The organism is Actinospineispora acaciae DSM 45401, assembly GCF_000620785.1.
GTDB lineage: Bacteria > Actinomycetota > Actinomycetes > Mycobacteriales > Pseudonocardiaceae > Pseudonocardia > Pseudonocardia acaciae.
The window spans coordinates 1-52,881 of sequence record NZ_JIAI01000029.1 but is presented as its reverse complement, the minus strand read 5'-3'; the positions used below and the strand labels follow the sequence as shown (position 1 = coordinate 52,881).

Below are 52,881 nucleotides of genomic sequence, written 5' to 3'. Positions count from 1 at the left end.
GGCTGGGACTCGCCAGGAATCCTGGCCGCCGCGCTCGCCGGCGTGCTGCTGCTCGCGGCGTTCACGGTGATCGAGCGGCGCAGCCCGGATCCGCTGTTGGCGCTGCGCCTGCTGGCCAACCCCAGCCTCCTGCTGGCCACGGCGGTCGCGTTCATGTTCACCGCCACCTTCGGATCGCTGCTGTACTTCCTGTCCATCTACCTGCACGACGTGCGGGGATACGACGCGCTGGCCACCGGCCTCGGGTTCCTGCTGCCCACCGCGGTGGTAGTCACCGGCTCGGCACTGGCCGGGCGCGTGGTGACCCGCATCGGCGTGCGGCGCACCCTGCTCAGCGCACTCGCCGTCGGCGCCGTCGGCGCGTGCCTGCTCGCGCTTGCGCTCACCCCCGACGGCTCCTACACCTGGCTGGTACCCGGCCTCACCGCCGTCAGCATCGGCGACGGGATGGTGTTCACCACCATCTACATCGCCGCCTCGACCGGGGTACCCGACCGTCAGCAGGGGGTCGCCTCAGGCATCGTCACCACCGGCTCCGGAGTCGGCGCCTCGATCGGCCTCGCCGTGCTCGTCCTGATCGCCAACGCCCACACCCACGGACCCGACGGCGACCCGTCGCGCACCGCCACCAGCGAGGGCATCAAAACGGCGATGTTCGCCACCGCCGCCGGGATCGTGGCCACCTTCCTGGTCACGCTTGCTGTGCCGCGTCGAGCATCGCCTTCATCCGCTGGTGGACGGCGTTGACGGCCTGCAGCGGACGGACCATCACCCGGAACTCGACGATGCGGCCCGCGTCGTCGCAGCGGATGATGTCGACGCCGTTGACGTAGGTGCCGTCCAGGTTGGTCTCGAACTCGAGCACCGCGGTGTCGCCGGCGACGACCTGCTTGGAGTAGCGGAACGGCCGGTCGTCGTCACCGGAGAGGACGTGCAGGGCCGCCGCGAGGTAGAGCCGAGTGATGTCCTTGCCCCGCTGCGGGGTGTAGACGATCGGCGAGTAGAACACCACGTCGTCGGCGAGCAACGCGTCGATGTCCCCGCCGGGCTCGCCGCGCACGTACCGGTGCCAGCGCTCGATGGTCTGCTCGATGGTCACGGACTCGACAGTAGCCGCACCCGCGCGGCCTCCCGGGTGAGGTGGTCACGCTCCGGGACGCTGGTGGCGGCGCGCGCGGCCTCGGCGTACAGCGCAGCGGCGCGCTCCAGGTCGCCGGAGCGTTCGTGCAGGTATGCCGCCACCGCGGCGTGGCGGGGCACGTCGGGAGCCACCTCGGCCAGCGCCGCCAGGCCGGCCGCCGGATCGGTGGCCTCGCCGACCGCGACCGCGCGGTTGAGCCGGACCACCGGGCTGTCGGTGAGCCGCAGCAGCTCGTCGTACCACTCCACGATCTGCGCCCAGTCCGTCTCGGAGGTGCTCGGGGCGTCGGCGTGCAGGGCGGCGATGGCGGCCTGGGCCTGGAACTCGCCGAGGCGGTCGCGGGCCAGCGCGGCCTGCAGGATGGCCACCCCCTCGGCGATCAGGCGGGTGTCCCAGAGGCCCCGGTCCTGCTGGGCGAGCGGCACCAGGCTGCCGTCGGGGCGAGTGCGGGCCGGGCGCCGGGCGTGGTGCAGCAGCATCAGCGCGAGCAGGCCCGCGACCTCCTCGTGGTGGATCATGGCCGCGAGCTGGCGGGTGAGCCGGATCGCCTCGGCGGCGAGGTCGACGTCGCCGGAGTAGCCCTCGTTGAAGACCAGGTAGAGCACGCGCAGCACGGTGGCGACGTCGCCGGGCTCGGTGAACCGGACGCCCGAGACCGTCCGCTTGGCCCTGCTGATGCGCTGGGCCATGGTCGGTTCGGGTACGAGGTAGGCCTGTGCGATCTGCCGCGTGGTCAGGCCGCCGACCGCGCGCAGCGTCAGCGCGACCGCCGAGGCCGGCGTCAGGGACGGGTGCGCGCACAGGAAGTAGAGCTGGAGCGTGTCGTCCACCGCCTCGCCCGGCCCGGGCGCGGGCTCGGCGTCGACGCGTTCCTCGCGGTGTCGTCGGGAGGTGTCGGCGCGCACGGCGTCGAGGAACTTGCGCCACCCGACGGCGACCAGCCAGCCCTTGGGGTCCCTCGGCGGGGCGTCCGGCCACACCCGCACCGCCTCGATCAGGGCCTCCTGCACGGCGTCCTCGGCCGCCGCGAAGTCGGCCCCGCGACGGACCAGGATCCCGATCACGGTAGGGGTGAGGCTCCTGAGCAGGACCTCGTCCACGTGCGTCACTCCGCGACGGGCCCGATCGCGGCCAGGAACGGGCGCACCTCCAGCCACTCCTGCACCGGCCTCCCGCCCGCGCCCGGCGCCGCGGACAGCTCGCCGGCCAGCTCCAGCGCCCGCTCGTAGCTCTCGACGTCGATCACCGTCCAGCCGGCGATCAGGTCCTTGGTCTCCGCGAACGGGCCGTCGGTGACCGGCGGGCGCCCCTCGCCGTCGTGGCGGACGAACGTGCCCTCCGGAGACAGCGCCTGGTGCTCGACGAACTCGCCGGTGGCCTCGAGCCGGGCGGCGAAGTCTTGCATGTACCGCACGTGGGCCGTCACCTCCTCCGGCGTCCACCTGTCCATCGGCGCGTCGTTGACCGACGCCGGCGCGCCCCGGTAGTGCTTGAGCAGCAGGTACTTCACGGTTGGTTCTCCTTCGTGCTCTCAGGATCGGTAGCGGCCGGGCGTGGTGCCGATGACGGCGGTGAAGGCCGCGATGAAACCGCTGGGGTTGGCCCATCCGCAGGCGTGGGCCACGTGGGTGGTGTCGTGGCCGTCGGCGAGCAGGACCAGCGCGCGATGGATGCGCAGCTGGGTGCGCCACTGGTAGAACGTCATGCCGAGCTCATCGTGGAACAGCCGGCTCAGGGTGCGGGCACTGGCCCCGCTCGCCCGCCCGAGCTCGGCAAGCGGGGTGTTGTCCCCGGGGTTCGCGTACAGCGTCCGCGCGATGGCCCGCAGCCGGTCGTCGCGCGGTTCGGGCAGGTGCAGCGGCTGTTCGCGCGCCTGGCGGAGCTCGTCGACGAGGACGCGACGCAGGCGAGCGCGCGCGAAACGGTCGCGGTCGCGGGTGTCCGAGAGGGCGAGCAGCAGCTCGCGGGCCAGGTCGGAGGCGGTGAACACGGCGGGATGGTCAGGTACCAGCCGGGCCAGCGATGCCGGCAGGAACTCGATCCGCATGTCGGTGCCGCCGTGGGCGCGGTGGTAGTGGCTGAACCCGGCGGGGGTCCATGCGACCCGGTTGGCGGGGACGATCGACGTGCCGCGCTCGGTGTGCACCGACAGCACACCGCGCGCGGCGTACACCAGGTGCCCGCGCGGGTGCGAGTGCACCGAGCTCGTTCCCCCCGACGGCCACAGGTGCGCCCCGCCGGACGGCCAGAGGCGGGACGTCCGGGGAGCTTGGCGGCCAACGGGCATAACGTGGCATTCTATCGGTGGCCGGCCGTGGCCCGGGGCGACGACAGTACGGGCATGAAGACGACGATGCGGGCGGCGGTGTGTGTCAGGGCGGGCGGCCCGGACGTGCTGGAGGTCCGCGAGCTGCCGATACCGGCGGTTCGGGACGGCTGGAGCCTGGTCCGGGTGATGGGCGCGGGCCTGAACCGCTCGGAGCTGCGGACCCGGCAGGGGCATTCCCCGAGCGTGACGTTCCCGCGCGTGCTGGGGATCGAGTGCGTCGGGGTCGTGGCGGACTCGACCGATCCCCTGCTGCCGGACGGGACGACGGTCGCGGCCGTGATGGGCGAGATGGGCCGGGAGTTCGACGGCGGCTACGCGGAGTACGCGCTGCTGCCGAACTCGCTGCTGGTCCCGGTCACCACCACGTTGCCGTGGGACGTCCTGGCGGCGCTTCCCGAGACGTACCTGACCGCCCAGGGCTCGCTGGACGCGTTGGGGGTCGCGCCGGGCGAGCGGCTGCTGATCCGGGGCGGGACCTCGTCGGTGGGCATGGCCGCCGCGTCGATCGCGGCCGGCCACGGCGTGCGGACCGCGGCCACCACCCGACGCCGCGACAAGGTCGACGCGCTGGCCGTCGACCACGTGCTCGTCGACGACGGTGGGTCGCTGGCGGCGAGCGTGCGCGCGGTCTGGCCCGAGGGTCCGGACCACGTCCTGGACCTCGTCGGGACGAGCACGGCGGTGGACTCGCTGCGCCTGGTCCGCCGGGGCGGGACGGTGTGCATGACGGGCACGCTCAGCGGCTGGCTGATCCCGGACTTCGAGCCGGTCGCGATGATCCCGTCCGGGACCAGGCTCACCGCGTTCCACAGCGACAACCTGAAGGGCGGCGCGGGCGCGAGCGCGCTGCGGCGGGTCGTCCGCGAGGTCGAGGCCGGCGTCTACCGGCCCAACGTCGACCGCGTCTTCGACCTGGACGACATCGCCTCGGCCCATCGGCGCATGGAGAACAACGAGGCCACCGGGAAGCTCGTCTTGACCCCGTAGCCGGGTACGGGGTTCAGGATGGTGGCATGCGCAGCGGTGAGCTGGCCGGCCGGGCCGGGGTGAACGTCGAGACACTGCGGTACTACGAGCGCCGCGGCCTGCTGGCCTCGCCGCCCCGAACCCCCGGCGGTCACCGGGAGTATCCGAGGACCGCCGTGGAGCTGCTGCGGTTCGTCAAGCACTGCCAGCGGCTCGGGTTCACCCTCGACGACGTCGACGAGCTGCTGCACCTGGACGCGGGCGGCCCCGAGAGCTGCGACGCCGCCAGGGCGCTCGCCACGGCGCGCAGGGCCGACCTGGACGCCCGCATCGCCGACCTGCAACGCATGCGCGACTCGCTGACCGAACTGCTCGCCACCTGCGACCGGCCGAGGGCCGACCGCGCCTGCCTCCTGCTGGCCACGCTCCCGTCATGAACGTGAAGCTGGAAGTCCACCGTGACGAGCACGGCCGTCCGGTCGGCGCGCCCCCCTGCCCAGGGCCGCCACTCGCCGACAACACGCCCTGACAGACTGTTATCCAATAAATCACGGACGGTCGTCCGTAAGGTGCCGCCGTGGCGAGAACAGCGTCGACAGCGGTGGAGCCGGGGCAGCGCCGGTGGCGGTTCGACCGGGCGGAGCTGGCCGGCGCGGTGGCCGACCTGGGCGTGCTGGTACCGATCGCGGTCGGGCTGATCGTCACGTGCGGGCTCTCGCCGACGGCGGTGCTGCTGCCGGCCGGGCTGTTGTACGTGGTGAGCGGGCTGGTGTACCGCGTCCCGGTGCCGGTGCAGCCGCTGAAGGCGTTCGGCGCGATCGTGATCGCCCAGGACCTCGGGGCCGATGTGATCGCCTCCGGGGCGTTGCTGATCGGCGTGATCTTCGTGGTGCTGGGCGGCACGGGGGTGTTGGGACGGCTGGCGCGGGTGTTCCCCCGTCCGATCGTCCGGGGCATACAGCTCTCGGTCGGCATGCTGTTCGTGCACCTGGCGTGGGACCTGGTCACCGAGCCGCCGGCGGCGCTGGCCGACCACGCCCGGCCCACCTGGTGGCTGCTGGGCGGCGCGGTCGCGGTGGCCGTCGCTGCGTTGGCGCTGCGCCGGCACGGCATCACCCTGGTGCTGCTCGCGGTGGCCGTGGCGGGGATGGTGCTGGCCTACCGGGGGCCGCTGGACCTCGGGCCCTCGCCGCTCCAGCCACCCCACCTGAGCTGGTCGGCGCTGGCCACGGCGGCGGTCGTGCTGGTGCTGCCGCAGATCCCGTTGACGTTCGCGAACGCCTGCCTGGCCACCGCCGACACCGCCCGCGCCTACTTCGGTGACGCCGCCTCCCGGGTGCGTCCGGGCCGGCTGGCGGTGAGCCTGGGCGCGGCCAACCTGCTGGTCGGCGCGATCGCCGGGATGCCCGTCTGCCACGGCGCCGGCGGGATGAGCGCGCACCGCGGCTTCGGCGCGCGCACCGGCGGCGCCCCGGTCGCGCTGGGCAGCGCGCTGGTCGTGGTCGGGCTGACGCTGGGCGCGAGCCTGACCGCCGTGCTGGCCGGGTTCCCGGTGCCGATCCTGGCCGGCCTGCTCGCCGTGGCCGGGCTGCTGCACGTGGTGCTGCTCAAGGACCTGCGACACCCCGCGCACTGGGCGCTGGCGCTGGCCGTCGGCGTCACCGGCGTGCTGTCCAACCTGGCGATCGCGCTGGTCGGGGCGCTGGTGGTCTGGTACTCCGTCCGCGCGGTGCTGGCCTGGCGCGAACGCGCGGCGGCCGAGGCCTGAACCGGCGGCCGGATTCACCCCCGCGTGGCGACCCGAGCACACCTCTGGGGCTCCTGTTACGGACTAAGATATCGTTGGCCGATATCCGAGGGCGAGTGATCAAGGGCTGGCCCGAGGCCTGGTGAGTCGGGGATCGCATGTCTGCAGTCGTACGAGGAATGTGGCCGAGGTGCTGAGGGTGTGGCGCACCGTGGAGGCCGGGATGAGCGCGGCGAAGCAGTGGCCGACGCACGGGTCACTGCCGAGGATCCTGCGCCGGCTCACGCCGTTCAGCTACGGCCAGGCCGGTGACGGCCGCGAGCGCGCGCTCGCCCGGTACGTGCTGGCCAACACCCCGCCCGGCGACCTGGACGCGGCGATCGCCGCGATCGACCGGTTCGCCTACCGGAACGCCCGCCTGATCAACATCGGCGAGGAGAAGGGCGCCATCCTGGACGCGGCGGTGCGCGCGGCGCGGCCGGCGCGGCTGCTGGAGCTGGGCACCTACTGCGGCTACAGCGCGCTGCGGATCGCGCGCGTGATGCCGCCCGGCGCGCACCTCTACAGCATCGAGCGGGGCGCGGCGAACGCCAGGGTCGCCGCCCGGATCTGGCGCCACGCCGGCGTGACCGACCGGGTGCACGGGCTGGTCGGCACGCTCGACGACGGCGGGGCCACCCTGGGCCGGCTGCGCGGTCCGGTCGCGGGCGGGCTGGACTTCGTGTTCATCGACCACGGCAAGGACGAGTACCTGTCCGACCTGCGGCTGATCCTCGGCGAGCGCTGGCTGCACCCCGGTTCGGTAGTGGTGGCCGACAACATCGAGTACCCGGGCGCGCCCGCCTACCGCGACTACATGCGCCGCCACGAGGGAACGCTCTGGAGCACCGTCGAGCACCCCACCCACGTGGAGTACCAGAGCGAGCTCCGGGACCTGGTGTTCGAGTCGACCTACCTGGGCTAGCTTTCAGCTGGCCTCCGTGCCGCCCTCACCGGCCGGCCGGGTCGGGCCGAGCAGCTCGTTGGCCAGCTCGGAGAGCGCGGCGCGGTCGGCGGCCAGCGCGGCGCATCCGGCGTCGGTGGCCCAGTAGACCCGGCGGGTGCGCCCCTCGACCACCCGCTGTTCGGAGGCGAGCAGGCCGTCCGCCTCGAGTCGGTGCAAGGTGGGGTACAGGGTGCCCGGGCTGATCCGGTAGCCGTGGGTGGCGAGTTCTTCTGTCATCCACGCGCCGTGAATCTCCTGTTCAGCCGCGTGATGCAGGATGTGCAACCGCACCGCGCCCCGCATGAACTCACGCACCCACTCCACCCCTTTCTCCCCCGGACCCGACGTCGGCCGTCTCGGTCAGGCGATCATAGTGACCGATCCGATATCGGTACGGCAACCGCTTGCGGTGGCACGGACCTCGACCCAGCAGAAATTTCAGCAGATATCGACTTCCGATATCGCGACGTGTAAGACTCGTGTGAGGTGCACGGACGAGGGGTGAGCCATGGGTGAGGCGGCGGCCGGCCTCGGCGACGGTCGGGGCGGCGAGGGGCTGGCCCGGCGGCTGGGGACGGCCGACGCGGTGGTGATCGGCCTGGGGTCGATGCTCGGCGCCGGGGTGTTCGCGGTGTTCGGGCCGGCCGCCCGCGCCGCCGGGGTCGGCCTGCTGGTCGGGTTGGCGGTGGCCGGGGTGGTCGCCTACTGCAACGCGGCGTCCTCGGCGCAGCTCGCGATGGCGTACCCGACCTCGGGCGGTACCTACGTGTTCGGCCGGGAGCGGCTCGGGCACTGGTGGGGGTTCACCGCCGGGTGGGGGTTCGTGGTGGGCAAGACGGCCTCGTGCGCGGCGATGGCCTTGACCTTCGCCCGGTACGCGGTGGGGCCGGGGTGGGCCGGTCGGCTGGTGGCGGTGGCCGCAGTGGTCGGGCTGGCGGGGCTGAACTGTCGCGGGGTGGCCAAGACGGCAATCGCCACCCGGGTGCTGGTCGCCGCCACCCTGGTCGCGCTCGCCGTGCTGGTGGCCGGCATCGCCGTCGGCCTCGCGGGCGGCGAGGTCACCTCCGATGTGAGCGCCGGCGGGGTGTACGGGATCCTGCAGTCGGCAGGGCTGATCTTCTTCGCGTTCGCCGGCTACGCGCGCATCGCCACCATGGGCGAGGAGGTCCGCGACCCGGCCCGCACCATTCCGAGGGCGATCCCGCTCGCGCTCGGGATCGCGGCGGCGGTCTACCTGCTGGTCGGGTCCGCCGCGCTGCTGGCCGCCGGCCCCGAGCGACTGGCCGCCGCGTCCGCGCCGCTGGTGGCCGCCGTCGACGCGGCGGGCGTGGGGGCGCTGGCCCCGGTGGTGCGGATCGGCGCCGCGCTGGCCAGCCTGGGTGCCCTGCTCGCGCTCATCGCCGGGGTCGGCCGCACCGGCCTGGCCATGGCCCGCAACCGCGACCTGCCCGGCTGGCTCGCCGCCGTCCACCCCCGCCACCGGGTTCCCCACCACGCCGAGCTGGCCCTCGCCGCGGTGGTCTGCGCGCTGGTGCTCACCACCGACCCGCGCGGCGTGATCGGGTTCTCCTCGTTCGGCGTGCTGGTCTACTACGCGATCGCCAACGCCGCCGCCCTCACCCAACCGGCGCAACAGCGCCGCTGGCCCCGGGCGTTGAGCGTGCTCGGCCTCGCCGGCTGCCTCGCCCTGGTCGCCACCCTGCCGGTGGAGTCCGTGGTCGCCGGCCTGGTCATGTTCGCCGTCGGCCTGGCCGCCCGCGCGATCGTCCGCGCCCGCCTCGGTCCGAACCCGTCAGAGCCGCCTGCTGGTTAGGAGCAACGCCGGCAGTTGGAGCTCCTCATCGCCCACGCGGGCGAGCACGTCTGCGCGCGCGACGTCGGTGTCGGCCCAGTGGGGTTCGGAGAACGCCCCGGCCAGCGAGTCGCGGGTGACGCCCCAGCCCATGCCCGCCTCGGTCGACACCGCGAGAATGCACACGAGGGCGCCAGGGTCGCAGATGGCTTCGAGCCCGGTGACGTAGGCCAGCCGTTCTTCCTTCTCGTCCAGGCTGTGCAGGAGGCCGGAGTCGAGGACGGTCCTGGGCCTGATGTCGAGCTCCCCCAGGCACCTGGCGTCGGCGACCCGGAACTCGATGTCGAGGCCCTCTTCCGCCGCCTTGAACCGGGCCTTGGCGATCCCCGCTCCGGAGAAGTCGATCCCGACGACCCGGTGCCCCTTCTCGGCGACATGGATCGCCAGCTCGCCGGTGCCGCAGCCGACGTCGAGCACCGGGCTCTCGATGTCGATCCGATCGAGGAGGGCGGCGAGCGCCGGCTGCGGCCTCCCGATCTCCCACGGCGGCGCGGAATCGTCGGCGTACATCTGGTCGTAGTCGTGCGTGACGCGGTAGATACGGCGCGCGTCGATGGTCGTGGCGACGACCAGGCCCGCCTCCGTCAGCGCCGCGAGGTGCTCCGATACCGCCGGCCGGCCGAGCGACAGCACATCGGCGAGGTTCTCCTCGGTGCTCGCTCCCCGGCCCAGGCGTTCGAGGATCGCTCGCCGGGCGGGGTCGTCCGATGCCGTCACGAACCGGTGATCTACCAGGGTCCGCCGTTGTGCGTCAAGGGTTCACCTGGTCTCGGCGGTGGCCTCCAGCAGGTGCGCGGTGGAGCCGGCCAGCACCCGGGGGCCGGGGAACCGCAGCTCCACGATGCTGCCGTTGGGCATCACGCAGGTGTCGGCGAACGCGCGGAAGCGGCTCATCGCCTCGCCGGTCATGATCGTCGTCCGGGACAGCAACGACCAGAGCAGCGCCCGGATGAAGGTGCCGTGGGTGAAGACGGTGACCAGCCCGTCGGTCTGGCGTTCGAGGCGGCCCAGGCAGTCGGCGGTGCGGCCGATCAGGTCGGCGAACGACTCGGCGTCGCCCGTCACGGCGTGCGGGTCCGCCCGCTGCCAGTACGCCCGGGCGTACGGGGCGCGCTGCCGGTCGGTCGACACCTCGCCGTGCAGGTGGCCCAGGTAGGTGAACTCCTGCACCGGCCACTCCTGGACGGCGGAGTCAGGGAACCGCGCGATGGTCGGGTGGGCCGTCTGGCGGGCCCGGACGAACGGAGAGGTGACGATCAGCGCCGGAGGTTCCGGAACCGCCCGGGCGACCAGCTCGGACTGCCGGAACCCGAGCCTGGTCAGCGGAGTCTCGGCCGGGCCTCGCCCCGGCAGCCCCGCGTTGGACTCGCTCTCGCCGTGGCGGATCAGCCACGCGCGGGCGGCGGCCATGCCCACTCCTCGTCCCGGTGCCCGACTGAACGGATCGGATGATAGGGGTGGCGGCGCCCGCGCGGGGGCATCGACGTGTCTCAGATCGGCATTGCAAGGATTCCGGCATGGGACGCCACGGCCAGGTACAGGCCCCCGAGACCGGCACGGGACACGGACATGGCCACGGACACGGACACGTGCCCGCGGCGCCGGCCGGGCGCCGGGTGCGGGTGCTGCTCGCCGCGCTGCTGGTGCCGTGCGCGATCGCCAGCGTCGCCGGCGTGCTGCTGCTGTTCCCGTTCCACGGCGCGCCGTCCGCGCCCGGGCTCAAGACGCAGTTCGTCCACGCCCAGGTGAAGGTGGTCGCGGCGGCCGACTGCGCGCAGTCCGCAACGCCCGCCGCCCAGGACGCGAAGGGCTGCCTGGCGCTGAGCCTGATCATGAACGACGGCCCCCGGGCCGGCAAGGGCATCGTCAGCCTGGTGCCCGCCGGGCCGGGCAGCCCGAGGTACGCGGTGGGCGACCGGGTGGTGCTCAGCTACGCGGGCGGCGACCCGGCCGACCCGTCCTCCTACACCGTGTCGGACTTCGAGCGGAGCACCTCGCTGTGGGTGCTGGCCGTGCTGTTCGCCGCCGCGGTGATCCTGCTCGGCCGGTGGCGCGGGCTGGCGGCGCTGGTCGCGCTGGGGGTCAGCTTCGTGGTGCTGCTCGCGTTCGTGCTCCCCGCCATCCTGGACGGGCGCAACCCGCTGGCCGTCGCCGTCGTCGGCTCCTGCCTGATCATGTTCGCGGTGCTCTACCTCAGCCACGGGGTGTCCGCGCGCACCTCCACGGCGGTGCTCGGCACGCTGGTCAGCCTCGGGCTGATCGGCGTGCTGGGCGCGGTGTTCACCTCGGCGACCCGGCTGACCGGACTGGACGACGACGCGCTGCAGCTGATCGCCGCGCTCGGGCCGCGCGCCGCCATCGACCCGCGCGGGCTGCTGCTGGCCGGCTTCCTGATCGGCGCGCTGGGCGTGCTGGACGACGTCACGGTCACCCAGACCAGCGCGGTGTGGGAGCTGCGCGCGGCCAACCCCCGGCTCGGCGCCGGCGCGCTGTTCGCCGCCGCGATGCGGATCGGCCGCGACCACGTCTCGTCGGCGGTGAATACCCTGGTGCTCGCCTACGCCGGCGCCGCGCTGCCGCTGATGCTGGCGTTCACGCTGGTCGACAGGGGCATCGGGGAGACGATCGGCACCCAGACGGTGGCCACCGAGGTGGTCCGCACGCTGGTCGGCAGCATCGGGCTGGTCGCCTCGGTGCCCATCACCACCGGGGTGGCCGCGCTGGTGGCCATCCGCGAGGAACCCGCTTCGGCGGCCTCGTAAGCTAGCAAGACCGCCTTGACAACGAGAAAGTTCGAGGACCCATCCATGGCTCAGGCCGCCGAGCCCCCCTCCGGCACCCGCGACTTCCTGGCCGCCGAGGTGCATCGCAGGGAGCGGGCGTTCGCCTCGGTGCGCGGCGCGTTCGAGCGCTACGGGTTCGAGCCGCTCCAGACGCCGGCCTTCGAGCGCCTGGAGGTGCTCACCGGCAAGTACGGCGACGAGGGCGACAAGCTCATCTTCAAGATCCTCCGCAGGGGCGAGCACGAGGCCAGCGGCGAGGCCGACCTGGCGCTGCGCTACGACCTGACGGTCCCGCTGGCCAGGGTGGTCGCCACCTACGGCAACCGGCTGCCGATGCCGTACAAGCGCTACGCGCTCGGGCCGGTGTGGCGGGCCGACCGGCCGGGGCGGGGACGGTTCCGCGAGTTCACCCAGTGCGACATCGACGTGGTCGGCTCGACGTCGCCGCTGGCCGACGCGGAGACGCTGCTCGCGATCAACGACGCGCTCACCGCACTGGGCATCCCCGAGTTCCGGTTCGAGCTCAACTCCCGGCGGGCGCTGTACGGGCTGCTGGACGCCTACGCGGTGCCCGAGTCGCTGGGCGGGCGGGTGCTGATCACGCTGGACAAGCTGGACAAGCTGAGCCCGGACGCGGTCACCGCCGAGCTGGTGGGCCGTGGCCTGGCCGCCGACGTGGCCGCCGGCCTGGTCACGGACCTGGCCGGCAGCGACAACAGAGGGGACCCCGAGCGGGTGCGCAAGCAGCTCGACGGCACCGAGCGCGGCCGCCAGGGCCTGGCCGAGGTGGACCGGCTGCTCGCGCTGCTCGGCGCGCTGCCCGCCGGCCGGGTGGCGTTCACGCCCCGGATGGTGCGCGGGCTGGACTACTACACCGGGCCGATCTTCGAGGTCACCGCGCCCGGCTTCCCCGGCTCGATCGCCTCCGGCGGCCGCTACGACGGGCTGGTCGCCGCGCTCGGCGGCCCCGACCTGCCGGCCAGCGGCGGGTCCATCGGCATCGAGCGCATCCTGTCCGCCCAGGAGGCCGCCGAGGAGGACTCCCCCGGGCTGGACGTGGCGCTCACCGTGCTCGCCGAGGAGGCCGAGCCGGCGCTGCTCGCGCTGGCCGGCGAGCTGCGCGCGGCCGGGCTGCGGGCCGGGCTGTACCTGGGCTCCTCCGGCAAGATCGCCAAGCAGCTCAAGTGGGCGAACGACCAGCGGGCCCGGTTCGCGGTGCTGCTCGGCCCGCGCGAGCACGCCGACGGCGTCGTCACCGTGCGCGACATGGGCTCCGGCGAGCAGGCCCAGGTCCCGCTGCGGGAAGCGGCCGGGGACCTGCGCCGGCGGTTGTCCGGCGGCTGACGCTCGCGCCGATCACGGGTACTAAGCTGCGCCGGCCGGTGCGCAGGGCCATTGACGAGGAGGACGACAGCGGTGCCGACCAACCAGCAGCGACGCGAGGCCGCGAAACGCAAGCTCGAGCGCCAGCAGGAGCGCCGGGTCCAGCGGTCACAGCGCCGCAAGCAGGTGGCCGTGATCACCGCCGTGGTCGTGGTGGTCGGCGTGGTCGGCGTCGTGTTCGCCGGGGTGAGCTTCCTCGGCGGTGGCGGGCCGGCGCCGTCGGACGCCAAGGCCCCGCCCAGCAGCCCGGCCGCCGCCCCGACCCCGCTGAACATCCCCACCCAGATCGCCCCGCCGCCGAAGCGGCCACAGGCCTTCCCCGCGACCGTCAACTGCGCGTACCCGTCCGACGGCAAGCCGCCGGCCCGCCCGGCCCGCCCGCCGTCGACGAACGGGGTGAGCGCGCAGGGCACCGTGCCGGCCACGCTGGCCACCAGCGCGGGGCAGATCGACCTGACGCTGGACAAGGCGCTCGCGCCGTGCACGGTGAACAGCTTCGTGAGCCTGGCCAAGCAGGGATACTTCGACAACACCCAGTGCCACCGGCTGACCACCTCGCCCGGGCTGCAGGTTCTGCAGTGCGGCGACCCCACCGGCTCCGGCAGCGGCGGCCCCGGCTACCAGTTCGCGGACGAGGTCTTCCCCGAGCTCACCTACGGCCGGGGCTACCTGGCGATGGCCAACGGCGGCCCGGACACCAACGGCAGCCAGTTCTTCATGATCTACGGCGGCGCCGAGGCGCTCAGCCCGAACTACACGGTGTTCGGCACCATCGGGCCGGCCGGCCTGGGCGTCCTGGACACCATCGCCAGGGCTGGGCACGACGGCTCGATGGACCCCAACCCCGGCGGCGGCAAGCCCAACAAGGACGTCACCATCACCAAGGCCACCGCGCGCTGACCTGCACGAACCGCGCTTTCTGGCTAGACATGGCAGGGTAGCGGCCGTGCGCCGGCCGAGACAGCTTGTGACGGCGGCCTGGGACACGGTGATCGGCTCCGACCCGGGCCTGCTCCGGTTGCGGACCGGCGCGGTGGCCGCGATCTCGGTCAGCCTGGCGGTGCTGGTGCTGGCCTCGCTGGCGGCGGTGCGGGGCGAGCCGGTCACCTCGGTGCTGCTCGGCGTGGTGCTGGCGATGATGTCGTCCTCGCTGGTCCGCGAGGTGACGCGGCGCGACCGGCTGGTCACCAGCGCGCTGCTGCCGCTCGCCGCCGCCGTCTCGGTGACCACCGCCGCGCTGCTGGCCCCGTTCGGGGCGGCGTCCACGGTGGTGTTCGTGCTGGTGATGTTCGTGGCCGCCTACATCCGGCGGTTCGACGCCCGAGGCACGGCGGTCGGCATGATCGGGTTCATCGCGTACTTCTACGCGCTGTTCCTGCACGCCGGGCCGGACCAGCTGGTCACCCTGATCGGCTCGGCGGTGGTGGGCACCGCGTGCAGCGTGCTCGCCCGGGAGATCCTGTGGCCGGAGCGGGACACCGCGGTGCTGGCCCGGTTGCTGCCGGCGGTGCGCGCCAGGGCCGGCGCGGTGCTGGACGCCACCCGGGCGGCGGTCGAGGACGGCGAGCTCAGCGACCATGCCGACCGGCGGCTGCGGGTGCGGCTGCGCCGGCTCAACGAGTCCGCGCAGCTGGTGGAGGACCGGGTGGAGCGGGCCGGCGACGACCGGCTCTGGCCCGAGGTGAGCAACGAGGCGCTGGCGCTGCGGGTGTTCGACCTGGAGCTGGCCACCGAGGAGGTCGCGCTGTCCGCCGCCCGGCTGCTCAACGCCTCCCGGCGCGCCGCCCGCAACGGTGGCGCGCCGGTGGCCCCGCCCGAGGAGCGGCGCCGGCTGGCGCGGCTGCTCGGGGTGCTGCGCCGCGCGCTGCGCGAGGACTCCCAGATCAGCCGGGGCGCGCTGGCCGCCGCCGACAAGCTCGCCGACGCCGCCGAGGGCAGGCCGGCCGCGCCGCTGGTCAAGGCGATCCAGATGATGGTCCGCGCGATCCCCCGGCTGCACCCGGACGGCGCCGGGGACGTTCCCGAACCCCCCGCCGCCGAGGACGAGACCGAGCCGGCCGCCTCGGAGGACGCGAGCGACGCCGGCACGACCGGCCGCTGGCCCGAACTGCTGCCCACCACCCGCCAGGCCATCCAGACGGCGGTGGCCGGCGGCGTGGCGATCATGGTCGGCGACTGGCTGTCCCCGCAGCGCTGGTACTGGGCGGCGCTGACCACGTTCGTGGTGTTCATCGGCACGGCGTCGCGGGGCGAGACGTTGAGCCGGGGCTGGCAGCGGCTGATCGGCACGCTCGGCGGGGTGCTCGCCGGGGTGCTGGTGGCCGCGCCGTTGTCCGGGCACCACACGGCCAGCCTGGCGCTGATCGTGATCTGCGTGTTCCTGGCGTTCTACCTGCAGCGGGTCAGCCACGCCATGCTGGCGTTCTTCATCACCGTGCTGCTGGCGCTGATGTACGGGCTGATCGGCCAGTTCTCCGTGGAGGTGCTCGCGCTGCGGCTGGAGGAGACGGCCATCGGCGCGGTCAGCGGGGTGCTCGCGTCGTACCTGGTGTTGCCGATCAGCACCCGGGAGACCATCCGGGAGAAGCTGGCCGACTTCTCCGAGCGGCTGGGCACCGTGGTGGACGAGGCCGCCGACGCGCTGTGCGGCGTGGCGCCCGGCGACGGCCTGATCGCCGAGGCCCGCGAGCTGGACACCGCCACCACCGCCCTGCGCCTGGCCGCGCGGCCGCTCAGCCACGGGATGGCCGGGGTCAGCGGCCGGCGCTCCAGCCGGCGCTGGATCCGCGCCGCCCGGGCCTGCGACCAGTACGCCCGCGAGCTGGCCCAGGTGTGCTACCCGCTGGGCTGGCTCACCTCCGCGCCGGAGGCGCTGCGCGAGGACGGCCCGGAGGCGGACGCGCTGCGGCAGGGCTGCCGGCTCATCCGCGACCACCTGGAGCTGCTCGGCACCGCGCTCACCAAGCCCGTCACCGGCAAGCTGGAGTCGGCGATACCGCTGTTCGAGCAGGTCGCCGCGACCGGCGGGGACGACTCCGACCGGGTCCAGCGCGACGCCCTGCACTACCTGATCCGGATCGAGCAGACCCTGCTCGCCGTGCTCGGCAACAAGGGCAGCGAACGCCTCGACCAAGCCCGGGCCGGCTGATCACCGAGCAGCGCCCGCCGCGCTATCGCGCGGAAGTCACCCGGTACACGTCGTACACGCCCTCCACGTTGCGCACCACCCGCAGCAGGTGGCCGAGGTGCTTCGGGTCGCCCATCTCGAAGGTGAACCGGGACACCGCCACCCGGTCGCGCGAGGTGGTCACCGACGCGGACAGGATGTTCACCCGCTCGTCGGCCAGCACGTTCGTCACGTCGGAGAGCAGCCGGTGCCGGTCCAGCGCCTCCACCTGGATGCTGACCAGGAACATCGCGCTCGGCGAGGCGTGCCACTCGACGTCCACGAATCGCTCGCTCTCGCCGCGCAGCGCCGCCGAGTTGGTGCAGTCCTCGCGGTGCACGCTCACCGCGCCGCCCCTGGTCACGAAGCCGATGATCTCGTCGCCGGGCACGGGCGTGCAGCACCGTGCGAGCTTCACCCAGACATCGGTCATGCCGCCGTCCGCGCCCACCACCGCGACCCCGGAGTCGCCGGACGCGCGCCGGCGCTGCACGGTGGACGGGGTGGCGCGCTCGGCCAGCTCCTCCTCGGCGTCCTCCAGGCCGCCGATCTGCGCGACCAGCCTGGCCACCACGTGCTTGGCCGAGACGTGGCTCTCCCCCACCGCCGCGTACAGCCCGGACAGGTCGGTGTAGTGCAGCTCGCGGGCCAGCGCGGCCATCGAGTCGGCGGACACCAGCCGCTGCAGCGGCATCCCGGTGCGCCTCGCCTCCCGGGTGATCGCCTCCTTGCCGGCCTCGATGGCCTCCTCGCGGCGCTCCTTGGCGAACCAGTGCCGGATCTTCGCCTTGGCCCTCGGCGAGGCGACGAAGCCCAGCCAGTCCTGGCTCGGCCCGGCGCCGCCTGCCTTCGAGGTGAAGATCTCGACGACCTCGCCGTTCTCCAGCTTGCGCTCCAGCGCGACCAGCCGGCCGTTCACCCGCGACCCGATGCAGCGGTGCCCGACCTCGGTGTGCACCGCGTAGGCGAAGTCGACGGGCGTGGACCCCGACGGCAGCGTCACCACGTCGCCCTTCGGGGTGAACACGAAGATCTCCCTGGCCGCCAGGTCGTAGCGCAGCGACTCCAGGAACTCCCCCGGGTCGGCGGCCTCCCGCTGCCAGTCCAGCAACTGGCGCATCCAGGCCATCTCGTCCACCTCGACGGCCTGGCCCTGGGACCCGGCGCCGTGGGTGCCCCTGGTCTCCTTGTAGCGCCAGTGCGAGGCGATGCCGTACTCGGCGGTGCGGTGCATGTCGTGGGTGCGGATCTGCACCTCGAGCGGCTTGCCGTCCGGGCCGATCACCGTGGTGTGCAGCGACTGGTACACCCCGAACCGGGGCTGCGCCACGTAGTCCTTGAACCGCCCCGGCATCGGCTGCCACAGCGCGTGCACCATGCCCATCGCGGCGTAGCAGTCGCGCACGTCGTCGACCAGGATCCGCACCCCGACCAGGTCGTGGATGTCGTCGAAGTCCTTGCCCTTGACGATCATCTTGCGGTAGATCGAGTAGTACTGCTTGGGGCGCCCCTCCACGATGGCCTTGATCCGCGCCCCCTCCAGCTGCGCGTTCACCTCGTCGATGACCTGGTGCAGGTAGGTGTCCCGGGACGGGGCGCGGTCCGCGACCAGCCGCACGATCTCGTCGTACTTCTTCGGGTGCAGCAGCGCGAACGCCAGGTCCTCCAGCTCCCACTTCACCCCGGCCATGCCCAGCCGGTGCGCCAGCGGGGCGAACACCTCCAGCGTCTCCCGCGCCTTGCGGGCCTGCTTCTCCGGCGGCAGGAAGCGCATCGTGCGCATGTTGTGCAGCCGGTCCGACAGCTTGATCACCAGCACCCGAGGGTCGCGGGCCATCGCCACGACCATCTTGCGGATCGTCTCCGCCTCGGCGGCCGCGCCCAGCTTCACCTTGTCCAGCTTCGTGACGCCGTCGACCAGGTGCGCGACCTCCTCACCGAAGTCCGAGCCCAGCTCCTCGAGGCTGTAGCCGGTGTCCTCGACGGTGTCGTGCAGCAACGCGGCGACCAGCGTGGTGGTGTCCATCCCCAGCTCGGCCAGGATGGTGGCCACCGACAGCGGATGGGTGATGTACGGGTCGCCGGACTTGCGGCGCTGCCCGGAGTGTCGCTCCTCGGCCACGTCGTAGGCCTGCTGGAGCAGCGCCAGGTTGGCGTTCGGGTGAAGCTGGCGGTGCACGGCGGCGAGCGGTTCGAGCACGGGCTTGACCACGCCGGGCCGTTGCGGTGAGATCCGACGGGCGATCCGTGCGCGCACCCGGCGAGTGGCGGACGGGCGCGGCTGGCCGCCCGACGGCGCATTCTCCGCCGGCTCCACCGGCCGGTGCTCAACCGTGCTCACACGCACTCCACGCACCGAGGATAACTACGCGCCCGCCAAAACGCGGCCCCGCGCGGCCCCCGCTGAGACGAACCGTCCCATTGGCCCCGCCGAACGGTGGCCCGCACACCCCGTTCGTGCCCCGCACACCTGCTCCAGTGCGTGTGCGGAGCACGAAGTGGGTGTGCGAGCGCCCAGCGGGTCAGCCGTGGAGCAGGGTGTGCAGGGTGCGGCCGGTCAGTTGGGCGCGGCCGGCCAGGGCGTCGAGCTCCAGGAGGACGCCTATGCCGGTTACTATGCCGCCTGCCTGTTCGACCAGGTCGCAGCTGGCGCGCAGGGTGCCGCCGGTGGCGAGCACGTCGTCGATCAGGTACGTCTTCGTGGCCGGGCTCACCCCGCCGGCCGGCAGCTCCAGCGTGGCCGTGCCGTACTCCAGTTCGTACTCGCGGCTGGCCGCCACCTGGGGCAGCTTCCCGGCCTTTCGCACCGGCACCACGCCGACCCCGGCGGCCAGCGCGACGGCCGCGCCGAGCAGGAAGCCCCTGGCCTCCACGCCGACCACCACGTCGGCGTCACCGGCCGGCTCGGCCAGCGCCTCGATCACCGACGCGAACGCCTTCGCGTCGGCGAGCAGCGGGGTGATGTCCCGGAACAGCACGCCGGGGCTCGGCCAGTCCGGGACGTCGCGGATCAGCCCGAACGCGCGGGCCAGCACGTCGGTGGTCACCGACGGCGTTTGCCCGTGGGCCGGGCCGCCCGCCCGGTGCGCTCGGCCCGGCTGGTGTGGTTGCGGCGGGCGGACGGAGCCCGCGCCGGCACCCCGGCCGCCGCCGTGATCGCCCGCTCCCGCCGCAGCTCGGTGCCCAGTGCCTCGTCGTCGGTGACGTCCAGTTCGTCCTCATCACCGCCCGCGTCACGGGCCTGGGCCAGCCGCTTGCGGCGGGTCATCACCCTGGCCGCCTGCTGCTGGTACCTGCGGTCGCGCATCTTGAGGTCGACCAGGATCGGGGTGGCCAGGAAGATCGACGACAGCGCGCCGGCGATCATGCCGACCATCTGCACCAGCGCCAGGTCGGCCAGGGTGCCCACGCCGAGCACCCCGACGCCGACGACGAGCAGCCCGCCCACCGGGAGCACGGCGATCAGCGAGGTGTTGATCGAGCGCATCAGCGTCTGGTTCAGCGCCAGGTTCGCGGTCTCGGCGTAGGTGCGGCGGGTCAGCCCGAGCAGGCCCCGGCTGTTCTCCTTGACCTTGTCGAAGACCACCACCGTGTCGTAGAGCGAGAAGCCCAGGATGGTCAGCAGACCGATCACCGTGCCCGGCGAGACCTCGAAGCCGACCAGCGAGTACACCCCCGCCGTGACCACCAGGTCGTGCACCAGCGCGACGACCGCGGCGATGGCCATCGAGCGCTCGAAGTAGAGCGCCAGGAACAGCGACACCAGCACCATGAACACCGCGAGCGCGATGAGCGCCTGGCTGGTGATCTCATTGCCCCAGCTGGACGAGACCGCCGACTCGCTGATCACGTTCGGGGTGGACCGGCCGTCCTGCCCCCGGGGGTGGAACTCGTTGAACAGCGCGTCCCTGACCTTGAACTGCTCGGCGCCGGTGAGCGCCTCCGTCCTGATCACGACCGTCTCGGAGGCACCGCTGCCGGCGTGCTGGACGGACTTCGGCGGCTGGCCGATCGCGCCGTTGATCACCTGGTTGATCCGGTCGGAGCTGGGCTCGCCGCTCACCCCGGCCACCGGGAACTGGATCTGCGTGCCACCGACGAACTCGATGCCCAGGTTGAACCCCCGGAACACCATCGACGCGATGCAGATGACCACCAGCACGGCGAAGGTCCAGTACCAGCGCTTGCGGCGGCCGACGATGTCGAAGGCCCCGGTGCCGGTGTAGAGCCGGTTGAACACCCCACCCTTGCCGGGGGCGCCCGCCGCTGAGGTTGACGTGTACGTGGCCATCTCAGCTCCCCCTCACCGCGGCGGCGGCCGCCCGCCTGCGCATCGCGCCGATCCTGGCCACCGCACCGAGCCCCGACCACGTGGGGCTGCTGAACACCCTGGAGTTCGAGGCCATCGCGACCAGCGGGTGGGTGACCAGGAATACCACCACCAGGTCCAGGACGGTGGACATGCCCAGGGTGAACGCAAAGCCCTTCACCTGTCCAACCGCAAGCAGGTACAACACCGCCGAGGCCAGGAAGGTCACCGCGTCGGCGGACAGGATCGTGCGCCGCGCGCGTATCCAGGCGCGTGGCACCGCCGAGCGGAAACTTCGTCCCTCCCGGACCTCGTCCTTGAGCCGTTCGAAGAAGATCACGAACGAGTCGGCGGTGATGCCGATCGACACGATGAAACCGGCCACGCCAGCCAGGTCGAGGGTCAGCCCCAGCCCCCTGCCGAGCAGCACCAGCACCGCGTACACGATGACGCCGGAGAGCACCAGGGACAGGATCGTGAGCATCCCGAGCGCCCGGTAGTAGAACAGGCACCAGATGAACACCAGCGCCAGCCCGACCGCGCCGGCGATCAGCCCGGCCTGCAGCGAGGCCAGGCCCAGGGTCGCCGACACCGTCTCCGCGTCGGAGGTGGCGAACGACAGCGGCAGCGAGCCGTACTTCAGCACGCCGGCCAGCTTCTGCGCGTCGGCCTGGGAGAACTGGCCCTGGATGCGGGTGTTGCCGCCGGGGATGGGGCCTTCGATGGTCGGCGCGGACACCACCTGGGAGTCCAGCACGAACGCGGCCTGCTTGCCGACGTTGGCGGCGGTGTAGTCGGCCCAGATCCGGCTGCCTTCGGCCTTGAACGTCAGGTTGACGACGTATCCGGCGCCCCGGTCGTCCATGCCGGAGGCGGCGGTGGCGATCTCGGTGCCTTCCAGGAAGGACGGGCCGAGAAGGTACTTCGCGGTGCCCTTCTGGTCGCAGCTGATCAGCGGCTTCTTCGGGTCGTCGTAGCCGCGCAGCACGTCGTTGTTGGTGCAGCGCAGCTCCTGCAGGGCGAGCTGCTGCACGTTCTTGTCGGTGCTCTGCCGCTCCGCCTTGGCCAGCGCGATCTCCTTGGCCAGCTGCGGGTCGGCGGCGGTCTGGCCGGGGTCGGCCGGGGGCGGCGGAGGCGGCGGAGGCGGCGGGGCGGGCTGGCCGGGATGACCCGGCGGGCGCGGGTGCGGGTTCGGCGGGGCGTCCAGCGCGCGCGCCAGGTCGGCGGAGCCGTGCGGCGCGGCGGATCCCGGCCCCGGCGCGCCGGACGGCGCGGGCTGCTGGCCCGGCTTCGCCCCACCGGGCTGGCCGGGCGCGGTCTGGCCGGGCGTCTGGCCGGGGGCGGGCTGGCCGCCGGGACCGGGCTGTGGCGCGGCCGCGTCGTAGGCGCCGAGCACCGGGCGGAACCGCAGCTGCGCGGTCTGCGCCAGGTCCTTGGCCCGGTCGCCCTGGTCGCCGGGGACGGTGATGGTCAGGTTGCTGCCGTCCTGCACCACCTCGGCGCCGTTCACACCCAGCCCGTTGACCCGCTCGTCGATGATCCCTCGGGCCAGGATGAGCTGTTCCTTGGTCGGCGGCTGGCCGGTCTCGGTGCGCGCGGTCAGAGTGACCCGGGTACCGCCCTGCAGGTCGATTCCCAGCTTGGGGTTCGGCTTGCGGTCACCGGTGTAGAACACCAGCGCGTAAAGCACGATGACGATGCCGACGAAGGTCGCCAGGTACCGCCATGGGCGGATTGTCCCGGCCGGTGGTGCCACGTCCGCCAACTCCCAAGGTTTCGAAGTTTGAGATTTCTTTCGCCGGCCCCGACTCTACCGAGCAGCTCAGAGGCAGATACCTGGCCATCCACAGGTATTGCGAAGCTGGCCGGGCATGCGCGCGGCCAGCTTTCGCGCGAGCCTCAGGAGCTGGTGCGGCCGGGGGTGGAGTCGTCGGCCTTCTCGGCGGCGTCGGTGACCTTCTCATCGGTCGAGCCGGTCGAGCCGGTCGAGCCGGCGGAGTCGCTGGCCGGGGCGTCCTCGGTCGTCTTGACCTTCTCCCGGACCGCCTGGCGCACCCAGGTGGTCACCACGCCCGGAGCGATCTCCAGGTCGATGGTCTCCTCGTAGCTGGCGTCCACCACGGTGCCGCGCAGCCCGGAGGTCGTCACGACCACGTCGCCGTCCGACAGCGAGCTTTGAAGCTGCTGCATCTCCTGCATCTGCCGCCTTTGCCGGCGGCCGCTGAGGAACAGGGGGATGAACAGCAGGATGATGAGAAGCGGCAACAGTGCGGTGAGGTCCATGGTCTCCGTACTTCCGTGAGCGTCGTCGAGTCTGCCAGCCGGGTCACTCGAACAGCGTGGGCGGAGGTTCCCCCTGCTCCCCCGCGGCGGTGGGTGGCGGCTCCATGTCGAGGTGTCGCCACGCACCGGCGGTGGCTACCCGACCACGCGGCGTGCGCGCAAGCATGCCAGCACGCACGAGATATGGCTCGCAGACCTCCTCCACGGTAGCGGGTTCCTCACCGACCGCCACAGCCAGCGTCGATACGCCCACCGGTCCGCCCCCGAACGAGCGCACCAGCGCGGTCAGCACGGCCCTGTCCAACCGGTCCAGACCGAGCTCGTCGACGTCGTACACGGCCAGCGCCGCGCGGGCTATCTCGCGGGTCACCACGCCGTCCGCGCGCACCTCCGCGTAGTCGCGCACCCGCCTGAGCAGCCGGTTCGCGATCCGTGGCGTGCCACGGCAGCGGCGGGAGATCTCCTCGGCGCCGTCCGGGCGCAGGTCGACCTCCAGGATGGTGGCCGCCCTGCGCAGCACCAGCTCCAGCTCGTCCGGCTCGTAGAACTCCATGTGCGCGGTGAAGCCGAACCTGTCGCGCAGCGGGCCGGTCAGCGCGCCGGCCCGGGTGGTGGCGCCGACCAGGGTGAACGGCGCGATCTCCAGCGGAATGCTGGTCGCGCCCGGCCCCTTGCCGACCACCACGTCGACCCGGAAGTCCTCCATGGCCAGGTAGAGCATCTCCTCGGCGGGCCGGGCGATGCGGTGGATCTCGTCGATGAACAGCACGTCGCCGGCCATCAGGTTGGACAGCATGGCGGCCAGGTCGCCGGCCCGTTCCAGGGCGGGGCCGGAGGTGACCCGGATGGCCGCGCCCATCTCGGTGGCGATGATCATCGAAAGGCTGGTCTTGCCCAGGCCGGGCGGGCCGGAGAGGAGCACGTGGTCGGGTGGGTCGCCTCGGCGGCGGGCGCCTTCCAGTACGAGCTCGAGCTGCTCGCGCACCCGGCCCTGGCCGATGAACTCGGACAGCTTGCGCGGGCGCAGGCTGGCCTCGGTGTCCAGGTCCTCCGGTTCGGCGCGCGCGGACAGGGGGGCCGGGTCCGTCACCGCGACGCGCCCAGCCTGTTCAGCGCGGCGCGCAGTGCGGCGGAGGTGTCAACGCCGTTCCCGTTGCTCTCCGCGAAAACGGCGTCCACCGTCTGCTCGGCCTGCTTGGCGGCGAACCCGAGGCCGACCAGGGCCTCCACCACGTGGTCGCGGCCGCTCACGCCGGCGGACGTGGATGTGCCGTTCGTGGCGGGCGCCGTGGGGGCGGCGGTCACCTTGTCGCGCAGCTCGACCACCAGCCGCTCCGCCCCTTTGCGGCCGATGCCGGGCACCCTGGTCAGCGCCTTCAGGTCGCCGTCGGCCAGCGCCTGGCGCAGCGCGTCGGGCTCCAGCACGGCCAGGGTCGCGAGCGCCAGCCTGGGTCCGACCCCGGTGACCGTCTGCAACAGCCCGAACAGCTCGCTGGTCTCGGTGTCGGCGAAGCCGTAGAGCGTGAGCGAGTCCTCCCTGACGATCAGCGAGGTGGCCAGTTGGGCCTGCTCGCCCCGGCGCAGGGTGGCCAGGGTCGCGGGCGTCGCATGCACCGCCAGGCCCACCCCGCCGACCTCGATCACGGCGTGGTCCAGCCCGATGGCCAGCACCGGCCCGCGCACTGAACTGATCATCGTCTCCCCTTCGCCGCCTCGGCCAGCCTTGCCTTGTGCGCCTTGGCCAGCCGCTCCGAGGCCGCCTTCGCCTCGGCCATCCTGTCCAGCATCGGCCCGCGCCAGCAGTGGCAGATGGCCAGCGCGAGCGCGTCCGCCGCGTCCGCGGGCTTGGGCCGCTCGGACAGCCCGAGCAGCTTGGTCACCATCGCGGTGACCTGCTGCTTGTCCGCCCGGCCCGACCCGGTCACGGCGGCCTTCAGCTCGCTCGGGGTATGAAACACCACCCGCAGCCCGGCGCGGGCGGCGACCAGTGCCACCGCGCCGCTGGCCTGGGCGGTGCCCATCACGGTGCGCACGTTGGTCTGGCTGAACACCCGCTCCACCGCCACCACGTCCGGCCGGTACCTGGCGATCGCCTCCTGCACCGCGTCCGCCACCGTGACCAGCCGCTGCGCCACCTCGGCGTCAGCCGGCGTGCGCACCACCCCGTAGCTCACGCAGCTCACCCGCCGCCCGCCGGCGCTGTCCACCACTCCGATGCCGCACCGGGTCAGCCCCGGGTCGACACCAAGCACCCGCACGCCGTCCCCTCCCACGAACACGTGTTCGAGCCCGCAGGCTACCCCCGCCCGCGCCGAGGCGCGCGCACGCTCCCCCGCGAGTCGGGAATTCAGAGGGAGCGCAGCGACCGACCACCAGCGAGCGAGCTTGCGAGCGAGCGCGTGTCACCGTCAGGGTCAGGACCCAGGTGTGATGGTGAGGTCGGCGCGGGTGCGGGTGGCGGCGACGGTGCGCGCGTTGCGTTCGTCGGAGCCGAGGGTTCGTTCCCAGGCCTGGGCGGGCGAGCGGCCGTAGAACTCGTGGCGGGCGGCGAGGCGGCGGCGGCGGACGTCGTCCGGGATCTCGATGTACCAGACCTCGTCGAGCAGCGAGCGGACCGGGCGCCACGGGCCGTCCAGCAGCAGGTAGTTGCCCTCGGTGATGACCACCGCCACCGAGGGGGCGATCGGGACGGCGGACTGGATGGCGTCCTCGATCTCGCGGCGGAACTCCGGCGCCCAGACCACCTCGTCGTCGGACGGCGCGCGCAGCCGGCGCAGCAGCGCCACGTAGCCGGCGGCGTCGAACGTCTCCGGCGCGCCCTTGACCTCGGCCAGGCCGAGCCGTTCCAGGGCGCGGTGCGCGATGTGGAAGCCGTCCATGCCGACCAGGGCGGTCTCGACACCCCGTTCGGAGAGACCGCGCAGCAGGGCCTCGGCGAGCGTGGACTTGCCGGCGCCGGGCTGGCCGGCGATGCCCAGCAGCGCGCGCCCGGACGCCGCCAGCCGGCAGGCCCTGTCCAGCCAGGCGGGGTCGGGCGTCATCGAGCGACCGGACGGCGGGAACGCAGCCGCTGTGCGAGCGCCGAGACCTCCGGGGAGTCCAGCCAGGCTCGGGCGCCCAGCGTCGCGCAGCGGGCGGCCGCGACCTCGGCGGCCAGCGCGGCGCATGCCGTGATCGACCCCCACCGGGACGCCAGCGCGGCGGCCAGCGCGCCGTGGAAGACGTCGCCGGCGCCGAGCGTGTCCACCGCCCGCACCTCCGGCACTCCGACGGAGCCGCGCTCGCCGTCCATCGTGCTCCACACCACCGGCCGGGGGCCGTCGGTGACCAGCACCGTCCGTACCCCCCGCCGGTGCAGGACGGTGGCCACGGACAGCGGGTCGTCGCCGGCGCGCGGCTGGCCCGGCGGCCGGAAGTCGGCCGAGCAGGCGGCCACCGAGACCCGGGGCAGCACGCCGTCCAGCTCGTCCTTCCAGCTCCCGGCGTCGAGCAGCACGGGCACCTCGGCGGCCGTGGCCTCGGCGGCCACCCGCGCGGCCAGCGCCGGGTGGTGTCCGTCCAGCAGCACCGCCCGCATTCCGTCCAGCAGGCCGGCGAACGAGTACCCCTCGCCGGACACGCCGCCCGCGCCGAGCGCCCCCGGTGAGACCACCGTTCGCTCCCCGGTACGGACGTCGACGAAGGCGCTGGCCACCGGGACCGACCAGCCGGCCGGCGCGAGGTCGAGCACCTGGACCCGGTGCGCGGCCAGGTCGGCGTGCACGGCGCCGGCGGGCGGACTCAGGCCAATGGCCGTCAGCAGGCGTGCGGACCCGAGCAGCCGGGCGGCGGTCACCGACGCGTTGGCCGCCGGGCCGCCGGCGACCAGCTCGCCGCCCTCGGACCGCTGCTTGTAACCCCACTGAGGCGGACCGGACAGGTGGTGCACCACGTCCAGCGCGGTCAGCCCCACGCAGAGCACACCCCGAGAAGCGCGGTTCACCGGTTGTTCAGCTCAACTTTGGTCAACTCGCCGTCCTCGCCGAGGCGCAGCGCCCCGGTCATCAGCGCCACCACCTCGTTCATCGCGTAGTCGTCCGGCTTGACCACCGCCACCCGCCTGCCCAGCCGGTGCACGTGGATGCGATCCGCGATCTCGAACACGTGCGGCATGTTATGGCTGATCAGCACGACCGGAAGGCCGTTGTCCCGGATCCGTCTGATGAGATCCAACACCATGGCCGACTCCCGCACGCCGAGGGCGGCCGTCGGCTCGTCCATGATCACCAGCCGTTGCGCGAACATCGCCGCCCTGGCCACCGCCACGGCCTGGCGCTGGCCGCCGGACAGGGTCTCCACCAGCTGGCCGATGTTCTGCACGGTGGCCACCCCGAGCGCGTCGAGCTGGCGCTGCGCCTCGGCCCGCATGCCCCGGTGGTCCAGCGTCCGGAACACCGCGCCGAGCAGGCCCTTCTTGCGCAGCTCGCGACCGAGGAAGAGGTTGCCGGCGATGTCCATGGCCGGGGCGACCGCGAGCGTCTGGTAGACCGTCTCGATGCCGGCGTGGCGGGCGTCCAGCGGCGAGTGGAACCGCACCTGCCGCCCGTCCAGCCAGATCGTGCCCTCGTCCGGGATCAGCGCGCCGCACAGCGCCTTGATCATGCTGGTCTTGCCGGCGCCGTTGTCCCCGATCACGGCCAGCACCTCGCCCTTGCGCAGGTCGAAGTCCGCGCCGTCGATGGCGGTGACGCTGCCGTAGCGCTTGACCAGTCCCTCGGCCCTCAGTACGACGTCCTCTGCCGCGCTATCTGCTCGGCTCGCAAGCTCGCCTTCGGTGGTCACCGCGACCGCCTCCTGGCCAGTTGGTCCAGCGCCACCGCGACGATCACCAGGATGCCGGTGGCCACGTCCTGGTACAGGTTGTCGATGCCGGCCTGGGTGAGCCCGCTGCGCAGCACGCTCACGATCAGCGCGCCGACCAGCGTGCCCAGCACCCCGCCCCGGCCGCCGAACAGGCTGGTGCCGCCGATCACCACCGCGGTGATGCTGTCCAGGTTGCCGGTCTGGAAGGCGTTCGGGTCCGCGTTCGGGATCCGCCCGATGGCCTGCCACGCGGCGATGCCGTAGATCACCCCGGCCACCAGGTACACGCTGAACCGGGTGCGGTTGACGTGGATGCCGGTCAGCCGCGCGGCCTCCGGGTCGTTGCCCAGCGCGTACACGTGCCGGCCCCACGCGGTGCGGCCCAGCACGTACCAGGCGACCAGGAACATCACCAGCCCGAGCACCATGCCGACGGTGACCTCGATCTGCCCGAACAGGTAGAAGTGCCGTCCGAGCGCGCCGAGCAGGCCGTCGGTGACCGGGAAGCTCTGGCCGGCCGCGAAGATCCGCGACGAGGCCGCCACCACCGTCAGCATGCCGAGCGTGACGATGAACGGCGGCAGCCGCAGCGATGTCACCAGCCCACCGGACACCGCCCCGAAGAACGCGCACAGCACGACGCCGGCCACCAGCGCGACCAGCCCGGAGCCGCCGGCCAGCTTGGCCATCAGCAGGGTGCCGAACACCATGATCGCGGCGTTCGCCAGGTCGATGCCGGCGGTCAGGATGATCAGCGTCTGGCCGAGCGCGAGCGTGCCGACCACCAGCGACTGGGCCACCACCAGGCTGATGTTGTCGACGTTCAGGAAGGTGTCGGTGGCCAGCGAGAACACCACGACGGCGAGCAGGAGCGCGAACGCCGGCCCCAGCGCGGGGTAGCGCAGCACCAGCTCAGACACGCCGGGCCGCCGAGCGGTGACGGTCACGGGCTCAGCCCCAGCAGTTCTGCATGCCGTACGCGGTGTCCTTGGACGGCAGCCCCGGCACCGGCTTGTCGGTGATCAGCTCCGAGCCGGTGTCGTGGAACCCGGACGGCTTGGTGCCGTTCTTGGCGAAGGTCACCACGGCGGCGACGCCCTCCTGGGCCATCTTCTTCGGGAACTGCATCACGGTGGCCGCGTACTTGCCGGACTTGACGTCCTGCACGCCCTGGCAGCCGCCGTCGATGGAGCCCACCGCCACCTTGCCGGCCAGGCCCTTGGCGGACAGCGCGGCGTACGCGCCCCGGCCGGTCGGCTCGTTGATGGTGTAGACGGCGTTCACGTCGGTGGAGCGCGCCAGCAGGTTCTCCATGGCCTGCTGCGCCTTGTTCTGGTCGCCGTTGGCCGCCTGGGTGCCGATGATCTCCGGTGCGCCCTCGGCCAGCCCGATGCCCTTGAGGAAGCCGTCGTGGCGCTGCTGGTCGACGGCGGCCCCGGGGGTGCCGTCGATCATGAGCAGCTTGGGCGCGGCGCCGTTGAGCGCGGTCTTGACGTAGCCGCCCTGCTTCTCGCCGGCCTCCAGGTTGTTGGTCGCCCAGGTCGCGTCCACCGCGTCCTTCGGCTGGGTCTCGGTGTCCAGCGCGATCACCGTGATGCCCCGGTCGCGGGCCTTGCGCAGCGCGCCGATGATCCCGGTGGAGTTGCTCGGCGTGATCAGGATGCCCTTGACGCCCTGCTGCGCCAGGTTCTCGATGGCCGCCACCTGGCCCTCGTTGTCCCCGTCGAACTTGCCGGCCAGCGCGACCAGCTCGGCGCCCTGCTGCTGGGCCGCCGCCTTGGCCGCGTCGCGCAGGGTGACGAAGTACGGGTTGGTGTCGGTCTTGGTGACCAGGCCGATCTTCACCGGTCCGTTGGAACCGCCGGCGCCCCCACCCCCGCCGGTGCGCTCCGCGCTGCAGCCCGCCGTGGCCAGCGCCGCCGCGACGGCACCGATCGTCACCACCCTGACCAGATACCTGGACCGACCCATCACGACCTCCTTGTCGATGTGGGCGACAGGTTAAGAGACGGCTGGGCCGGCCGCGTACCGCTCGATCGCTGTGCTTGCGCAAATCTCAGGGCTTGCCGTGCGGGCCGGGCGCGGCGGAGCCGGTGTACTCGCCGAGCCCGGAGACCAGGTCGTTGATGTCGGGCATGGCGTCGAAGCGGCGTTGGTGCAGCTCAGCGATCTTCGCGCCGACCTCGGGGTCGGTGCCGTCGGTGATGTCGAACGACATGAACCTGTCGACCAGGGGCAGGCCTACCCGGTCGGTGTTGAGGTGCGCGGGGTGCGTGAGGTACTCCCAGTAGCCGTCGAGGCCGTTCTCGATCACGAACATCGCGCCCCACTCGAACTCGCCGCCGAAGTCCCGGCCGACGGTGAAGGACGTCACCGACGGGACGACCCGGCCCTGGTTGCGCAGGCTGTCGAGCGCCCGCTCGATCTGCTCCGGCCGGGCCTCGGGCTTGAAGGTGAAACGGTTACCGTGGTAGATGATCATCGATCTCCCTTTCGATGTGTGTGTCTTCCGGACGCGAGGGCGGCGCCGAACGCGCCGAGTGCGAGCGCGACGCCGGACCAGGTGAAGGCGCCGGCGATTCCGGCGGCCTGGAGCAGGGGCTGCACGACCAGCGGCGACAGGAACTGCCCGAGGAAGATCCCGGTGACCAGGCCGCTGAGGACCCGGCCGCGCCGGTCGGGGCCGGCCAGCTCGGCCAGCCGCAGGTTCAGGTTGGGGACGATGAGCCCGACGCCGACGCCGCCGACCAGCAGCCCGAGCACGACCAGGGCGAGCGCGTCCGCAAGGCCGACCAGCGCCCAGCCCACGCCCAGCAGCGCGAGGCTGACCGCCGTGATCGCGGTGGCGCTGAGCCGGCGGCGCACGGGCTGGAAGGCGACGGCGGCGATGCCACCGGTCAGCGTGCTCCCGGCGATCACCGCGCCGACCAGAGTGGGCCCGGCGTCGAAGCGGACCAGCAGGAACGGCAGCTGGGTCGGCGCCATGTAGAACGCCAGCGTCGCCACCAGCGCGAGCGCGTAGATGCCGGCGATGCGCCCGGGGTGCCGGTTCCCGCCGGGCGCGACGGGCCGACCGGCCGCCGCACCACGCCGCTGCTCGCCCGGCTCGCCCGGCTCGGACGGCTCGTGCACGGCGAGCAGCGCGAACGGCACCAGGACCGCCGAGATCGTGTACAGCCAGAACGGCGCCTTCCAGCTCACCGCCGCCAGCGCCCCGGCCAGGGGCAGGAACACCACCCCGCCCAGGCTCGCGGCCGCCTGCTGCAGCCCGAGGAAGGACGCCCGCCTCGGCCCGTCGAACCAGTCGGTGATCGTGGCGCTGACCGCCGTCATGATCCCGCCCACCGCGACGCCGAGCAGCGCCCTGCTGACCAGCAGCGGGACCAGGTCGGTGACGAAGAACCCGGCCGCTCCGGAGACGGCGTACAGCGCGAGGCCGGCCACCAGCAGCGGCCGGCGTCCCAGCCGGTCCGCGACGACCCCGGACAGCGGCGCGCTGATCGCGATCGCGAGCGAGGTGACGGTCAGCGCCAGCCGTACCAGCAGGTCCACCCCGGCGACGTCGGCGAACTCCTGCCGCATCGCCGGCAGGCTGGGCGCGATGATCGCCGCCGCCATGATGGTCAACGTCGCGGCGGCGAGCACCGTGGCGCGGGCGGTCCGCGTCGGCTCGGCCGTGGCTGGGCGTGTCACCCCGTCACGCTCGCACCGGCGCGACCGCCTTCGCGTCGGTGGAAATCGCCTACCTTTGCACCGTGCGCACCCACCGGCGGTTGGTCGGCAGGCGGGACGAGATCCGGTGCCTGGACGAACTGCTCGACGCCGCCGGGGAAGGCCACGGCGGCGTCCTGGTGCTGCGCGGCGAGGCGGGCGTCGGGAAGAGCGCGCTGCTGGAGCACGCGCGGCGACCCGGCTTCCGGATCGTCTCGGCGTCCGGGTCGGAGTTCGAGACCGAGCTGCCGTTCGCCGCCCTGCACCAGCTGTGCGTGCCGCTGTTGGGCCACCTCGACGAGCTGCCCGCCGGCCAGCGCGACGTGCTCCAGGGCGCGTTCGGGCTGGCCGACGGCGCGCCGGACATGTTCCGGATCGGCCTGGCCACCCTAGGGCTGCTGGGGTACGCGGCCCGCTCGCGGCCGCTGTTGTGCCTGGTCGACGACGCCCACTGGCTGGACGACGCCTCGGCGCGGGCGTTGGCCTTCGTCGCCAGGCGGATCTCCTCCGAGCCGGTGGCGATGCTGCTGGCCGCCCGCCCGACCGGCGCGCTCGACGGGCTGCCGGGCCTGGCCGTCGAGCCGCTGGGCGACGCCGACGCCCGCGCGCTGCTGGCCGGGCACCGCGCGCCGCTGGACGAGCAGGTGCGCGACCGGATCCTGGCCGAGGCGCGCGGCAACCCGCTGGCCCTGATCGAGCTGCCCAGGGCCGGCGGGTTCGCCCCTCCCGACCGGTCGTCGGTCTCGGACCGGATCGAGCGCGGCTTCCGGGCCAGGCTGGACGCCCTGCCCGCCGAGGCCCGGACGCTGCTGACCATCGCGAGCGCCGACCCGACCGGTGACCCCGCGCTGCTGTGGCCCGCCGCCGGACGGCTGGGCATCGAGGCGACGGCCGGCGGCGCGGCGGCCGCCTCCGGGCTGGTCGAGTTCGGGGCGCGCGTGCGGTTCTGCCACCCGCTGGCGCGGTCAGCGGTGTACCGGGCCGCGGACGCGGACCTGCGCGGCGCCGCGCACCGGGCGTTGTCCGAGGTCACCGATCCTTCCCTCGATCCCGACCGGCGCGCCTGGCATCGGGCCCAGGCCGGTGCCGGGCCCGACGAGGAGATCGCGGCGGAGCTGGAGCGGTCCGCGTCGCGCGCCCAGGCCCGGGGCGGCATCGCGGCGGCCGCGGCCTTCCTCGAACGCGCGGCGGCGCTGTCGCTGGACCCGGCCCGGCGCACCGAGCGCACGCTCGCGGCCGCGCGGGCCAAGCTCGACGCCGGCGACGCCGACGCCGCCACCGAGCTGCTCACGGCCGTCGAGGTGGGCGCGCCCGACCAGCGCCAGCGCGCCAGGGTCGAGCTGCTGCGCGGACGGGTCGCGTTCGTGCGGCACAGCGACGGCGACGGCCCGGCGTTCATGCTGCGCGCCGCGCACCGGCTCGCCGACCTGGATCCGGCGTGGTCGCGCGGCTGCTTCCTGGACGCGATGGAGATGGGCCTGGTCGTCGGCCGGGCCAGCGGCGTCATGGACATGGTCGTGGACGCGGCCCGCTCCGCCCCGACCCTGACCGAATCCAAGCCTGGGCCCGCCGACCTCCTGGACGCGCTGATCGTGCTGAGTACGGACGGTCACCGGGCAGCCGCACCGCTGTTGCGCCCGATCCTGGCCGACGGCGACAGCGCCGTGTGGGAGGAGCGCCCCGCGCTGGCCGGGATGCTCGCGGCCGAGCTGTGGGACCTCGACACCTACGTGGAGATCAGCGAGCGGCTGATCAAGGCGGGCCGCGAGTCCGGGCGGCACCTCACGCTCCGCCTCGGCCTCGGCGCCGCCTCGGCCGCCGCCGTGCACACCGGTGACCTCGCGCTGGCCATGGCGACGATCGCCGAGGAGGCCGCGGTGGCCGATGCCGTCGGCGCGCGGCCGCTGGCCTACCCCCGGCTGCACCTGGCCGCGATGCGCGGGCGCCGCACGCAGGCCCTGGAGCTGATCAGAACGGTCACCGCCGAGGCGACGGCGCGCGGCGAAGGGCAGATGATCGCCAACGTGCACTGGGCGACGGCCGTGCTGAACAACGGCCTGGCCGACTACCCCTCGGCGCTGGCCGCCGCCCGCCAGGCCACCGCGCACGGCGACCTCTTCCTGGCCGGCATCGCGCTGCCCGAGCTGGTGGAGGCGGCGGTCCGATGCGGCGAACCCGCCGAGGCCGCCTCGGCCCTGCGCGCGCTGACCGACCGCACCGAGGCCGGCGGCAACGCCTGGGGCCTCGGGGTCGCGTCATACGCGAACGCGCTGGTCACCGGGGTCGAGAGCCACTACCTCGATGCCATCGAGCGCCTCGAGCAGACCCCGGCGGCGCCCTACCGCGCCAGGGCGCACCTGCTGTACGGCGAATGGCTGCGCCGCCAGGGCCGCCGCCGCGACGCCCGCCGCCACCTGCGCACCGCCCACGACCGGCTCTCCACCATGGGCCTGGAGGCGTTCGCGCGCCGTGCCGCCGAGGAGCTGCGCGCCACCGGCGAGCAGGCCCGCGCGCGGTCCGCGCACACCCGCGACCGGCTCACCATGCAGGAGCTGCACATCGCCCGGCTGGTCGCCACCGGCGCCACCTCCAGGGAGGTCGCGGCCCGGCTGTTCCTCAGCCCCCGCACGATCGACGCCCACCTGCGCAACATCTTCCGCAAGCTCGCCGTCACCTCACGCCGCCAGCTCAGGGACCTCCCCGACATCAGCTGACATCCGCTGACACGCTCAGGCCAGCAGCTTCACCAGCAGGGCGCCGAGCCGCCTCTGGTCCCCCGTACCGAGCTTGCCGATCATCGGGGCGACGAGGTCGGCGACCTGGTCGGTCAGGGACGCGGCGAGGCGGTGTCCGTGCGGGGTGAGGCTGACCCGCACCGCCCGTCCGTCGTCGCCGCTGGCGTGCCGGCGCACCAGGCCGCGCTTGACGGCGCGGTCGACCAGCCCGCTCACCGACGAGCGTTCCAGCCCGAGGAACGCGGCCAGCTCGGAGATCTTCGGCTCGCGGTCGCGCAGGATCGCCAGCGTCCGCAGCTGCGTCAGCGAAAGGTCCTGCTCCGCCGCGACCCGGCTCAGCAGCGCGATCACGGTGAACGACGTCTGCACCAGGCCGTCCATCACGTCGACGAACACCGGGTCGCGGTCGGGTGTCACGCTCGCCACCTTACCTTGCTTTTAGTTCGTATTACCATCTACTTTAGTTCGTACTACCACTTATCTCTGGAGTTCACCATGCACGCGGCAGTCGTCACCTCTTTCGATACGCCACCGCACTACCAGCGGTTTCCCACCCCGACGCCCCGAGCGGCGGACGAGGTCGTCCTCGACGTTCTCGCCTCGGGCCTGCACCCCCGGGTCCGCTCGCAGGCCAACGGCTCGCACTACACCAGCACCAGGGAGCTTCCGCTGGTGCCCGGCATCGACGGCGTGGGCCGGGCGCCGGACGGCAGCCTGCGCTACTTCGTCCTGTTCGACACCGTGATGGGCGCGATGGCCGAGCGGACCCTCGTCGACCCGCGCCGCAGCGTCGTGCTGCCCGAGGGCAGCGACCCGGTGTCGGTCGCGGCGGCCATGAACCCCGCGATGTCCTCCTGGGTCGCGCTGCGCCGACGCATCGACTTCGCGCCCGGCCAGGCCGTGCTCGTGCTGGGCGCGACGGGCGCCGCCGGGCGGCTGGCCGTGCAGGTCGCCAAGCACCTCGGCGCCGGCCGCGTGATCGGCGCCGGCCGTCGGCCCGACCGGCTGGCCACGCTCACCGACCTCGGCGCGGACGCGACGGTCCTCTTGGACGGAGACGCCGCCGAGAACCTCGGGCGGGCCGCCGGTGACGTGGACGTCGTCCTCGACTACCTCTGGGGTCCGGTCACCGCCGCCGTGATGCCCGCCGTCGTCACGAACCGCGCCGACCCGGGCACGCCGCTGACCTGGATCGAGATCGGCTCCGTGGCCGGCCGTAGCGCGGCCATCCCCTCGGCCGCGCTGCGCGCCGCCCGCCTGAGCATCGTCGGCAGCGGCCAGGGCTCTGTCCCCACCGACGACATCATGGCCGAGCTCCCCGAACTGGCCGCCGAGATCGCCAACGGCACGTTCACGATCGACGCGCGCGCCGTCCCCCTGACCGACGTCGAGGCCGCCTGGACGAACAGCGCCGGCACCGAGCGTGTCGTCATCACGCCCTGACGGCTACTGGACCTCGGCCAGCACCTCGTCGGAGACGTCGAAGTTGGCGTAGACGTTCTGCACCTCGTCGCTGTCCTCCAGCGCCTCGATCAGCCGGAACACCTTGCGCGCCGCGTCGGCGTCCAGCGGCACCGAGACCGAGGGCAGGAAGGTCAGGTCGGCCGAGTCGTAGTCGATGCCGGCGTTCTGCAGCGCGGTGCGGACGGCCAACATGTCGGTGGCCTCGGACACCACCTCGAAGCTCTCCCCGAGGTCGTTGACCTCCTCGGCGCCGGCGTCCAGCACGGCCATCAGGACCTCGTCCTCGTCGCTGGCGCCGCCCTCGGCCTTGGGGACGATCACCACGCCCTTGCGGGTGAACAGGTAGGCCACCGAGCCGGGGTCGGCCATCGAGCCGCCGTTGCGGGTCATCGCGGTGCGGACCTCGGACGCGGCCCGGTTGCGGTTGTCGGTCAGGCACTCCACCAGCACCGCCACCCCGTTCGGGCCGTAGCCCTCGTAGGTGATGGCCTGGTACTCGGCGCCGCCGCCGTCCGCGCCGGAGCCGCGCTTGATCGCGCGGTCGATGTTGTCGTTCGGGACCGAGCTCTTCTTCGCCTTCTGGATCGCGTCGTAGAGCGTGGGGTTGCCGGCGGGGTCACCGCCGCCGTTGCGGGCGGCCACCTCGACGTTCTTGATCAGCTTCGCGAACATCTTGCCGCGCTTGGCGTCGATGGCGGCCTTCTTGTGCTTCGTGGTCGCCCATTTACTGTGGCCGCTCATCTGGGAAGTTCCAGCCCCTTCTCACGTGCTTGGTTGTACGTCCGGGCTAGCCGGCGGCGGGGTACGCTCGCTCGCCGCCCCGGACCAGGTCGCAGAACAGGCGGTGCACCCGCCCGTCACCGGTCAGCTCGGGATGGAACGCGGTGGCCAGCACCATCCCCTGCCGAACCGCGACGATCCTACCCTCGGCGGTGGCCAGCACCTCGACATCCTCGCCGGCCGACTCCACCCACGGCGCCCTGATGAACACCGCGCGCACCGGGCCGCCCTCCACCCCGGCGATCTCCAGGTCGGCCTCGAAGGAGTCGACCTGCCGTCCGAACGCGTTGCGCCGCACCACCACGTCCAGCCCACCGAGCTGGCGCTGGTCCGGCCGCCCGTCCAGCACCTCGCGGGCCAGCAGGATCATCCCGGCGCAGGAGCCGTAGGCGGGCATACCGTCGGCCAGCCGCTTGCGCACCGGTTCGAGCAGCTCGAACGTCTCCAGCAGCCGGCTCATCGTGGTCGACTCGCCGCCCGGCAGGACCAGCGCGTCGACGTCGTCCAGCTCCGAGGGGCGGCGCACCGCCACCGCCCGCACCCCGCAACGCTCCAGCGCCGCGAGGTGTTCCCGCACGTCGCCCTGCAGCGCGAGCACGCCGATCGTCTTCATACCGCCAGAGTAAGCGCCGCCTCATCTAGCACGAACGAGCCCTTGAACCCGCGCGCTTTGAGGTGTGGGATCGACCACACTCGCGCGAAATAACGGAGGTGGTTCGTATGGCGGTCAGAGCTGACGCCGGCCAGGCATCCGGGGCGATCGTGGCCGAGGACCCGACCGCGATCCGCAACGTGGTACTGGTCGGCCCGTCCGGGTCGGGGAAGACCACCCTGGTCGAAGCGCTCCTCGCGGCCGCGGGAGTGATTCCGAGGGTGGGTACGGTCGGCGACGGCAGCACGATCTGCGACCACGACCCCGCCGCGGTCCGCCAGCAGCGCTCGGTCGGGCTCGCGGTGGCGCCGCTCAAGCACGACAACGTCAAGATCAACCTGGTGGACACGCCCGGGTACGGCGACTTCGTGGGCGAGGTGCGCGCCGGGCTGCGCGCGGCGGACGCGGCACTGTTCGTGGTCAGCGCCGCGGAGGGCGCGGACGGCGGGATCGACGCGGCCACCGTGGCGCTCTGGGGCGAGTGCGCGGCGGTCGGCATGCCGCGCGCGGTCGTGGTGGCCAGGTGCGACCACCAGCGCGCCGACCTGGACACCGAGATCGTCGGCTGCCAGGACGCGTTCGGCGCCGGGGTGCTGCCGCTGTACCTGCCGATGCGCGAGGACGGCGCGCTGAGCGGGCTCTACGGGCTGCTGTCCCAGACCGTCGGCGGCCGGCCCGTCGACACCCCGCCCGCCGACGCCGAAGACGCCCGCAACGCCCTGATCGAGGGGATCATCGCGGAGAGCGAGGACGAGTCGCTCATGGAGCGCTACCTCGAGGGCGAGGACATCGACACCGCCACGCTCATCACCGACCTGGAGAAGGCGGTCGCGCGCGGCAGCTTCCACCCGGTGGTGCCGGTCTGCGCCACCTCCGGGGTCGGCCTGGCCGAGCTGCTGGAGATGATCGTGGGCGGGTTCCCGTCGCCGGTCGAGCACCCGCTGCCGGCGGTGCACGGGGTGGACGGCACCGAGCACGCGCCGCTCTCGGCGGATCCGGCCGGTCCGCTGGCCGCCGAGGTGGTACGAACCTCGGCGGACGCCTACGTCGGGCGGGTGTCGCTCGTCCGGGTGTTCTCCGGGACGCTGCGCCCGGAGAAGACGGTGCACGTCTCCGGCCACGGTTGGGGGACGAACGGCAACGGCAACGACGCCGAGGACGACGGGCACGACGAGGACGAACGGCTGGCGCACGTCTACTCCCCGCTCGGCTCCCAGCTGCGCGAGGTGACCGCCTGCGTGGCCGGCGACATCTGCGCGCTGACCAAGCTGGGTTCCGCCGAGACCGGCGACACGGTGTCCGCCGCCGACCACCCGCTGCTGCTCGCCCCGTGGGAGCTGCCGGAGCCACTGCTCCCGGTCGCCGTGGTGGCCCGCAGCCGGGGCGACGAGGACGCGCTGGTCAAGACGCTGGCGCGGCTGGTGGCCTCGGACCCGACGCTGCGCCTGGAGCGCAACCAGGAGACGCACCAGACGGTGTTGTGGTGCATGGGCGAGGCGCACGCCGACGTGGTGCTGTCCCGGCTGCGGGCCGGCGGCGCCGAGGTGGACACCGAGCCGGTCAAGGTGGCCATGCGCGAGACGCTGGCCAAGCCGGGCAAGGCCACCGGGCGCCACGTCAAGCAGTCCGGCGGGCACGGGCAGTTCGCGGTGGTGCACGTCGAGGTGCAGCCGCTGCCGCGCGGGAGCGGGTTCGAGTTCGAGTCCAAGGTGGTCGGCGGCGCGGTGCCGACCAACTACATCCCGAGCGTGGAAAAGGGCGTCCGGGCACAGATGGAACGCGGCCTGACCGAGGGCTGCCCCGTGGTAGACATCAAGTTCACGCTGGTCGACGGCAAGGCGCACAGCGTGGACTCCTCGGACGCCGCGTTCCAGACCGCCGGCGCGCTGGCCCTGCGCGAGGCGGCCGCCGCCTGCGGGACGGTGTTGCTGGAGCCCGTGGACGAGGTGACCATCCGCATCCCCGACGAGCACCTGGGCACCGTCCTCGGCGACCTGTCCGCCCGTCGCGGCCGCGTCCTGGGCACCGACGTCGACGACTCCGTCATCGGCGCCACCGGCCGCACGGTGGTCCGCGCCGAGGTCCCCGCCGCCGAACTCCTCCGCTACGCCGTGGACCTACGCGCCATGACCTCCGGCACCGCGGTGTTCACCCGCCACTTCGCCCGCTACGACCCCGCCCCAGAAAGCGTCCGCACGTCCTAAAACCACCCGCGAGTCGGGCGTCTCAGCACACTGAGTCGGGCGTCTCGGCACACTAGTCCGGGCGGGCACGCAACGTCCGGAGCATGAACAGGTAGCACGGCGCGACGATCGCCAGGCCGGTCAGCAGCACGGCCAGCACCGGCCCGGCGATCACCGGTGGCGCCGCCGACTCGGCCAGCTCGACATGGCCGGGCAGCACCCACGGGTGCAGGGCGAGCGCCCAGCCGCCGAGCAGCCCGGCCGGGGCCGCGGCGGCCGCCACCCGTGCCCAGGAATGCCGCCGGCGCCACAACAGCGCGAGCCCGAGCACGCCGCCGACCGCCGACACCGCGACCGCCGGCAGCCCGACCCTGGTCAGCGCGCCGGCCAACGCGGGCGGCAACAACGGCAACGCACCCAGGGCGAGCGCGCCGGCCACCACGCCGCTGCCCAGCGCCCGGCGGCGGAACCGCGCGACCAGCTCCTTCGAGCCGATGCGCTCGGCGTCCCGGCTCAGGTACACCGCCGCCAGGTACGCGCAGCAGGCCACCGCGAGCAGGCCGGCCACCAGCGGCAGGGGCTTGACGAAAGGCAGCCAGAGCCCGGCCGAGCCGTCCGCGCGCAGCTCGCCGGACGCGAGCGCCCCGGCGGCGGTGCCGAACGCGAACGGGGTGGCCAGCGAGGAGACCGCGAACACCCGCCCCCAGAACCTGGTCCCCCGCACCGGCCTGCCCCCGTCCGGCGCCCCGTACTGGCGGAACACGAACGCCGCGCCGCGCAGCACGATCCCCAGCAGCGCCACCGACACCGGAGCCACCAGCGCCCGCGACAGCACCCCGAACGCCCCGGGGAACCCGGTGAACAGCGTGATCACCACGAAGATCAGCCAGACGTGGTTCGCCTCCCAGACCGGCGCCATGGCCCGCACCACCAGCTCGCGCTGCGCCCGGCTCCTGGTGACATCCCACAGCCCCGCGCCGAAGTCCGCGCCGCCGAGCACCGCGTACGCGGTCAGCCCGGCCAGCACCATCAGCGCCAGGCCGTCGATCGCGGTCATGCCGGGACCTCCGTACGCGTAAGTGCCACCGACGGATCCGGCGGCGTCGGCCCGCGCGCGATCCGCCGCAGGATGGCCACCAGCGCCACGGACAGCGCCAGGTACACCGCCGCGGTCGCGTACAGATAGGTGGCCAGGCCGGTCTGGGTGGTCAGCGCCTCGGGCGTGCGCATCACCCGGTAGACGATCCACGGCTGGCGCCCGACCTCGGTGACGATCCAGCCCGCGATCAGCGCCACGAACGGCGCCGGCCCGGCCACCGCCATCGCGGCCAGGAACCACCGGTGCCCGGCTGGATGCGGCGCCCCCCGACGGCGCCGCAGGTACAACCAGGCCGCCAACGCCGCCAGCCCCACCAGCGCGGTCCCGATGACGATCATGATCTGGAACGAGACGTGGGTGATCGCGGCCGGCGGCCGGTCCGGCGGCGCGATCGCGTCCATGCCGACCACCCTCGCGTTCGGGTCGAAGTGCAGCAGCAGCGACAGCGCGTTCGGGATCTCGACCGGTCCGGCGTGGAACGGCGCACCGTCCACCGTCCGCTCCACCCCCTCCATCGCGGCGAACTTGGCCGGCTGCCACTCGGCAACCGCTCGCGTCGCCCAGTCCCCCACCACCACCTGCAACGGGGCGCTGACCAGCCCGAGCACCGCGCCGGCGGCCAGCCCGCGCCGGTGGTAACCATCCCGTTTGGACGGGTCACGGAGCATCGCCACGGCGTAGACGGCGGCCACCGCCAGCCCCGTGCACAACAGCGCGGCCAGCCCCATGTGCACCAGCTGCGGGCCGGCGGTCGGCGCCAGGAACGGCCCCAGCGGCTCGGTGGCCACCGGTACCCCATCCCGGGCTGTACCAATGCTCGAACCCGCAAGCGGTTCTTCGGCCACCAGCCCGACCGGACCGTTCATCCAGGCGTTCGCGGTGGTCACGAACAGCGCGGACGCCATCCCACCGAGCGCCACCGGCACCGCGCACAACAGATGCACCCTCGGCGGCAGCCGCTTCCAGCCGTACAGGTACAGCGCGAGGAAGATCGCCTCCAGGAAGAACGCGAACGACTCCAGGGTGAACGACAGCCCGATCGCCGACCCGAACCGGGCCATGAACGCCGGCCAGAGCAGCCCGAACTCGATGGACAGCACGGTCCCCGACACCGCGCCCACCGCGAACAGCACGGCCACCGCCTTGGACCAGCGCCGGGCCAGCGCGGTCCAGCGCTCGTCGCCGGTGCGCAGCCCGCGCCACTCGGCGTAGAGCATCAGCCACGGCATGCCCACCCCGAGGACGGCGAACACGATGTGGAAGCCCAGCGACAGGGCCATCTGCTGTCGGGCGGCGGTGAGGTCGTTGATCACCCTTCCGAGGCTACTTCTACAGTCGGTAGAAGTTCTACTTCTTGTAGAATGACGGCCGTCACGCGGCGGATGAGGAGTGCGATGGCTAGCCTGGGCGAGCTGGAACGTGCCGTCATGGAGGTGCTCTGGGCGGCCGGACCTCCCTGCACGGCCAAAGATGTACGGGACGCGCTGGCCGACCGCGAGCTGGCCACCACCACCGTGCTCACCGTGCTCGGCCGGCTGGAGCGCAAGGGCCTGGTGGCCCGCGAGCGCAACGGCCGGGCGCACCACTACCGCGCCGCCGGCACCCGCGAGGACCACATCGCCGCGCTCATGCGCGACGCCCTCAACGGCGCTCCCGACCGGGGCGCGGTGCTGGCCCGGTTCCTCGGCGCGATGGCCCCCGACGAGCAGGCCGCCGTGCGTGACCTGCTCACATGATCGGCACCTCGGTCGCGCTGCTCGTCCTGGGCGTGTTGCTGGCCGAGCCGGTGAGCCGCGCGCTGGCCGCCGCCCGCTGGCCGGCCCGCGACCCCACCGGCGCGCTGCTGCTCTGGCAGGCCGTCGGGCTGGCCGGCGGGCTGGCGATGCTCGGCGCGGGCCTGACCTTCGGCCTGGCCCCGCTCGGCGACTCGCTGCCGGCGGCGGTGGCCCGCGCGCTGGCCTTGGACCGCTGGCCGTCCGAACTGGGGCTCGTCCACATGCTCGCGCTGGTCGCCACCGCCGCGTTGGCAGTCCGGTTGTTCGGCGTGCTCGGCCTGGCCTGCTGGCGCACGCTGCGGGCCCGGCGCCGGCACCGCGACCTGCTCGACGTGCTCGCGACGCCGTGGCCCGCGATGGCCGGCGCGCGGGTGCTGGACCACCCGATGCCGGTGGCGTACTGCCTGCCCGGCCCCCGGTCCCGGCTGGTGATCAGTGAGGGCGCGCTGGCCACCCTGGCCCCGGACGAGCTGGCCGCCGTGCTCGCCCACGAACGCACCCACCTGCGCGAGCGCCACGACCTGGTGGTGCTGCCGTTCGTGGCCTGGGGCGCGACGGCGCCCTGGGTGCCGGGCATGGCCCGGGCGCAGGCCGCGGTGGCCACGCTGGTCGAGATGCGCGCCGACGACGTGGCCAGGGCGGCGTCCGGCAAGGCGGCGCTGGCCGGCGCGCTGCACCGGATCGGAGGCGGCGCCGCGCCCCAGGCAGGGTCCGACACGGCCACCCTTGCCTCGTTCAGCGCCGCCGTGTCCGGCCGGCTGCACCGCCTCGACGCACACCCCGGCCGGCCGCCGCGCCCGCTCCTGGCGCTGCCCCGGCTCGCGGCGCTGGCCTTGATCGCGGTGCCGACCGCCGTCCTGCTGCTGCCCTGAGCTACGACACCCCGAGCGCCCGCAGCCCCGCCGTGACCCCCGCCGCCAGCACGACCACCAGGACCAGCGGCGCCCGCCGCCACACCGCGACCGCGCCGGCCGCCACCCCGGCAGCGCGCGCCCAGCCGGCGAACCCGCCGGCCTCGGTGAGCGCGGCGGTCGCCACCAGCGCCGCGATCAGGGCGGTGGGCCCGAGGTCGAGCAGCCGGGAGGCCCGTGCCGAGACGGTCAGCCGCCCGCGCAGCAGCAGCCCGGACAGCCTGATCAGGTAGGTGCCGGCCGCGAGCACCCCCACCGCCCAGCCCGTCACTTCGACACCGGCCGGCCGGCGGCGAGCAGCGCGGCCAGCGCGACCAGAACCGGAACCCCCGCCGGCAGCCACGGGGTGACCGCCAGCGCCAGCGCCGCACCGGCCACCGCGACCCGGGCCGCGTCCGCCTCGCGCAGCGTCGGCAGCAGCAGCGCGAGCAGCGCCGCCGGGAACGCCGCGTCGATGCCGAACCGCGCCGGCTCGGGCACAGCGGAGCCCGCGAACGCCCCGACCACCGTGCCCAGGTTCCACGCCAGGAACATGGTGACGCCCACCATCCAGTACGCCCGCCGCGCCCGCACCGGGTCCCGCCGGGCGCGCGCGAACGCGACCGACTCGTCGAGCAGGAAGTGGCTCCCGACCAGCCGCGCCGGCCAGGACCGGCCGACCACGTCGGCCACCGCCAGCCCGAACGGGAAGTGCCTGGCGTTGAGCAGCAGGCCGCCGAGCACCGCGGCGACCGGCGCCCCGCCGGCGGCCACCACCGCCACCGCCAGGAACTGCGAGCCGCCGGCGAACACCAGCAACGACATCGCCACGATCAGCACCAACGGCACCCGGGCCGTCGCCGCCAGCGCCCCGAAGGACGCGCCCACGACCAGGATCGCCGCGCCGAGGGCCAGCGCGTCGCGCAGGTCCTCCCTGGCACCCGTTCGCCATGTCGAACGCATAGTCGTTTATACTGAACACCGGCCAGCGCGTTCGTCAAGCCGAACAGAGAGTCCAGTGGAACGAACAGATCCGAGGCCCCTGATGGCCCGCGCGCTGCGCAGGGAGCGCGAACGGCTCGGGTGGTCCCTGACCGAGCTGGCCAGGCGCGCCGGGGTCGCCAAGTCGACGCTGTCCCAGCTCGAGGCCGGCAACGGCAACCCGAACGTGGAGACGCTCTGGTCGCTGGCGGTGGCGCTGGGCGTGCCGTTCAGCAGGGTCGTCGACCCCCAGCCCCAGCCGGTCCGGGTCATCCGCGCCGGCACCGGCCCGGCGATCCCGTCCGAGCAGGCGCGGTTCACCGGCACCGTGCTGTCCACCTGTCCCCCGGGCGCCCGCCGCGACCTGCACGTGATCACCCTGGAGCCCGGCGCCACCCGGCTGGCCGAGCCGCACATCCCGGGCACCGTCGAGCACCTGGTCGTCACGTCGGGGCGGGTGCGCTGCGGCCCCCGCGACGAGGAGGTCGAGCTCGCGGTCGGGGACTACGCGCGGTTCGCCGGCGACGTCCCGCACAGCTACCTGGCGCTCGAACCCCACTCGGCCGGCGTGTTGATCATGGAGTACAGCTGAGCCCCGTCAGGTGGCGGCGCGCGGGGCAGGGCCGCTCGCGCAGGTGACGTTGCTCAGGGCCTTGCCGCCGGCCACCCGGTTGTCGCAGAGCACCTGGTTGCGGCCCGCGTCGCCGGTGACGTTGATGCCCACCCCGGTGCTGTTGAGCGTGGCGAAGTTGTTCTGGAACTTGTTGTTCACGCCCCACCCGGCGGCCACCTGGTGGACCTGGAAGCCGTCCGCCTTGGAGTCGGTCCCGACGTTGTCCGCGATGATCCAGTCGTTGCCCTTGACGTCCACCCAGGAGTCGGCGAACCCGCCCGCCAGCGCCCTGCCGGAGAACGTGTTGGCGCGCAGCACCCCGCCCGAGGTGCCTTCCTTGACGTCCACGCACTCGGCGGTGGTGTCGCTGATCCGGTTGCGCTCGATGGCGTTGCGGTCGCTGCGGTCCGGCCCGCCGGCCGCGAACTGCGCCCAGTTCTGCTGCGCACTGCCCACGTAGATGCCCTCGCCGAACTCAGGCGAGGTCCGCCCGGTGGCCCGGATCTCGTTGTCCCGGACCGTGTTGTTGGTGCTGGCCGAGCGCAGGTGCAGGCCCTCCTGGTCGATCTGCTCGATGAGCAGGCCCTCGATGACGTTGCCCTGGGCGCGGTCGGCCATCAGCCCCTTCTGGCCGCCCCGGATGGTGAACCCGGCAACCCGCCAGTTCGACGCGCCGTCCAGGTGCAGCGGGTAGCCGACGGGATCGCCGGTGATCACCGCGTTCCGGGAGCCGCACAGCGTGATGCGCCGGTCCGGGGCGCCCTGCGACCGCGCCACGAAGTTCCCCCGGTACACCCCGTCCGCCAACTGGATGACGTCTCCTGGCCTGGCGTTCGCGAGCGCAACGGTCAGGGAGTTCGCGTCCCTGACCTGGCTGGTGGCGTTGGTACAGCTCAGGTCCGCGGCCGGGCTCACCCACGGCGCCCCGGCGGGACCAGGCACCGGAATCTCGGCGGCGGCCGGCGCGGCCGGCACCTGGGCCGCCGGCGGCCGCCCCTGCCCCGGAGCCGGGGCGGGCGCGGGCGCTGGAGCCGGAGCGGGCGCCGGGGCGGGCGCTGCTTTCGGCGCGTCCGGAGCCTTCGGCGGCACCCCCGACGCGGGCGGTGGGACGGCCTCGCCCGCCGGCCCCCACATCTGACGCACACCGGTGCCAGTGGGAGCGGGCGCCCCGGGCGCCGACTGCACGCCCCCCGGAACCGGCAGCCCACCGGGCAACGAAGGCACCCCGGGAACCGACGGCACCGAAGGCAACCCACTGGGCACCGGCAGGCCACCGGGCACCGGCAGCCCGCTCGGCACCGGAAGCCCACTGGGCACCGGCAACTGCGCGGGCGCCTGAACCCCACCGGGAACCGGCAACCCACCGGGAACGGGAAGCCCACCCGGCAACGAAGGCACCCCGGGAACCGACGGCACCCCCGGCACCGACGGCAAACCGCTGGGCACCGGAAGCCCGCTCGGAACCGGCAACCCACTCGGCACGGGCACCGGCAACTGCTCAGGCGCCTGCACCCCACCGGGGACCGGCAGCCCACCAGGCAACGAAGGCACCCCCGGGACCGACGGCACCTTGGGAAGCGACGGCACCCCAGGCAACGAGGGCAGACCACTGGGCACCGGCAGCCCGCTCGGAACCGGAAGCCCACTGGGCACCGGCAACTGCGCGGGCGCCTGAACCCCACCGGGAACCGGCAGCCCACCAGGCAACGAAGGCACCCCGGGAACCGACGGCACCCCCGGCACCGACGGCAACCCGCTCGGCACCGGCAAACCGCCGGGCACCGGAAGTCCACTAGGCACCGGCAACCCACTCGGCACGGGCACCGGCAACTGCGCCGGCACCTGCCCAGGCAACTGCGCCGGCACCTGCCCCGGCACCCGCGTGGCCGGCACCGACGGCGCGCGCGTCTCCGGCGCGGCCGACGCTCCAGGAACACGCGACCCGTTCGCCGGGAACGGCAGCGCGGGCGCCGACGGAACGGACGGCAGGGCCGACTGGGTAGGCATCGCGGGCGCCGCCGACGGCCGGGGAGCCGCCAGGGACGGGGTCGCCGGCGCGATCGGGGCCGGTGGAAGCACGGACGGCCGGCTCGCCGAGGACTCGGCATGGGCACGCGCGGACGGCGTCGGCGGCACCGGCTCCACCGGGGTGGCGTCGGTGTCCTGGGCGGGCTTCGGCTTCGGCGCGGGCTCCTCGGCGAGCACGCCCGCGCTGGTCTCGGCCACCACGCCCGTGCTGGTCTGGCCCACCTCGCGCACCGCAACGCCGGCGACCCGCATGCCGGTCCCGGCGAGCACCAGCGCGCCGACCACCCCCAGCACGACCATGACGCTGCGCCGGGTCACCAGCGCCCCGCTGTCCGGGGCCGGTTCCCGCCGGCGAGCCCGTAACCGGACACCGTGTCGCTCGCCCATCAGTACTCCTCCCCCGCCAGAGACCGCGCCAGATACCGCGGTGTGCGAGTCCGCACCTCGCCGGACCGGGCCGTCGGCCCGTGACCGCCGCTGCCTCGAGACGCGGCCCGAACGAGCCTCGCCCCGATGTAACTCACACGCATCACTTCGGCACCTCTCACACCACCTGTCGCTTTGCTCACGGAAATATAGGTGAGCTCAGTGACGAAGGGGTGAAGGTTCACCTTTGCGCGTGATAACAGTGTTGATCACGGGCACGGAGAGTACTGCCGTGCTACAGATTCCCAATCCCGACACGCGGGAGCGGCATTCGTCGACCGCCCCGTCGGGTTAACCGAAGGAGGTGGTTACCAGCCCCGCTGGGCGTAACGCTGGCCCTCCGGCAGGTCGGTCAGGTTGATGCCGACCATTGCCTCGCCGAGCCCGCGCGAGACTTTCGCAATCACGTCGGGATCGTCGTGGAAAGTGGTGGCCTTCACGATTGACTCGGCGCGCCGAGCCGGGTCGCCGGACTTGAAGATTCCGGACCCGACGAAAACGCCTTCCGCACCCAGCTGCATCATCATCGCCGCGTCGGCGGGGGTGGCGATGCCACCGGCGGTGAACAGCACGACCGGCAGCTTCCCGGCCGCCGCCACCTCGGCCACGAGCTCCACCGGCGCCCGCAACTCCTTTGCGGCAACAAACAGCTCGGTGGCGTCCAGGCCGCCGAGCCGGCGGATCTCGGCGCGAATCGAGCGCATGTGACGGGTCGCCTCGACGACGTTCCCGGTGCCCGCCTCGCCCTTCGAGCGAATCATCGCGGCACCCTCGGAGATACGCCGCAGCGCCTCACCCAGATTGGTCGCGCCGCACACGAACGGCACGGTGAACGCCCATTTGTCGATGTGATGTGCCTCATCGGCCGGAGTGAGCACCTCGGACTCGTCGATGTAGTCCACACCGAGCGACTGCAACACCTGGGCCTCGACGAAGTGACCGATACGCGCCTTGGCCATCACCGGAATTGAGACGGCCTCAACAATGCCCTGAATCATGTCGGGATCGCTCATCCGGGCGACGCCGCCCTGGGCACGGATGTCGGCGGGCACCCGCTCCAGCGCCATCACCGCGACGGCGCCGGCGTCCTCGGCGATCTTGGCCTGCTCCGGCGTGACCACGTCCATGATCACACCGCCCTTGAGCATCTCGGCCATCCCGCGCTTGACTCGGGCGGTCCCGAACTGGGAGGCCTGGCTCGACTCGGGACGATCGGACGGGAGCTGCTCGGCGGACACTCTGGGACCTCTCTGGTTGGGCTGGATGCACCCGTACGGGTACACCCCAGTGTAAGTCGGCTCAGGACACCTCGCGGGTTACTCCGTCCCACCGGCCGTCCGGAAGCTCGCCGAGCAGCGCGCCGAGGTCCCTCGGGTAGACCACCGCCTCGGTCGCGCGCAGCTCCTCGCCGCTCCACCAGCGGTGTCCGAGCACGGTGTCCACCTCCAGGTCGGTGAAGCCGGAGGTGTCCACCGAGGCGAGCTCGGCGCGCGCCACGAAGAACTCCTCGTCCGCGGCGATGGTGCCGCCGTCGAAGCCGAACACCGTGCTCCGCCGCCACACCGGCCCGAGCAGCTCGTCCGGCGCCAGCCGCAGCCCGGTCTCCTCGGCCAGTTCGCGCACGGCGGCCGCCCGCGCGTCCTCGCCGGGCTCGAACCCGCCGCCCGGGGTGAACCAGTACGGCTCCCCCGGCCGCGCCGGGTCGACGCCTTCGAACAGCAGCACCCGGTCGTCGGGGTCGAGCAACACCACCCGCGCGGCCCGCCGGGCCCGGGACGGCGGCCCTGCCTCCTCCGGGTCGAACTCGACGATCTCGAAGTAGCCGGGCGTCGGCGCGTTGCCGGCCAGCCGCAGCCACCGCACCAGCCGCCGCGAGCGCAGCGCCAGGGTGTCCCGGACCGCGTCGTTGTACACCCGCCGCGCGATCATCACCCGCTGCTCGGCGTCGGACAGCTCGGCGCCCAGCGCGGCCGGCAGCCCGTCGCGGTCCAGCGTGTGCAGCAGCCGGCCCAGGTCGTTCTCGGCGGCCTCCCGGTCGGGGGCGGGCGCGGTCTCGGTGCGCGCGGAGACCGCCCGCAGCGACTCGTCCCCGGCGTGGCGCGCGACCGAGCGGGCCACCACGGCACGCCGCTCCAGCGCGGCGAACAGGGCCGCGCGCGCCGCGTCGGTCCGCACGTGCAGCCGGTCGAGGCGGTTCGCCCGCAGCAGGCAGGACGCCACCACCAGCAGGGCCAGCACCGCGAGCGCGCAGCCCACCAGCACGCCGAACGGGTCCATCAGCCCGCCGGGGGCCGCTCGCCGACGCGCACCGGGCCTTCCGGGCGCCGGGCCACCGGCCGCCGGGGGTCGGCCGCGATCGCCGCCTCGTACACCCGCAGCACGGCCGCGGCGACCAGCGGCCAGTCCCACCGCGCGGCGCGCTCGGCCCCGGCGGCGGCCAGCCCGGCACGGCGGGTGTCGTCGTCCAGCAGCGCCCGCAGCGCGGCGGCCAGCGCCACCGGGTCGCCGGTCGGCACCAGCTCGCCGGCGCGCCCGTCGTCGAGCACCCGGCGGAACGCGTCCAGGTCGCTGGCCACCACCGCCGCCCCGGCCGCCATCGCCTCGGTGACCACCATGCCGAAGCTCTCGCCGCCGGTGTTCGGCGCGCAGTAGACGTCCATCGACCGCAGCGCGGACGCGGCGGTGTCGTCGTCGGCGTCGCCCAGCACGTGTATCCGCGCGGCCAGCTCCGGCCCGGCCCGCCCGCGCAGCCCCGCCTCGTCCCCCCGGCCGACCACCAACAGCCGCACCCCGCCCGCCGGGACCGCCCTCAGCGCGTCCAGCAGCACGTCCATTCCCTTGCGGGGCTCGTCGAACCGCCCCAGGAACCCGACTGTGCGCACCCCCGGCCTCGGGTACCCGGTCAGCGGCCGGGCCCGGGCGAACCGCGCGACGTCCACCCCGTTCGGGATCTCCACCGCGTCCCCGCCGAGGTGTTCCACCTGCACCCGCCTGGCCAGCGGGGACACCGCGATCCGGGCGGTGATCTTCTCCAGCAGCGGCCGCAGCACGCCCTGGAACGTGGTCAGCGCCCGGGACCGCTCGGTGGCGGTGTGGAACGTGGCCACCACCGGCCCGTCGGCCATCGCGAGCGCCAGCATGGACAGGCTCGGCGCGATCGGCTCGTGCAGGTGCAGCACGTCGAACTCGTGCTCGGCCAGCCACCGCCGCACCCTGCCGTAGGCCACCGGCCCGAACGTGAGCCGGGCCACCGAGCCGTTGTACCGCACCCCCACGGCCCGCCCGCCCGGGGTGAAGAACTCGGGCCGCTCCTCCCGGGACGCCCCCGCCGGCGCCAGCACGTTCACCGAGTGCCCCAGCGCCCGCAACGCCCCGGCCAGCCCGGTCACGTGGGACTGCACGCCGCCCGGAACGTCGAACGAGTACGGGCAGACGATCCCCACCCGCAGCGGCTCGTTCATCGCACGGCCCGGTCCGCCGACCAGACCGGCTGCAACATGTGCCAGTCCGTCGGATGCTCGGTGAGGTCGAGGGCGAACGCGTCGGCCATCGCCTGGGTCGTCACCTGGTCAGCTTTCCTGGCCGCCACCGCGTGGGGCACCTCGACGGGCGGATGGAACCGCAGCCCCCACCCGGTCGGGGTGAACCAGCATCCGAACGGCAGCAGCGCCGCCCCGGTGTGCCTGGCCAACTGGGCCGGCCCGGCGGGCAACCTGGCCGGTTCGCCGCAGAGGTCGACCTCGATCCCACCGCCGCCCAGCTCACGATCGGCGACCAGGCACACCACCCGGTTCTGCCGCAGCCGGGCGGCCAGCGTGGCGACCATCCGAGCGCCGCCGTCGACGGCCAGCACCTCGAACCCGAGCGACTCGCGATAGGCCACAAACCGGTTGTACAGCGAATCCGGACGCAACCGCTCGGCCACCGTGACCAAGCTGGCCGGCTCCCCCCGCTCGGCCAGCGCCCGCACCAGCCACACCCCGGCAACGTCCCAGTTCCCGCTGTGGGTCAGCGCCGCGATCACCCCCCGCCCACGCGCCAGCGCCGTCTCCAGGTGCGCCACCCCCGCCACCGCCGGGTCCACGGCGGCGTGCAGCGCGCCCGGGTCCATCCCCGGCAACCGAAACGCCTCACACCAGTACCGGGCGTAGGACCGCAGGCCAGCAGCGGTGGCCGCGTCCAGCTCCTCCGCCGTGACCCGCGCACCACCGTGCTCGAACAGCCGCCCCAGGTTCGCCCGCAGCTGTCGCGCCCCCGCGCCACCCCGCCGCGCCACCAGCCCCGCACCGGCCCGAAACACCCCGCTCGCGACCCCGCCCGGCACCGCGCGCACCGCCCGCCAACCGAACGCATAGCCGAGATCGACCAGCGCGTCCTTCACGGCCGCGGCGCCCCATCCCCGCCGCCGGTGTCGCCCGCACCGCTCGCTTCGCCCCGCCCCTCGCCGCCGCCCGGGCCGCTCTCACCGTCCGCACCCCGACCGCCCGCCGAACAGTGCACAGCGACCAGCCGCTGCCCCAACGTGATCACCGACCCAACCGCGAGCAGCCACAATGCGACCGCCAGCGCCCCAGGCACCCCGACGCCCTCCAGAAAGGTCCCCAGCAACGCCAGTATCAGCCGCTCGGCCCGCTCCACCAGGCCACCGTGCGCGGACAGCCCACTAGCCTCCGCCCGCGCCTTGAGGTAGGACACCACCTGCCCCGCAACCAGCGAGATCATCGCGGCCGCCGCCGTGCCCGGCTCGTCCCCCACCCGCAGGCACCACCACGCCAACGCCGCGAACAGCGCCCCGTCCGCGATCCGGTCGCAGGTGGAGTCGAGCACCGCGCCGAACCGCGTCCCGGTCCCCCGCGCCCTGGCAACCGCGCCGTCCAACAGATCGAACAGCACAAACGCGCTGATCACACACGGCCCGAGCACCAACTGGCCCCGAGGCAGGAACCACACGGCCGCGGCCACGCACCCCACCGTGCCCACCACCGTCACCAGGTCGGGCGAAACACCCCACCTGACCAGCGCACGCCCCAGCGGATCGGTCACCCGACCGACCGAGGCGCGGGCGACGAGATTGTCGAGCATGAACCCCTACCGGACGTGCGGGCACAGCGACTGACCTGCTCACCCTATGCCGTGCCCGGCCGGCCCCTGTCAGAACGGTGGCGGATCGTCGTCGCCGGGCTCGAGTGTTGGCGTGATGATCGGTTCGCCCTGGGTGGTGTGGGTTTGTCCGAGTGGGCTGATCCAGGTGAACGTTCCGGGTTCGGGTTGTTCGAGCCTCCAGCCTCCCTTCGTCTTGAGGTCATGGTCGTGGTCGCAGACGTTGCCGCCGTTGATCTCGACGGTGGGTCCGCCGTGGCGGTAGTCGCGGGTGTGGTCGAACTCCGTCTTGATCGCCGACAGGCGGCAGCCCGGTCCGCGGCAGGTGCGGTCGCGGATCTGGGTGTGCCGGCGTAGCCCGGTGGTGGGCAGCCGCCGCCCGGGTTTCTGGTCGAACCCTCGTTTGGTGGCTGGCCAGGCAGCGTACTGCCTGGCCAGGTCGCTGATCACCCCGGCCCAGCCGGGTGGCGGGTTCGCGGCCAACCTGGCCAGCAGGGTGGCCGGGATGTGTAGTTCGACGACCCCGCCGTCGGCGCCGTTCTGGACGCCGTCGGGTCGGTGGCGGGTGATGCCGCCGCGGATGAGGTGGCCGGTGTGGTTGGTGATGGCGTAGCGCCATTCGGCGCGGCGTTGGCGGGCGACGACGTGGCGGGTGAGG

At 73.4% G+C, this 52,881-nt stretch carries 52 protein-coding genes; 16 read left to right on the top strand and 36 right to left on the bottom strand.

Going from position 1 to position 52,881, the window contains the following annotated elements:
* Positions 1–747 (top strand): MFS transporter (locus N912_RS59025; protein ID WP_037070162.1); only part of this gene is annotated, 747 nt, incomplete at its 5' end.
* On the opposite strand, the gene N912_RS0146150 is transcribed toward N912_RS59025, so the two are convergent.
* Genes N912_RS0146150 through N912_RS0146135 form a run of 4 tightly spaced genes read right to left on the bottom strand, consistent with a single transcriptional unit; the run spans position 692 to position 3,428 of the window.
* Positions 692–1,099, bottom strand: coding sequence for a nuclear transport factor 2 family protein (locus N912_RS0146150; RefSeq protein WP_211261637.1), 408 nt, complete (start codon positions 1,097–1,099; stop codon positions 692–694). The two genes, N912_RS59025 and N912_RS0146150, sit on opposite strands and share 56 nt — an antisense overlap.
* Entirely contained in the window at positions 1,096–2,241 is a 1,146-nt protein-coding gene (locus N912_RS0146145; RefSeq protein WP_028927762.1) for an RNA polymerase sigma factor, read from the bottom strand. Before N912_RS0146145 ends, N912_RS0146150 begins: the two co-directional genes overlap by 4 nt.
* Positions 2,242–2,246: 5 nt before the next feature.
* Positions 2,247–2,651 (bottom strand): YciI family protein, encoded by a 405-nt coding sequence (locus N912_RS0146140; protein ID WP_028927761.1) that lies wholly within the window; start codon positions 2,649–2,651, stop codon positions 2,247–2,249.
* Between the two features lie 21 nt (positions 2,652–2,672).
* Positions 2,673–3,428 (bottom strand): helix-turn-helix transcriptional regulator, encoded by a 756-nt coding sequence (locus N912_RS0146135; RefSeq protein ID WP_028927760.1) that lies wholly within the window; start codon positions 3,426–3,428, stop codon positions 2,673–2,675.
* 54 nt (positions 3,429–3,482) lie between these two features.
* Between N912_RS0146135 and N912_RS0146130 the strand changes: the two genes are divergently transcribed.
* The 4 genes from N912_RS0146130 to N912_RS0146115 all read left to right on the top strand — a co-directional run bounded on the left by N912_RS0146130 (position 3,483) and on the right by N912_RS0146115 (position 7,147).
* On the top strand, positions 3,483–4,457 hold the full coding sequence (locus N912_RS0146130; RefSeq protein WP_037070159.1) for a zinc-binding dehydrogenase: 975 nt from the start codon (positions 3,483–3,485) through the stop codon (positions 4,455–4,457).
* Between the two features lie 26 nt (positions 4,458–4,483).
* Positions 4,484–4,873 (top strand): MerR family DNA-binding protein, encoded by a 390-nt coding sequence (locus N912_RS0146125; RefSeq protein WP_028927758.1) that lies wholly within the window; start codon positions 4,484–4,486, stop codon positions 4,871–4,873.
* Between the two features lie 140 nt (positions 4,874–5,013).
* Entirely contained in the window at positions 5,014–6,204 is a 1,191-nt protein-coding gene (locus tag N912_RS0146120; protein WP_084212005.1) for a putative sulfate/molybdate transporter, read from the top strand.
* 160 nt (positions 6,205–6,364) lie between these two features.
* Positions 6,365–7,147, top strand: a complete 783-nt coding sequence (locus tag N912_RS0146115; RefSeq protein ID WP_211261636.1) for an O-methyltransferase — start codon at positions 6,365–6,367, stop codon at positions 7,145–7,147.
* A gap of 3 nt (positions 7,148–7,150) precedes the next feature.
* Here the strand turns inward: N912_RS0146115 and N912_RS59020 are convergent, their stop codons facing one another.
* Positions 7,151–7,471 carry an Rv3488 family transcriptional regulator gene (locus N912_RS59020; protein ID WP_281176409.1) on the bottom strand — a complete coding sequence of 107 codons (321 nt, stop codon included), beginning with the start codon at positions 7,469–7,471 and terminating at the stop codon, positions 7,151–7,153.
* A gap of 205 nt (positions 7,472–7,676) precedes the next feature.
* On the opposite strand from N912_RS59020, the gene N912_RS0146105 reads away from it, so the two are divergent.
* Positions 7,677–8,981, top strand: coding sequence for an APC family permease (locus tag N912_RS0146105; protein ID WP_051581738.1), 1,305 nt, complete (start codon positions 7,677–7,679; stop codon positions 8,979–8,981).
* On the opposite strand, the gene N912_RS0146100 is transcribed toward N912_RS0146105, so the two are convergent.
* Together N912_RS0146100 and N912_RS59015 are read right to left on the bottom strand one after the other, a co-directional pair.
* Positions 8,961–9,737: a methyltransferase domain-containing protein gene (locus N912_RS0146100; protein WP_051581737.1), complete on the bottom strand. Its 777-nt coding sequence runs from the start codon at positions 9,735–9,737 to the stop codon at positions 8,961–8,963. The genes N912_RS0146105 and N912_RS0146100 overlap by 21 nt on opposite strands.
* A gap of 42 nt (positions 9,738–9,779) precedes the next feature.
* Positions 9,780–10,430, bottom strand: a complete 651-nt coding sequence (locus N912_RS59015) for a histidine phosphatase family protein (protein WP_037070157.1) — start codon at positions 10,428–10,430, stop codon at positions 9,780–9,782.
* Between the two features lie 179 nt (positions 10,431–10,609).
* Here N912_RS59015 and N912_RS59010 point away from each other — a divergent pair, with 179 nt between their 5' ends.
* The 4 genes from N912_RS59010 (at position 10,610) to N912_RS0146075 (ending at position 16,334) form a co-directional block, all read left to right on the top strand.
* Positions 10,610–11,782 (top strand): YibE/F family protein, encoded by a 1,173-nt coding sequence (locus N912_RS59010; RefSeq protein WP_051581736.1) that lies wholly within the window; start codon positions 10,610–10,612, stop codon positions 11,780–11,782.
* 45 nt (positions 11,783–11,827) lie between these two features.
* Entirely contained in the window at positions 11,828–13,147 is a 1,320-nt protein-coding gene (hisS, locus tag N912_RS0146085; RefSeq protein ID WP_028927753.1) for a histidine--tRNA ligase, read from the top strand.
* Between the two features lie 72 nt (positions 13,148–13,219).
* Positions 13,220–14,086: a peptidylprolyl isomerase gene (locus N912_RS0146080; protein WP_028927752.1), complete on the top strand. Its 867-nt coding sequence runs from the start codon at positions 13,220–13,222 to the stop codon at positions 14,084–14,086.
* Positions 14,087–14,132: 46 nt separating this feature from the next.
* Complete coding sequence (locus tag N912_RS0146075) at positions 14,133–16,334, top strand: FUSC family protein (RefSeq protein ID WP_156994414.1); 2,202 nt, start codon at positions 14,133–14,135, stop codon at positions 16,332–16,334.
* Positions 16,335–16,356: 22 nt separating this feature from the next.
* Here the strand turns inward: N912_RS0146075 and N912_RS0146070 are convergent, their stop codons facing one another.
* The 15 genes from N912_RS0146070 to N912_RS59000 all read right to left on the bottom strand — a co-directional run bounded on the left by N912_RS0146070 (position 16,357) and on the right by N912_RS59000 (position 31,479).
* A complete protein-coding gene (locus N912_RS0146070; protein WP_028927750.1) occupies positions 16,357–18,669 on the bottom strand; it encodes a RelA/SpoT family protein in 2,313 nt (770 codons plus the stop codon).
* Positions 18,670–18,874: 205 nt separating this feature from the next.
* On the bottom strand, positions 18,875–19,399 hold the full coding sequence (locus N912_RS0146065; protein ID WP_028927749.1) for an adenine phosphoribosyltransferase: 525 nt from the start codon (positions 19,397–19,399) through the stop codon (positions 18,875–18,877).
* On the bottom strand, positions 19,396–20,643 hold the full coding sequence (secF, locus tag N912_RS0146060; RefSeq protein WP_028927748.1) for a protein translocase subunit SecF: 1,248 nt from the start codon (positions 20,641–20,643) through the stop codon (positions 19,396–19,398). Before secF ends, N912_RS0146065 begins: the two co-directional genes overlap by 4 nt.
* Position 20,644: 1 nt before the next feature.
* The gene (gene secD / locus N912_RS0146055; protein ID WP_028927747.1) at positions 20,645–22,417 is read right to left on the bottom strand and encodes a protein translocase subunit SecD; all 1,773 of its coding nucleotides are present in this window, start codon (positions 22,415–22,417) and stop codon (positions 20,645–20,647) included.
* A 143-nt stretch (positions 22,418–22,560) separates the two neighbouring features.
* The gene (gene yajC / locus N912_RS59005) at positions 22,561–22,944 is read right to left on the bottom strand and encodes a preprotein translocase subunit YajC (protein ID WP_037070155.1); all 384 of its coding nucleotides are present in this window, start codon (positions 22,942–22,944) and stop codon (positions 22,561–22,563) included.
* Positions 22,945–22,987: 43 nt separating this feature from the next.
* Complete coding sequence (gene ruvB / locus N912_RS0146045; RefSeq protein ID WP_028927746.1) at positions 22,988–24,034, bottom strand: Holliday junction branch migration DNA helicase RuvB; 1,047 nt, start codon at positions 24,032–24,034, stop codon at positions 22,988–22,990.
* Positions 24,031–24,639 carry a Holliday junction branch migration protein RuvA gene (gene ruvA / locus N912_RS0146040; protein WP_028927745.1) on the bottom strand — a complete coding sequence of 203 codons (609 nt, stop codon included), beginning with the start codon at positions 24,637–24,639 and terminating at the stop codon, positions 24,031–24,033. Before ruvA ends, ruvB begins: the two co-directional genes overlap by 4 nt.
* On the bottom strand, positions 24,636–25,202 hold the full coding sequence (gene ruvC, locus N912_RS0146035; protein ID WP_028927744.1) for a crossover junction endodeoxyribonuclease RuvC: 567 nt from the start codon (positions 25,200–25,202) through the stop codon (positions 24,636–24,638). Before ruvC ends, ruvA begins: the two co-directional genes overlap by 4 nt.
* Before the next feature lie 156 nt (positions 25,203–25,358).
* Positions 25,359–25,985, bottom strand: a complete 627-nt coding sequence (locus N912_RS0146030; RefSeq protein WP_028927743.1) for a nucleoside/nucleotide kinase family protein — start codon at positions 25,983–25,985, stop codon at positions 25,359–25,361.
* On the bottom strand, positions 25,982–26,926 hold the full coding sequence (locus tag N912_RS0146025) for a PfkB family carbohydrate kinase (RefSeq protein ID WP_245645941.1): 945 nt from the start codon (positions 26,924–26,926) through the stop codon (positions 25,982–25,984). The genes N912_RS0146030 and N912_RS0146025 overlap by 4 nt, the downstream gene beginning before the upstream one ends.
* Positions 26,923–27,765, bottom strand: a complete 843-nt coding sequence (locus tag N912_RS0146020) for an ATP-binding cassette domain-containing protein (protein ID WP_051581734.1) — start codon at positions 27,763–27,765, stop codon at positions 26,923–26,925. Before N912_RS0146020 ends, N912_RS0146025 begins: the two co-directional genes overlap by 4 nt.
* Positions 27,762–28,733: an ABC transporter permease gene (locus N912_RS0146015; RefSeq protein WP_028927740.1), complete on the bottom strand. Its 972-nt coding sequence runs from the start codon at positions 28,731–28,733 to the stop codon at positions 27,762–27,764. The genes N912_RS0146020 and N912_RS0146015 overlap by 4 nt, the downstream gene beginning before the upstream one ends.
* Positions 28,734–28,737: 4 nt before the next feature.
* Complete coding sequence (locus N912_RS0146010) at positions 28,738–29,757, bottom strand: substrate-binding domain-containing protein (protein WP_051581733.1); 1,020 nt, start codon at positions 29,755–29,757, stop codon at positions 28,738–28,740.
* A gap of 85 nt (positions 29,758–29,842) precedes the next feature.
* The gene (locus tag N912_RS0146005) at positions 29,843–30,265 is read right to left on the bottom strand and encodes a Dabb family protein (RefSeq protein WP_028927738.1); all 423 of its coding nucleotides are present in this window, start codon (positions 30,263–30,265) and stop codon (positions 29,843–29,845) included.
* Positions 30,265–31,479, bottom strand: coding sequence for an MFS transporter (locus N912_RS59000; RefSeq protein WP_037070153.1), 1,215 nt, complete (start codon positions 31,477–31,479; stop codon positions 30,265–30,267). Before N912_RS59000 ends, N912_RS0146005 begins: the two co-directional genes overlap by 1 nt.
* 62 nt (positions 31,480–31,541) lie before the next feature.
* Between N912_RS59000 and N912_RS0145995 the strand changes: the two genes are divergently transcribed.
* Positions 31,542–34,211 carry an ATP-binding protein gene (locus tag N912_RS0145995; RefSeq protein WP_028927737.1) on the top strand — a complete coding sequence of 890 codons (2,670 nt, stop codon included), beginning with the start codon at positions 31,542–31,544 and terminating at the stop codon, positions 34,209–34,211.
* A gap of 15 nt (positions 34,212–34,226) precedes the next feature.
* Here the strand turns inward: N912_RS0145995 and N912_RS0145990 are convergent, their stop codons facing one another.
* Positions 34,227–34,649: a MarR family winged helix-turn-helix transcriptional regulator gene (locus tag N912_RS0145990; RefSeq protein ID WP_028927736.1), complete on the bottom strand. Its 423-nt coding sequence runs from the start codon at positions 34,647–34,649 to the stop codon at positions 34,227–34,229.
* A 78-nt stretch (positions 34,650–34,727) separates the two neighbouring features.
* Between N912_RS0145990 and N912_RS0145985 the strand changes: the two genes are divergently transcribed.
* Positions 34,728–35,675 carry a quinone oxidoreductase family protein gene (locus N912_RS0145985; RefSeq protein WP_028927735.1) on the top strand — a complete coding sequence of 316 codons (948 nt, stop codon included), beginning with the start codon at positions 34,728–34,730 and terminating at the stop codon, positions 35,673–35,675.
* A gap of 3 nt (positions 35,676–35,678) precedes the next feature.
* Here the strand turns inward: N912_RS0145985 and N912_RS0145980 are convergent, their stop codons facing one another.
* Together N912_RS0145980 and pdxT are read right to left on the bottom strand one after the other, a co-directional pair.
* Complete coding sequence (locus N912_RS0145980; RefSeq protein ID WP_028927734.1) at positions 35,679–36,437, bottom strand: YebC/PmpR family DNA-binding transcriptional regulator; 759 nt, start codon at positions 36,435–36,437, stop codon at positions 35,679–35,681.
* A gap of 46 nt (positions 36,438–36,483) precedes the next feature.
* Complete coding sequence (pdxT, locus tag N912_RS0145975) at positions 36,484–37,089, bottom strand: pyridoxal 5'-phosphate synthase glutaminase subunit PdxT (RefSeq protein WP_028927733.1); 606 nt, start codon at positions 37,087–37,089, stop codon at positions 36,484–36,486.
* 107 nt (positions 37,090–37,196) lie between these two features.
* Here pdxT and N912_RS0145970 point away from each other — a divergent pair, with 107 nt between their 5' ends.
* Complete coding sequence (locus N912_RS0145970; RefSeq protein WP_028927732.1) at positions 37,197–39,332, top strand: elongation factor G-like protein EF-G2; 2,136 nt, start codon at positions 37,197–37,199, stop codon at positions 39,330–39,332.
* Positions 39,333–39,384: 52 nt separating this feature from the next.
* On the opposite strand, the gene N912_RS0145965 is transcribed toward N912_RS0145970, so the two are convergent.
* Positions 39,385–40,368, bottom strand: coding sequence for a cytochrome d ubiquinol oxidase subunit II (locus N912_RS0145965; RefSeq protein WP_028927731.1), 984 nt, complete (start codon positions 40,366–40,368; stop codon positions 39,385–39,387).
* A complete protein-coding gene (locus N912_RS58995) occupies positions 40,365–41,723 on the bottom strand; it encodes a cytochrome ubiquinol oxidase subunit I (RefSeq protein ID WP_245645940.1) in 1,359 nt (452 codons plus the stop codon). Before N912_RS58995 ends, N912_RS0145965 begins: the two co-directional genes overlap by 4 nt.
* Before the next feature lie 81 nt (positions 41,724–41,804).
* Here N912_RS58995 and N912_RS0145955 point away from each other — a divergent pair, with 81 nt between their 5' ends.
* Positions 41,805–42,146 (top strand): BlaI/MecI/CopY family transcriptional regulator, encoded by a 342-nt coding sequence (locus N912_RS0145955; RefSeq protein WP_028927764.1) that lies wholly within the window; start codon positions 41,805–41,807, stop codon positions 42,144–42,146.
* Complete coding sequence (locus N912_RS0145950) at positions 42,143–43,057, top strand: M56 family metallopeptidase (protein ID WP_028927730.1); 915 nt, start codon at positions 42,143–42,145, stop codon at positions 43,055–43,057. Before N912_RS0145955 ends, N912_RS0145950 begins: the two co-directional genes overlap by 4 nt.
* Before the next feature lies 1 nt (position 43,058).
* On the opposite strand, the gene N912_RS66285 is transcribed toward N912_RS0145950, so the two are convergent.
* On the bottom strand, positions 43,059–43,367 hold the full coding sequence (locus tag N912_RS66285; protein ID WP_028927729.1) for an AzlD domain-containing protein: 309 nt from the start codon (positions 43,365–43,367) through the stop codon (positions 43,059–43,061).
* Positions 43,364–44,038: an AzlC family ABC transporter permease gene (locus N912_RS65410; protein WP_028927728.1), complete on the bottom strand. Its 675-nt coding sequence runs from the start codon at positions 44,036–44,038 to the stop codon at positions 43,364–43,366. The genes N912_RS66285 and N912_RS65410 overlap by 4 nt, the downstream gene beginning before the upstream one ends.
* Positions 44,039–44,120: 82 nt before the next feature.
* Between N912_RS65410 and N912_RS65405 the strand changes: the two genes are divergently transcribed.
* Entirely contained in the window at positions 44,121–44,648 is a 528-nt protein-coding gene (locus N912_RS65405; protein ID WP_037070151.1) for a helix-turn-helix domain-containing protein, read from the top strand.
* Positions 44,649–44,654: 6 nt separating this feature from the next.
* Here N912_RS65405 and N912_RS65400 read toward each other — a convergent pair whose 3' ends face one another.
* The 7 genes from N912_RS65400 to N912_RS64825 form a co-directional block, all read right to left on the bottom strand.
* A complete protein-coding gene (locus N912_RS65400; RefSeq protein ID WP_156994411.1) occupies positions 44,655–47,084 on the bottom strand; it encodes a right-handed parallel beta-helix repeat-containing protein in 2,430 nt (809 codons plus the stop codon).
* A gap of 347 nt (positions 47,085–47,431) precedes the next feature.
* Positions 47,432–48,361, bottom strand: coding sequence for a pyridoxal 5'-phosphate synthase lyase subunit PdxS (gene pdxS / locus N912_RS0145925; protein WP_028927725.1), 930 nt, complete (start codon positions 48,359–48,361; stop codon positions 47,432–47,434).
* Positions 48,362–48,422: 61 nt separating this feature from the next.
* Entirely contained in the window at positions 48,423–49,400 is a 978-nt protein-coding gene (locus N912_RS0145920; protein WP_028927724.1) for an NUDIX hydrolase, read from the bottom strand.
* Positions 49,400–50,572 (bottom strand): glycosyltransferase family 4 protein, encoded by a 1,173-nt coding sequence (locus N912_RS0145915; protein ID WP_028927723.1) that lies wholly within the window; start codon positions 50,570–50,572, stop codon positions 49,400–49,402. Before N912_RS0145915 ends, N912_RS0145920 begins: the two co-directional genes overlap by 1 nt.
* A gap of 8 nt (positions 50,573–50,580) precedes the next feature.
* Positions 50,581–51,504 (bottom strand): phosphatidylinositol mannoside acyltransferase, encoded by a 924-nt coding sequence (locus N912_RS0145910; RefSeq protein ID WP_028927722.1) that lies wholly within the window; start codon positions 51,502–51,504, stop codon positions 50,581–50,583.
* Positions 51,501–52,205, bottom strand: a complete 705-nt coding sequence (gene pgsA, locus N912_RS58990) for a phosphatidylinositol phosphate synthase (RefSeq protein WP_084211995.1) — start codon at positions 52,203–52,205, stop codon at positions 51,501–51,503. Before pgsA ends, N912_RS0145910 begins: the two co-directional genes overlap by 4 nt.
* Positions 52,206–52,274: 69 nt before the next feature.
* A partial coding sequence (locus tag N912_RS64825; protein WP_028927721.1) for an HNH endonuclease signature motif containing protein occupies positions 52,275–52,881 on the bottom strand: 607 nt, incomplete at its 5' end.

Bases quoted from the DNA above. Each gene is read 5' to 3' on its own strand.
- N912_RS0145985 (WP_028927735.1), top strand. From the start codon at position 34,728: ATGCACGCGGCAGTCGTCACCTCTTTCGATACGCCACCGCACTACCAG.
- secF (WP_028927748.1), bottom strand. From the start codon at position 20,643: ATGGCCACGTACACGTCAACCTCAGCGGCGGGCGCCCCCGGCAAGGGT.
- N912_RS0145980 (WP_028927734.1), bottom strand. From the start codon at position 36,437: ATGAGCGGCCACAGTAAATGGGCGACCACGAAGCACAAGAAGGCCGCC.
- N912_RS0146135 (WP_028927760.1), bottom strand. From the start codon at position 3,428: ATGCCCGTTGGCCGCCAAGCTCCCCGGACGTCCCGCCTCTGGCCGTCC.
- hisS (WP_028927753.1), top strand. From the start codon at position 11,828: ATGGCTCAGGCCGCCGAGCCCCCCTCCGGCACCCGCGACTTCCTGGCC.
- N912_RS0145920 (WP_028927724.1), bottom strand. From the start codon at position 49,400: ATGGACCCGTTCGGCGTGCTGGTGGGCTGCGCGCTCGCGGTGCTGGCC.
- yajC (WP_037070155.1), bottom strand. From the start codon at position 22,944: ATGGACCTCACCGCACTGTTGCCGCTTCTCATCATCCTGCTGTTCATC.
- N912_RS0145965 (WP_028927731.1), bottom strand. From the start codon at position 40,368: ATGACCGCGATCGACGGCCTGGCGCTGATGGTGCTGGCCGGGCTGACC.
- N912_RS0146105 (WP_051581738.1), top strand. From the start codon at position 7,677: ATGGGTGAGGCGGCGGCCGGCCTCGGCGACGGTCGGGGCGGCGAGGGG.
- ruvA (WP_028927745.1), bottom strand. From the start codon at position 24,639: ATGATCAGTTCAGTGCGCGGGCCGGTGCTGGCCATCGGGCTGGACCAC.
- N912_RS0146010 (WP_051581733.1), bottom strand. From the start codon at position 29,757: ATGGGTCGGTCCAGGTATCTGGTCAGGGTGGTGACGATCGGTGCCGTC.
- N912_RS0145970 (WP_028927732.1), top strand. From the start codon at position 37,197: ATGGCGGTCAGAGCTGACGCCGGCCAGGCATCCGGGGCGATCGTGGCC.
- N912_RS0145950 (WP_028927730.1), top strand. From the start codon at position 42,143: ATGATCGGCACCTCGGTCGCGCTGCTCGTCCTGGGCGTGTTGCTGGCC.
- N912_RS0146130 (WP_037070159.1), top strand. From the start codon at position 3,483: ATGAAGACGACGATGCGGGCGGCGGTGTGTGTCAGGGCGGGCGGCCCG.
- N912_RS65410 (WP_028927728.1), bottom strand. From the start codon at position 44,038: ATGCGTTCGACATGGCGAACGGGTGCCAGGGAGGACCTGCGCGACGCG.
- N912_RS59020 (WP_281176409.1), bottom strand. From the start codon at position 7,471: ATGCGGGGCGCGGTGCGGTTGCACATCCTGCATCACGCGGCTGAACAG.
- N912_RS65405 (WP_037070151.1), top strand. From the start codon at position 44,121: ATGGCCCGCGCGCTGCGCAGGGAGCGCGAACGGCTCGGGTGGTCCCTG.
- N912_RS0145955 (WP_028927764.1), top strand. From the start codon at position 41,805: ATGGCTAGCCTGGGCGAGCTGGAACGTGCCGTCATGGAGGTGCTCTGG.
- N912_RS0146030 (WP_028927743.1), bottom strand. From the start codon at position 25,985: ATGACGCCCGACCCCGCCTGGCTGGACAGGGCCTGCCGGCTGGCGGCG.
- pdxT (WP_028927733.1), bottom strand. From the start codon at position 37,089: ATGAAGACGATCGGCGTGCTCGCGCTGCAGGGCGACGTGCGGGAACAC.
- pgsA (WP_084211995.1), bottom strand. From the start codon at position 52,205: ATGCTCGACAATCTCGTCGCCCGCGCCTCGGTCGGTCGGGTGACCGAT.
- N912_RS59015 (WP_037070157.1), bottom strand. From the start codon at position 10,430: ATGGCCGCCGCCCGCGCGTGGCTGATCCGCCACGGCGAGAGCGAGTCC.
- N912_RS0146125 (WP_028927758.1), top strand. From the start codon at position 4,484: ATGCGCAGCGGTGAGCTGGCCGGCCGGGCCGGGGTGAACGTCGAGACA.
- N912_RS65400 (WP_156994411.1), bottom strand. From the start codon at position 47,084: ATGGGCGAGCGACACGGTGTCCGGTTACGGGCTCGCCGGCGGGAACCG.